We start from the raw sequence: 57671 nt of genomic DNA, 5'->3' as shown, positions 1-57671 counted from the left end.
AGCCCAGCGTGCTTCTTTATGGGATTGAACAAATCGTTTGTCCATTCGTTCTTCCGGTAATTAAATAAACAAGATGGGAAAGGAAGGATTGTACGGCAAGATATGGATTTATTCAGGCAAAATATGATGATGAAGTAAATAATTTTAGTTTTGCTGAAAAATTAATACCGTGAAACGCAATATGAAATTAAATTATTGTTGGCAGTAATGTGTCTAATATTTGTCACTATGTTTGCTATAGTGGGGAAAATTAAAAATATTGGTAAAATATTTTTATCGATAGTGACTATTCCTATTGGAAGAATCTACTATTCTACGGAAATTGGCCTGACTAATATCAGGAATATCAAACTTTACTCATTGAAAAAATTTAGAAGAATAGGTTGAACAGTAGTTGAGTCAATAATAAGGAATAGAGTATGTATGATTATATTATTGTTGGTATTGGTATTGGTATTGTCGGGCTTGGCGTTGCTAACGCGTTGCAGGAGGCTCAGCCGAACATCAAGATATTGATGTTAGATAAAGAAAACACGCCAGCTAGGCATCAGAGCGGTCATAATAGCAATGTGGTGCATTCAGGTATTTATTATAAACCTGGCAGCCTGAAGGCTCGTCTGGCGACGCGTGGTAATAAAACCATGTTTTCCTTTTGTCGCGAGCATGGGTTGTACCATGATCGCTGTGGTAAGGTGATTGTTGCCACACAGCCGAAAGAATTACCATTGCTAGAAAGTCTCTATCAGCGTGGATTGCAAAATGGTTTGGAAATTAGCCGACTAAACTGTTTGCAACTTAATGAGCGTGAGCCGCATGTTAATGGGTTAGAAGCGTTACTTGTTCCCGATGCTGGTATTGTGAACTATAAAGAAGTTGCAAATAAAATGGCAGAGATCATCCAGCGGCGTAGTGCGACTTTGATTTATGGTCAAATGGTTACAGATATTAAAGAACGCAGTGACAAAGTAGACGTTATCACGCCACAAAATAGTTATCAGGCAAAATGGTTGATTAATTGCGCCGGGTTGCATAGCGATCGTATCGCCTGTTTGGCAGGTTATGATATCGGTATGAAAATCATTCCCTTTCGTGGTGAATATTATGTGTTAAATAGTGAAAAAAACGACTTGGTTAACCATTTAATCTACCCAGTACCGAATCCCGATTTCCCTTTCCTTGGTGTACATTTTACCCGCATGTATAATGGTAAACGTGATATTGGTCCGAATGCGGTACTGGCATTTAAGCGCGAAGGCTATAAGAAAACCCATATTAATCTGAAAGATCTTAGTGAGATATTGAGTTACCGTGGTTTTTGGAAAATCGCTCGAACTTATTTTGGTGAAGGAATGGCGGAGACGTACCGTTCATTATGTAAAAAGCGGTTTGTTGCCAATGCCCGTTGCTTGATACCTGAACTCAATGTCGAGGATATTGTTCCTGGCCCCTCTGGTGTACGTGCCCAAGCATTGACTGCCGATGGCAAGTTGGTTGATGATTTTCATATCGTTGCTGGTAAGCGCTCACTACACGTTTGCAATGCGCCTTCACCGGCAGCAACGGCTTCAATTGAAATAGGCCGTGAAATTGTTCACCAGTATTTGTCTGCTTAAATGGGTGATAAATAAAATAACGATGACTCTATAAAAAAGGAGCGTTTAAACGCCCCTTAAAAATATATATACCTGTTATCTTTCAAGTTGCCTCTTTGTTGGCTGCACTCACTCACCCCGGTCACATAGTTATCTATGCTCTCGGGGATTCGCTCCCTTGCCGTCGCGATGCATCTTGAAATCTATTGGGTATAGATGTTATCTAAACCGGTTTTAAGTTTCCTGTAATCCCAGTTTTTTCTCCAGATAGTGGATATTAGTGCCACCATTCTGAAAGTTTTCATCATTCATAATCGCTTGCTGAAGCTCGATATTTGTCTTAATACCATCGATAATCAGTTCTGCCAATGCGTTTTTCATACGAGCAATGGCGTTATCGCGATTTTCACCGTAAGTAATCAGCTTACCAATCATTGAATCATAGTAAGGTGGCACGGTGTAGCCGGCATAAATATGCGATTCCCAACGCACACCAAATCCACCGGGTGAGTGGAAGCGGGTGATTTTACCTGGGCTTGGTAGGAAAGTGTTCGCATCTTCAGCGTTAATACGGCATTCAATAGCGTGACCACGAACGATAACATCTTTCTGCTTAATTGAAAGCGGCATTCCTGCGGCAATCCGCAACTGCTCTTTAATCAGGTCAACACCAGTAATCATTTCTGTCACTGGGTGTTCAACCTGAATACGAGTATTCATTTCAATGAAATAAAATTCACCGTTTTCATACAAGAACTCGAAAGTACCTGCACCACGATAGCCAATTTCGATACATGCGTTGGAACAGCGCTCACCAATGTTGCGACGCATTTCTGGCGTGATACCCGGTGCAGGGGCTTCTTCAACAACTTTTTGGTGACGGCGTTGCATAGAGCAATCACGTTCAGCCAAATAAATTGCCTGACCCTGACCGTCAGCCAATACTTGGATCTCAATATGACGTGGGTTTTCAAGGAATTTTTCCATGTAAACCATATCGTTATTGAAAGCAGCTTTTGCTTCCGCACGGGTCATATTAATTGATTGTTCCAGATCTTGATCTCTGCGGACGACGCGCATACCGCGACCGCCTCCGCCACCGGATGCTTTGATGATTACGGGATAACCGATGCGTTTAGCAATGGCTTTATTTTTCTCTGTGTCATCAGACAGTGGGCCATCAGAACCAGGTACACAAGGAACGCCGGCTTTTTTCATCGCATTGATAGCGGAAACTTTATCACCCATCAGGCGGATCGTTTCTGCTTTCGGGCCAATAAAAATAAAGCCAGAACGTTCAACTTGTTCCGCAAAGTCTGCGTTTTCAGACAGGAAACCGTAACCAGGGTGAATGGCTACTGCACCCGTGATTTCTGCTGCCGAAATAATCGCCGGGATATTCAGATAGCTTTTTGCAGAAGCTGCTGGGCCAATACAGATAGTTTCGTCTGCCAATAGTACGTGTTTTAAGTCACGATCCGCAGATGAATGTACCGCAACGGTTTTGATCCCCAACTCTTTACAAGCTCGCAGGATACGCAGTGCGATTTCACCACGGTTAGCAATTACAATTTTATCAAGCATGGGAACGCCTCGTTATTCGATGACGACCAATGGCTCGTCAAATTCAACGGGTTGACCGCTTTCCACAAGAATCGCTTTAACCACACCTGATTTGTCGGCTTCGATCTGGTTCATCATTTTCATTGCTTCAACGATACACAGGGTATCACCCACATTGATACGTTGTCCGACTTCGATAAATGGTTTCGCATCTGGGCTAGGTGTACGGTAGAAAGTACCCACCATTGGAGAACGAACAATGTGACCACTAATTTCAGCTGATCTTTCGCTGATCGTTTCCGGCAGAGCTTGAGAAGGTGCAACAGCGTTAGCCAGCGCAGGTTGTTGTGTTTGAACGGGAATATATTGTTGAGCTACCTGAAAACTCTGGGGTGCTAATGCGCGGCTGATGCGCACTGACTCTTCTCCTTCAGAGATTTCCAGTTCAGAAATGCCAGATTCTTCAACCAGCTCGATCAGTTTTTTTATTTTACGAATATCCATGAGTGTGATTCCGTACTCTTCTGTTTTATTTAGTTGAGTTTTGACAAGCGGTTTACCGCTGCCTGTAATGCAAAGCTATAGCCATCGACTCCTAAACCGCAGATTACACCAACGGCAAGATCTGAAAGGTATGAGTGATGACGGAATGGCTCGCGAGCGTGAACATTGGAGAGGTGGATCTCAATAAATGGGATCTTTACCGTCAACAATGCATCACGTAGTGCCACGCTGGTATGCGTGAATGCAGCTGGGTTAATTAAGATAAAATCAGTATTACCCTGTGCAGAATGAATTCTGTTTATCAGCTCAAATTCTGCGTTGGATTGCAGATGACTGAATTTAATCCCCAATTTATGGGCTTTTTCAGACAATTTGCTGACGATATCATCAAGCGTTAAGCTGCCGTAGATATCTGGCTCCCGGGTTCCCAACATATTTAGGTTAGGGCCATTAAGGAGTAAAATGTGAAACTTGTCTGCCATTGTGCTGGTATCTCCGGCAATTTGTCAACAATCGCCTCAACATAATCCGCTGTTAACGATTTGTCATCTTTTTATAACCGTCACTAAGCTTGTTTCTGCGGTAAAGCGCGACATTATAACAATATCGTGGCATTTAGCAGCTAAATACTGGTCTTATCAGAGAAAATGTCAAGAATAAAACAGCTGTACTTTCGAGGCTAGTCACAATTCTCAACGAACCTTGACTAACGTCCGTCCTGTTACTTGGTTAGCTATTAATTTATTCGCGTATTCTATGGTTTGATCCAGTGTTATCTCAGTGGTTGCCTGTTGATAAAAAGAGGCGGGCAACAGTTTTTGCAGGCGTTGCCATACAGCAGGCCGCTTTATTGATGGAACAGTGACAGAATCTACTCCTTGCAGACGTATATTCCGTAAAATAAATGGCATAACTGTTGTTGGCAAATTGACTCCACCAGCGAGCCCACAAGCTGCAACGGTACCACTGTAGTGAGTTTGAGCCAGTATTGTTGCCAGTACATTATCGCCCACTGTATCAATGGCTCCAGCCCAAAGCTGTTTTTCTAGTGGGCGAGGGGGACGATTAAATTCATTGCGAGGTAGAACTTTTTTTGCGCCAAGGGAGAACAGGTATTCGTGATTTTCCTGCCTGCCGCTGACAGCAACAACGGAATAGCCAAGTTGTGAAAGTAGTGCTACCGCAGTACTCCCTACACCGCCGCTGGCGCCAGTCACAATGACATCACCATTTTCTGGTGCGACTTCGCCTTCTTCCAAGGCTATAACACATAGCATTGCAGTAAAGCCGGCAGTACCAATGATCATTGCCTGTCTGCTATCCAAACCGGCTGGTAAAGGCGTCAGCCATTCTCCTGAAACCCGGGCTTGTTCTGCCAGGCCACCCCAGTGATTTTCGCCTACACCCCAGCCAGTTAGCAGCACATGCTGACCAATGTGAAAACGGGGATCTTCAGTACTATGCACAATTCCTGAAAAATCAATACCCGGTATCATCGGGAACTGGCGGATAATTTTTCCTTTACCTGTGATTGCTAATGCATCTTTATAATTCAAGGTTGACCAGTGGATATCAACGGTAACCTCTCCCACAGGCAGAAGGGAGGAGCTAACTTCCTGTATAGAAGCTGATAATTGATTCTGTTGTTGCTCAAGTAGCAGGGATTTCATTATTGTTCTGCTCTCTGGTAAGTGATTTTCTTATTAAATAATAATAGATAAAAATTGGCGGTTTACATAAGAAATATAAGAAAAAATAAAGTTTTGATGGATTGTAAAACGGAATTTGTTCGCGTTTTTTCTATGTTGTTTCAGTATATTGCGAGCTATTTCAGAAAATTCTGTCTTTTATTATATTGTAGCAGGAAGTATTGTATTTTACGTGGAATTTATTACATGATTAGCTGGTTCGTTACACAGACTGATAGTTGCAGTGATTATCGGGAATAATAAGTAAAAACGTGGATTTTAGTGAGTTTACAGGAACAACGACGGGTTAGAATAGAGATATGTTGCTCGACTATCACAGTAACGATGGCACTATCCATAATGTTGAATTATGCAAAATCGGGTAGTTTCTACATTTCGTTATGGAACAATTGGCAAAATTAACCCATTTTTATGCAGTTTTTTTCTGCTCTGTTTAAGAAAAGTAACGTAGAATATTGCGTTGTTGATATGAATAACGTAGCCACTTTTTTATTGAAGCAGGTGCTAATGCGCCTTGTCGCTGCTTCATGTGGTTGGTAGAGTAGACGGGTTTCATTCCGTCCCCAGCTTGCAGGATTATCCTTTCGCTATGTTTAAAAAATTTCGTGGCATGTTTTCCAACGACTTGTCTATTGACTTGGGTACCGCCAATACCCTTATTTATGTCAAAGGTCAGGGTATTGTATTGAATGAACCTTCTGTAGTGGCAATCCGTCAGGATCGTGCAGGTTCATCGAAAAGTGTAGCAGCCGTTGGGCAAGAAGCAAAACAAATGCTGGGCCGCACCCCAGGCAATATCGCTGCAATTCGTCCGATGAAAGATGGTGTGATTGCTGATTTTTATGTTACAGAGAAAATGCTGCAACACTTTATTAAACAAGTTCATAGCAACAGTTTTATGCGCCCAAGCCCACGGGTGCTGGTTTGTGTGCCAGTTGGTGCAACGCAGGTTGAACGTCGGGCAATTCGTGAATCTGCACTCAGTGCTGGAGCCCGCGAAGTATTTTTGATTGAAGAACCCATGTCTGCGGCTATCGGCGCTGGTTTACCTGTTTCTGAAGCGACAGGTTCAATGGTTGTGGATATTGGAGGCGGTACCACGGAAGTGGCGGTTATTTCTCTGAATGGGGTTGTTTATTCATCATCTGTACGCATCGGTGGTGATCGTTTCGATGAGGCGATTATCAATTATGTCCGCCGTAATTATGGTGCGTTGATTGGTGAAGCGACGGCTGAGCGTATTAAACACACTATTGGTTCAGCCTATCCCGGCGATGAAATGTTAGAGATCGAAGTTCGTGGTCGTAATTTGGCTGAAGGCGTACCTCGTGGTTTTACCCTTAATTCCAACGAAATTCTTGAAGCTCTGCAAGAGCCATTAACAGGTATCGTTAGTGCTGTCATGGTTGCCCTTGAACAGTGCCCACCAGAATTGGCTTCCGATATTTCAGAACGAGGCATGATTCTGACCGGTGGTGGTGCGCTACTGCGTAATCTTGATCGTTTATTGATAGAGGAAACTGGTATTCCTGTCATTGTTGCGGAAGATCCATTGACATGTGTTGCCCGTGGCGGTGGAAAAGCACTTGAAATGATTGATATGCATGGTGGTGAGCTCTTCAGCGAGGAGTGAGTGTTAACTTGCAAGTGGGGGAGGGATGACAGGTAGATTCAGACCTCCTCGCTATTGTTGTCTGGATTCCATTGCTTATGAAACAGTACAGTTTGGAATAGCACAGCTTATGAAGCCAATTTTTAGCAGAGGGCCTTCTCTGCAATTACGACTTTTTTTTGCTGTTATTGTTGCCATTACTCTGGTCGTGGCGGATAGCCGCCTTGATGCTCTCAGTAAAATACGCAGTTATATGGATACAGCAGTCAGCCCATTTTATTTTCTTGCTAATGGTCCGCGTCGAGTACTTGATGGTGTGTCAGAAACGCTTGCCTCCCGTGAACAACTTCAATTGGAAAATCGCGCCTTACGCCAAGAATTATTGATGAAAAACAGTGATATGCTGTTATTAGGACAACTTAAACAGGAAAATTCCCGCCTACGTGAGTTATTGGGATCACCGTTGCGTCAGGATGAGCATATGATGGTGACTCAGGTGATCTCCGGTAAGGCTAATCCTTATAGTGATCAGGTGGTAATTGATAAGGGATCAAGAGAAGGCGTTTATGAAGGGCAACCGGTTATCAGTGATAAAGGCATTGTTGGTCAGGTTGTTGCTGTCAGCCAGTTTACCAGCCGGGTATTGCTGATTTGTGATACGACTCATGCTCTGCCAATACAGGTCTTGCGTAATGATATTCGGGCTATTGTTGCTGGTGCGGGTTGTGCTGATGATTTGCAATTTGAGTTATTGCCAAGCAATACAGATATTCGGGTTGGGGATGTATTAGTCACTTCTGGATTAGGTGGCCGCTTTCCTGAAGGGTATCCGGTAGCTGTAGTTTCGTCAGTTAAAGTCGATAATCAACGGGCCTATACTGTGATTAAAGCTCGGCCAACGGCAGAGTTACAGCGTTTGCGTTATTTACTGTTATTGTGGGGGGCGGACAATAACCCATCCGAGCCATTACCTCCATCAGATGTTTATCGGGTAGCCAATGAGCGTTTAATGCAAATGATGCCTCAAGTATTGCCACATGCAAATGAAATGGGGCCACCAGCACCCTCTTCTGTTTCTGATGAAATAACCAAGACGACAGAAACAGTGAAAAATTCTGAGCTGACAGTGACGTCTGCTAAATTTATAAGCGTGAGAAATCATTAATGAATCAATACCGAAGTCATGGGCGTTGGATCATTTGGTTATCTTTCTTGATTGCAATGGTGCTGCAAATTATGCCTTGGCCGGAGCAGATTTATATGTATCGGCCTACCTGGTCAGCACTATTGCTCATTTATTGGGGGATGGCATTACCCCACAGAGTCAGTGTTGGTACCGGTTTTGTTCTGGGGATTATTATAGACCTGATTCAGGGAGCAACATTGGGTGTTAACGCTTTGGCTTACAGTCTTGTTAGTTATTTGGTGTCATTTAAGTTTCAATTGTTCCGCAATATGGCACTTTGGCAGCAGGCTTTGGTAGTCGTTGTTTTATCGGTGCTGATGGACCTTAGTGTTTTTTGGGCAGAATTTTTGTTATCAAATGTTGCTTTTCATTCAGAAATATTCTGGAACAGTTTGGTCAATGGTATCCTTTGGCCGTGGTTATTCCTGTTAATGCGGAAAATTCGTCGTCAATTTAATGTGCGTTAATGATTGAACTGTAGTTTTTAATGCTTTGACGAAATGCTTATTCCAGTAAACATTATTGATATCGGTCGTTCTTTCTAATAAATCGTGGATACGGGCGGCGCATATAACTTATGGATACATATAGATATAGTACGTATAGATATAGTACGTGAGGATGACTCGCTTTGCTCGCCTTTGGGCTATATTAAGTGCGTTCAAAAGTTAATACTTTTGTCTGAGTTCTGTTTAAGCTGACTCTTTATTATAAAGAAGAGTAAATGAAATAGCCTAATGGTATATACCCAATGGATTTCAATATGGATCGCGACGGCAAGGGAGCGAATCCCCGGGAGCATAGAGAACTCTGTGACCGGGGTGAGTGCAGCCAACCAGGAGGCAACTTGAAAGATAACGGGTATAGGTAGTAAAGGATAATATCATCATGAAAACCCTCTATTTGGCTTCTGGCTCACCAAGACGGCGTGAGCTGGTTGAATTATTGGACTTTAAATTTGAAATTCTTTCTCCTCAAATAGAGGAGCAATGGCAAGAGGGTGAAACTCCGTGTCAATATGTCAACCGATTAGCAAGAGATAAATCTCTGGCGGGGGTTGCTATTGCTCCTGAGAATTTTCTGGTGTTGGGAGCGGATACGATTGTTGTATTGAATGATAAAATTCTGGAAAAACCGCGCAGTGAACAACATGCCATTGAAATGCTTAGTACACTTTCCGGTCAGTGCCATCAGGTAATTACAGCTATTGCTTTATCAGATAGTCAGCGTACTTTAAGTGATATAGTTGTTACGGATGTGACTTTTCGCCAATTATCTACGCAGGAAATTTTGGATTATGTAGCATCTGGTGAGCCAATGGACAAAGCGGGGGCTTATGGTATTCAAGGAAAAGCGGGTTGCTTTGTCAAAACGTTAAACGGTAGTTATCACGCAGTAGTTGGTTTGCCATTGGTGGAAACGCATGAATTAATCACAAAGTTTTTTGCGTTAGTTGATGGAAAGAGGAACACATGACAGCAGAGCTATTGGTCAATATAACACCGTCTGAAACGCGCGTTGCCTACATTGATGGTGGGATCTTGCAGGAAATCCATGTTGAAAGAGAAGCCAAAAGAGGAATTGTTGGCAATATTTACAAAGGTCGTGTAAGCCGGGTGTTACCTGGAATGCAAGCGGCTTTTGTGGATATTGGGTTGGAAAAAGCCGCCTTTCTGCATGCCTCGGATATTATGCCTCACACGGAATGCATTGCTGGTGAGGAACAAAAGAACTTTCATGTCCGAGATATTGCTGAGCTGGTTCGTCAGGGGCAGGACTTAATGGTTCAGGTAGTGAAAGATCCGCTTGGCACCAAAGGAGCTAGGCTAACTACGGATATTACATTGCCTTCCCGCTATCTTGTATTTATGCCCGGTGCTTCTCATGTGGGGGTTTCACAACGTATTGAAAGTGAAGCAGAGCGTAATCGCCTGAAAAATATTGTGGCTGACTATTGTGATGAGCATGGTGGTTTCATTATTAGAACTGCTGCTGAAGGGGTTGGTGACGATGAGTTAACTCAGGATGCGGCTTTCCTGAAACGACTGTGGAGTAAGGTAATAGAGCGTAAAAAGCGCAATGTCACCAAAAATAAACTTTACGGTGAACTGGCTCTGGCTCATCGTATTCTACGTGATTTCGCTGGGGCGGCTCTTGATCGTATTCGTGTAGATTCTCGTTTAACGTTTAATCAGTTACAAGAATTTATTAGTGAATATATTCCTAAAATGACCGCCAAGCTGGAACTTTATAACGGTAATCAACCTATTTTCGATCTGTTTGATGTAGAAAATGAGATCCAGCGGGCACTTGACCGTAAAGTTGAATTGAAGTCAGGTGGTTATCTGATTATTGACCAAACAGAAGCGATGACCACAATTGATATTAATACTGGAGCATTTGTCGGACATCGTAATCTGGAAGAAACTATCTTTAATACTAATATCGAAGCGACGCAGGCGATTGCCAGACAATTAAGATTGCGTAATCTGGGTGGTATTATCATTATTGATTTCATTGATATGAACAGCGAAGACCACCGTCGGCGAGTATTAGCTTCTCTTGAACAGGCGCTGAGTAAAGATCGCGTTAAAACAACGATTAATGGTTTTTCACAGCTCGGATTAGTAGAAATGACGCGTAAGCGAACCCGTGAGAGCATAGAGCATATACTCTGTGACGATTGCCCTACTTGTAATGGAAGGGGAACGGTGAAATCTGTTGAAACGGTCTGTTATGAGATTATGCGTGAAATTGTGCGTGTTCACCGGGTAGTTGATGCAGATCGCTTCCTTATTTATGCATCGCCAGCTGTGGTCGAAGCGCTGAAAGGGGAAGAATCTCATGCACTGGCAGAAGTGGAAATTTTTGTCGGTAAACAGGTAAAAGTTCAGACAGAACAGCTCTACAGTCAGGAACAGTTTGACGTAGTTATGATGTAATAACCATCTGGTTTGCTGACATAACAGCACTGGCAACCAAGGAGATGCGTGTGAGGCGACTGCCGGGAGTATTATTAGCGACAGCCGCAATAGTCATTATCATTGTGGCTTTGCTTGTCAGTGGATTGCGTTTTCTATTGCCACATATTAATAGCTATCGTCCGCAATTGCTCGCTAAAGTTGAGTCAATTATCGGTGTACCTGTTGATGTTGGATATATTGCGGGAGAATGGGAATCTTTCGGTCCCGTTCTTGAACTACGTGATATTAGTGTGAAAACTGCAAGTGCAGATGTGAAAGCTAAAAAAATCACAGTTGCATTGGATATCTGGTTATCTTTGTTAAAAATGCGGTGGAGTTTCCGCGATCTTACTTTTTATCAGTTGCAAGTGAATTACCATCAACCGCTGTTTGATGATCAAAGTGGTAATATATTTTCTCAACCAGATTCGTTTTCTGATCTGTTTCTCGAACAGTTTGACCATTTTAATCTGCAAGATAGCCGCCTGACTTTTTTGACTCCCTCTGGTGAGCAGGCTGATCTGTTGTTACCACGATTAACTTGGCTGAATAAAGATAACCGTCATCGTGCGCAGGGGGAAATAAGTCTCTCTTCTATCAATAATCAGCATGGGAATGTACAAGTTAAATTTGATTTGCATGATACTCATGGCGTATTGGATAACGGTACTATTTATTTACAGGCAGATAATGTTGATATTCACCCATGGCTGAGTCATTGGTTACAGGATAATACCGGGTTGAAAGATGCTGAATTTAGCTTGTCTAGCTGGATTATGCTTAAAGATGGGCGAATTGATGGCGGCCAACTGCAATTACACCGGGGAGAAGCTAACTGGAAAGTTGCTGACAAACTCCACAATCTTTCTGTCAGTGATTTGGTGTTACGGATGCGCCGTCAGGGCAATGGTTGGTTGTTTGATGTGCCTGAGTTGGCAAACCTGGTCACTGACGGCCAGCAATGGCCGTCAGGAAAGACATCAGTGCTCTATATACCGGAAGCTAAGAAGTATGATAGCAAAGATCACTGGCGTATCCGGGCAGAAAATATTCAACTTGAGCGGTTGAATAGCATTTTACCCACTTTTTCTTTTTTGACCCCTGACCTTGTCAGGGATTGGGAACATCGCCAGCCACAGGGGTTGGTAAATCATTTTGCTCTTGATATTACACCGGAACTTGCAGATAACTCGCGCATCAGTGTTCAGTGGCAAGATGTCGGTTGGCAGCGCGGGCAGGGATTGCCTTCCATTGATCATTTCTCTGGCTCTCTCAATGGGAGTTTGCAGCAGGGAGAACTGAGTTTCACGTTGAAAGATAGCGTAGTTGATTATCAAGGTATGTTCCGGGCACCGTTTGAAATATCCCAAAGTCATGGAGAAGTGTTTTGGCAGCAGGATAAACGAGGTTTACAACTTTGGAGTCAGGGGTTGGATTTACAGGCAAAATCGTTGTGGTTCAATGGTGATTTTTGTTATCAACAACCAAAAGAACAGCCTCCGGCGCTAAGTATTCTGGCGGGAATACGGGTTTATGATGCAGGTGATGCTTGGCGATATTTTCCTGAGTCTTTGATGGGAACATCTCTGACTGACTATCTGACGGCTTCAATTATTAAAGGGCAGATAGAAAACGCAACTTTCGTTTTTCAGGGCAATCCAAAAGATTTTCCATTTACAAAGAATGATGGTCAGTTTCAGATTTTTGCTCCACTGCGTCATGCCACTTTCCAATATCAACCAAACTGGCCGGCATTGCAGGATTTGGATATTGACCTTAATTTCCATAATAACGGTTTATGGATGCTTGCTCCGCAAACGGCACTTGGCAAAGTAAAAGTGGGCAATGTTTCAGCGGTAATTTCTGATTACGGTAAAAAGAAATTGTTAATCGACGCGGATCTTCTGGGGGATGGTAAAGATATCCATGAATATTTTACCCATAGCCCGTTAGCAGATTCCGTTGGTAAAACGCTTGATACATTGCAGGTTGGTGGTCAGGTTACTAGTAATTTACATCTGGATATTCCGCTTGATGGTGGCAATGTGGATGCCAGTGGTGAGGTCACTTTAAAGAATAATCATCTGTTGATTAAGCCGTTGGACAGTGAGATGAAAAATGTCAGTGGCCGGTTCCGTTTTAATAATGGTAATTTACAAAGTGATAAATTATCAGTGCGGTGGTTTGGGCAGCCTGTTACTGTTGATTTTTCTACCCAGAATTTACCGAAAAACTATCGGGTGAATGTTGGCTTGAATGCTGATTGGGCTACCGAAAAGTTACCTAACCTGCCACCAGCGATTGCTAAAAAGCTGTTTGGTTCCGTTGACTGGAAAGGTAAAGTAGGTATTAGTTTACCGTATCAAGATAAGGTTCAATATGATGTGAAAATCGACGCTGATTTGTCACAAGTGGGCAGCCAGTTACCTGCCTTGAAAGTAGATGAACTGAGAAAACTTAAAGCCCTGCATATTTTGGCTGATGGTGATATGGATCAACTGCACGTGAAAGGCATTTTGGGTAAACAGTATGTATTTAATACTCAATGGCGTTTGGCAGGGAAAAATAGTCAACTGTTACGAGGAATTTTACAAAGTAATAGTGACAAAGTTCCTAACTTACCTGAGAAGTCACTATTGGAGTTGAATTTTCCTTCAATTAATGGTGAAGAGTGGTTGGGGTTGATGACTCCTCTGGTTTCTGGTTCTTCATTTTCAGGGGAGTCAATGTTGCCACAGTACCTGCGGGTATCATTCCCATCATTGGATGCGGGAGGACAGCGTTGGGATCAATTATCGTTGGATGTGGAAAAACAGCCCTGGGGGATGCAGATCAGTGCTAATGGTCAGGATATTAACGGTAAGCTTAATATTCATAATAATGGCCCGTGGCAGGTGAATCTGAACCATCTTTACTATAATCCTCAGTGGAACAGCGTTGAGCAACCTGAATTAGATTTGCCTAAGCAATCTCAGACAAATACAACTCAGCGTTATTCGCTGAACCGATGGCCGTCATTAGATATCATCTGTTCTGAGTGCTGGATTATGGGATTGAAACTAGGGAAAGTGTCAGGGGCCCTGATACCAGAAGGCAATGCGTTGGTATTAAAAGATGGCAAGGTGGAAAACAGCGTTAGTAAACTCAATTTGGCTGGTCGTTGGCAGGAAAGTACTGTAGGGAATAATACTCATCTTGTGGGACAATTCTCTGGTGAGAGGTTTGATGAGATGGCATCTTATCTTGGTATGGTTGTGCCAATTGTTAATTCACCGTTTACCTTCCATTTTGATTTTAACTGGCAAGATGTACCTTGGAAACCCGATTTGCAAACGCTGAATGGTGATCTTAAAAGTAATTTAGGCAAAGGTGCAATTGAAAAACTGGGAGGAGGGCGTGCAGGTCAACTACTCAGATTAGTTAGTTTTGATGCTCTGCTGCGTAAATTACAACTCGATTTTAGTGATACTTTTAGTCAGGACTTTGAATTTGACTCAATCCGTGGTGATGCTTCAATAAAAAACGGGATACTCAATACCAAAAATTTACGGGTTGATGGGTTGATTGCTGATGTGACAACGCAAGGGGAGATTGATTTCGTTCGCCAACAGATCAATATAGAAGCTATTGTCACGCCAGAAATTTCGGCTACTGTCGGTGTAGCAACAGCTTTTGTGATTAACCCAATGGCAGGTGCTGCCCTATTTGCAGCGACTAAGGTTTTGGGGCCATTATGGAATAAGATATCGGTTATTCGTTACCGGATTACTGGTAATTTTGATCAGCCGAAAATTGATGAAGTTTTGCGTCAGCTTAAGGAGAACAGAGGAACATGAGAAACGTCAATGTTGCACTCTTACAGTTATGCAGCGGTGAGAATATCAAACATAATTTGGCGCAAATTGAACAACAAATAAAGCAATTGCCGGATACTATCAAACTAGTCATGACCCCGGAAAATGCATTGTTGTTTGCTGATGCTGCCCGCTATCGTGAGCATGCAGAACCGCAGGGAGAAGGGCCTTTACAGCAGGCCGTCAGTGATATTGCGCGCCGTTATGGTATCTGGTTATTAATCGGTTCTATGCCGCTTATCAGTCGTGAAAATCCTGAACAGATTACTAGTAGCAGCTTGTTATTTGATGATCAGGGTGAGATCCGCGCACGTTACGATAAAATCCATATGTTTGATGTCAATATTAATGATGAGCATGGAGCATATAACGAGTCGGCCAGTTTCCAGCGCGGGGAACATATTACTGTTGTGGATACACCTGTTGGTCGTCTTGGGATGACCATATGTTATGATCTGCGTTTCCCAGGGTTGTTTCAGGCGCTACGTGAACAAGGCGCTGAATTGATATCTGTTCCGGCGGCATTTACCCGTTTAACAGGAAAAGCACATTGGGAGCCATTGTTACGGGCACGTGCTATTGAAAACCAGTGTATTCTGTTAGCACCCGCTCAGGTTGGTGTACATGGGACTCGCCAGACATGGGGCCACTCAATGGCAGTAGACGGCTGGGGGAAAGTGATAAAGAAAAACCCAGATGCAGTCAGTGCACTACAACTGAATGTCAGGGCTGACAGCCTGAAGATTATGCGTGAGCAGATGAAAGTGGTTAAACATAACCGCTTTCGACCGCAACTGACTTCCCTGATTAAAAAGAATATCGCAAATTAAAGAGTAAGCAATTATGAGTTTAACTTCTGTCAGTGAATATTTACTGACTGCAAATAAATTAAGTCATCAAGATCTGTTTTCAGTATTGGGTCAATTGGCTGAACGCCGACTGGATTATGCCGATCTCTATTTTCAGTCCAGCTATCATGAGTCTTGGATATTGGAAGATCGTATTATTAAGGATGGTTCCTATAATATTGATCAGGGCGTTGGTGTTCGAGCAATCAGTGGTGAAAAAACAGGTTTTGCTTATGCAGATCAGATCACTCTCAATGCGTTGCAACAAAGCGCGCAGGCTGCCCGTAGTATCGTCCATGAAAAAGGGAATGGTAAAGTTCATACCCTTGGAGAAGTGGCTTACTCTCCACTTTATGCAGCAATTGATCCATTGCAAAGCTTTTCCCGTGAAGAAAAGATCGCGTTATTGCAGCGTGTAGATCAGGTTGCTCGTGCTGAAGATCCGAGAGTACAAGAAGTGAATGCCAGTCTGACAGGGGTCTACGAACAGGTATTAGTTGCGGCAACTGATGGTACTCTGGCTGCTGATATTCGTCCTCTGGTACGCTTATCTGTTTCTGTATTGGTGGAAGATAACGGTAAACGTGAACACGGTACTGGCGGTGGCGGTGGCCGTTATGGTTATGAATATTTTCTGGAAATGATGGATGGTCAGAATCGAGCAGAACAATTTGCGCGTGAGGCTGTTCGTATGGCGCTGGTGAACCTTTCGGCTGTTGCTGCGCCTGCTGGTACTATGCCTGTCGTTCTGGGGGCTGGTTGGCCGGGAGTGTTGCTGCATGAAGCGGTTGGTCACGGTCTGGAAGGTGATTTTAACCGCCGTGGTACTTCCGTATTCTCTGGTCGGATGGGTGAGAAAGTCGCTTCTGAACTTTGTACCGTGGTTGATGATGGCACGATAAAAGGTCGTCGCGGATCATTGGCGATTGATGATGAAGGTGTTCCTGGGCAATACAATGTATTAATTGAGAATGGCATTCTCAAAGGTTACATGCAGGACAAAATGAATGCCCGCCTGATGGGGGTAGCGCCGACGGGTAATGGTCGCCGTGAATCTTATGCTCATCTGCCAATGCCTCGTATGACTAACACTTATTTGCTGGCGGGCAATTCTACACCGGAAGAAATTATAGGTAGTGTAGAAAATGGTTTGTATGCACCAAATTTTGGTGGTGGTCAAGTGGATATCACTTCCGGTAAATTCGTGTTCTCGACATCCGAAGCTTATCTGATCGAGAACGGCAAGATTACCAAACCAGTGAAAGGTGCAACGCTAATCGGTTCCGGTATTGAGGCTATGCAGCAGATCTCTATGGTAGGAAATGATCTTGATCTGGATAAAGGTGTTGGGGTTTGTGGCAAAGAAGGCCAGAGCGTACCCGTTGGTGTTGGTCAGCCTACTTTGAAACTGGACAACTTGACCGTTGGAGGAACAGCCTGATTTTTTTGCTGTTTATCTGACATAGATCATCATTAAGGATAGTCATGAAGAAGACTTGGTTAGCAGGTGTGTTACTGACTGTTCTAGTTGTGGCTTATGGCACCTTTGCTAAAGGTGTTGGTACGCAAGGTGTTGAGGAAACACTGGTACAGACTGCGGAAACAGATAGCAGTACTTCGGCAATACAAAGGATTGATAGGCTTACTGAACAGAATAATGTGGTAGCTTACTTACGGCAGAATAATAAATTGCCTGATCTATATATTACCAAAAGGCAGGCCCGCGACTTTGGCTGGAATGCAAAACAGGGAAACTTATGTCAGGTTTTGCCGGGTCGGGCAATTGGTGGTGATAAATTTGCCAATCGTGAGAAAAAGTTACCAATGAAACCGAAGCGTCAGTGGTTTGAGGCAGATGTTAACTATCGTTGTGGGCACCGAGGGAGTGACAGATTGGTTTATTCATCTGACGGTCTGATTTATCTGACGTTAGATCATTATAAAAGCTTTACCCTGATGGAGTAACGTTATGCATAAAGTGGAGTTTGATTTTGACCGAATCCCTGATCTGAATATGTTCTATCAGCAGTTTTCTGAGCAATTTGAGTTAGGAGACGAGTTTGGTAACAATCTGGATGCTTTGTGGGATGTTGTGACAGGAGGAATTGGTTTACCTGTGGAGGTCAATTTTATCCATTTTACGCAGCAGAAAAGACGCCATTTTGCCTCGTTAGTACTCTTGTTTGAAGAAGCGGAAGGAGAACTGGAAGGGGAACTTTGTTTTAATATTGTCCCCTCACAGAATTAGAACCTTGTATACCCGTTATCTTTCAAGTTGCCTCTTTGTTGGCTGCACTCACTCACCCCGGTCACATAGTTCGCTATGCTCCCGGGGATTCGCTCCCTTGCCGTCGCGATACATCTTGAAATCCATTGGGTAATATATTTATGAGCGTTAGGTCGATTCAGCCATATCTTTAAGATACTGGAAAATCTGACGATAAGATTTAGGTGGCTTATTAGCCACCTTTTCTTTTTTGGCATTTCGGATCAGTGTACGCATCTGTTGGCGATCGGTTTGTGGAAAGAGTTCCACAACTTCATCAATAACTTCATCGTTGCCATTAACCAGTTTATCACGCAGCTCTTCTAATTTATGGAACAGAGCAGTTTGCTGATTGTGGCGATTTTTCAGTTTATCAAGTGCGGTGGTAATTGGCTCGACATCTCGGGCACGTAGCATTTTACCGATTAATTGTAACTGGCGACGGCGTCCCTCTCTTTTTATCTTCTGCGCAAGTTCAATGGCCGCTAGCAGATCATCATCCAACGGGATGCGTTCAAGAGCGCTTTTACCGAGATCAACTAATTCTGCTCCTAGCTTTTTCAATGCTTCTGCATCACGTTTAATTTCGCTTTTACTGACCCAAATTATCTCTTCTTCTTCCTCTTCAGCAGGATAATCATTGAGCCAATCTTCAGGCTGCTTTGCCATGGTGGTTTTCCTTTTAAAAAGGCCGGATCAGACAGGTTGATTTTGGAGAATGACCTGTAGCCCGGTGGGTGTTAACATCCTAATATTGTGTATTGTAACTGGGAAAAACCCCTGATTACCACTCGGCATTATCTTTGTGGATAAGATGGTTCTGTTTTCTCGACAGATTTTCCCTTTATTTATCAAATTACGGGTAATTAATGAAAATCATTGATCAAATTGCGGAACAACGCAAACAACTGGAAAATGCGGTTTCACAGGCATTAGAACTGGCAAAAGCGGGTTGTGATGCTGCGGAAGTGGCTGTTAATAAAACAACGGGTATTGGTGTCAGTACCCGCTTTGGTGAAATAGAAAATGTAGAATTCAACAGTGATGGGGCGCTAGGGATCACGGTATATCATCAGCAACGTAAAGGTAGCGCATCATCAACAGACTTAAGCCCGGATGCCATTAACCGTACCGTCCAGGCTGCGATTGATATTGCTCGCTATACCTCTCCAGACCCATGTGCTGGCCCGGCGGATAAAACATTACTGGCGTTTGATGCGCCAAATCTTGATTTGTTCCACCCAACAGAATTGGATGCTGATAAAGCAATTGAATTAGCTGCTCGTGCAGAACAAGCTGCATTACAGGCAGATAAGCGTATTAACAATACTGAAGGGGGAAGTTTTAACAGCCATTATGGTATTCGGGTGTTTGGCAACAGCCACGGTATGCTGCAAAGCTATTGCTCTAGCCGTCATTCGATGTCGAGTTGTGTGATTGCTGAAGTTGATGGTGATATGGAACGGGATTATGCATATACCATCAGCCGCCGTTTTGAAGATTTAAAATCGCCAGAATGGGTTGGGCAGGAATGCGCTCGTCGTGTGTTATCTCGTTTGTCGCCCCGTAAATTACCGACCATGAAAGCACCTGTGTTATTCGCTGCCGAAGTTGCAACGGGTCTTTTCGGTCATTTGGTTGGTGCTATCAGTGGCAGCAGTATTTACCGTAAATCTTCTTTCCTGCTTGATCATCTGGGTAAACAAATTCTGCCATCATGGTTGACGATTGAAGAACGGCCACACTTGTTGGCGGGGCTAGCATCCTCTCCATTTGATAGTGAAGGTGTGTGTACCAGTAATCGAGATATTATTAAGGATGGTGTATTACAAACCTGGCTTCTGACAAGTTATTCTGCCCGTAAACTGGAAATGGCAAGTACTGGTCATGCTGGGGGTATCCATAACTGGTGTATTGCAGGACAAGGGCAGGATTTTGCTGGTTTACTGCGTCAAATGGGAAGAGGATTAGTAGTTACTGAACTGATGGGGCAGGGAGTCAGTGCAGTAACCGGCGATTATTCTCGTGGTGCCGCCGGTTTTTGGGTAGAAAATGGTGAGATTCAGTATCCTGTCAGTGAGATTACTATTGCCGGTAATTTGAAAGATATGTGGGCTAATATGGTCACTATTGGGGATGATATTGAAACTCGTAGTAATATCCAGTGTGGTTCAGTGTTACTGCCGGAAATGAGTATCGCTGGTCAATAAAGGCTCACCCACAAGTTAAATTATGAGCTGAATGTAGTTAGTCGTGTTAAACGGCTAACTCTTCATCTCTAATCGTGAGCACTTCATATCCGTCGTTTGTAACCAAAATGGTATGTTCCCATTGAGCAGATAGTTTTTTATCTCGTGTCACGACTGTCCAACCATCTTTCTTCGTTTTGATTTTTGCGGAACCTTGATTAATCATAGGTTCAATAGTAAAAGTCATACCTTCTTTTAGAATTAAGCCCGAATCACGATGACCATAATGTAAAACTTGTGGACTTTCGTGCATTTCGCGTCCAATGCCGTGACCACAATATTCGCGCACAACACTATAACCTGCTCGTTCAGCGTGATTCTGAATTGCATAGCCTATATCGCCTAAATGTGCGCCTGGTTTCACCACTTTGATGCCTTCCCACATAGCAGCATAAGTTGTTTTTACTAAATTTTTTGCTGGCAATGACGCTCCTGGGAACAGATACATTTTACTTGAGTCGGCAATAAAACCGTTTTTTTCCAATGTGATATCTACGTTAATGATATCGCTGTTTTTAATTTTATAATTTCTATTAGGAATGCCATGACAAACAACTTCATTTATTGAAGTGTTTAATACATATTGATAGCCATATTGCCCTTTACTTGCAGGACGAGCTCCTAAAACATTAACGATAACGTCTTCAACTTTATCGTTAATATCCATTGTAGTAATTCCAGGTTTAATAAACTGATCAAGCATTCCAAAAACTTGTGCAAGTAATTTGCCAGATTGCCTCATTAACTCTATTTCGGTGGGAGTTTTTATATAAATATTATTCACTATATACTCCTGATAATAATGTATTTTCTTTTTTGAATTGCTGCTGAATTATTTCACTAAACGTCAAATTAGGATTTAATTCTGCGAGCATCCCCATTTTTATCCAGAACTCAGCTTGGGAGTTGATTGAACGAAACATCACACTACTCGCTTTTCTGATTTCTTCGTGTAGTTCATCAGAGATCTTCACAATTCCCATAAAATAGTCCATATATGAAATATATATGAAGCATATGTTATATGTATATTGATATCAACGTTATTGTTTAATATTTAATTCAATAATCTGTTAGATGGCATGGTGTCCAAGTCTTTTATCCGTAGGCTTCTGGTTGGTTTATATGGAGTATTGAGCGGGATTGCTTCTTTGTTGGCTGCACTCACTCACCCCGGTCACAGAGTTATCTATGCTCCCGGGGATTCGCTCCCTTGCCGTCTCGATGCATCTTGAAATCCATTGGGTATATATCAGAACCACTTCTGGTCAATGGTTGCCATTAGAAGTACCTGTTAATCAAAGAGTATTTTCTACTCAATGGCCTGGGAATTGGTGGGGTAGAATTGAATTTATACCACCTTCGACATTGAGATGGCAGAATGGGGCACAAATAATGGACCAAGTGATATTGTCAAAATAGGAAATACAGAATATAACTTACGACCACAATAAATAAGTGGTCGTAATCTTATATCTGATCTCATTCTATCTGTGAAAACGGTAAAATAGATTCATCTGCTGTTAACACCCTGTCATTGTTTTTTTCCTTGTTAACGATTGATGGTTCAATATCGTAGCCTATGAGTTCTGATAATATATATTTATTCATTAACCCGCTTAAATAGCCATCTTTATTTTTGAATGACTCTATGAATTGACAGTTATATTGGTGATTATTTGATTTGTACATGAAAGGCACGAGATATTGCTCTCTACCTTTTTGATAACCATGGCCTTTATTAATTATTTCCCCATGATCGGAAGTATATATCAGTGAATAATTGATGTTTTTTTTGTTAATGACCTCGTATATATTCTTTATGACTCTATCTGTATAGTGAATAGTTAAGTCATACTTATCTGCATTAGGTAGTGCTAATTTATCATCATTATCGTAATTCTTATAAGGCATATGGCTACCATGTAAATGAATTACGATGAATCTTTTTTCTTCGTTATCTGAAAGAACGTTACGTAATAGAGCGCTTAGATTGTTATCTTTATAGTTTGTGAGTTTTATTATATCGGATTTTTTTGCGATAAATCCGTATTTGGATGAGTGAAGCCCATCCAGCTCTTGTGAACCCAACCAATAAGTCTTATAGCCGTTTGATTTAGCCATTTCTATTATTGATTTGTTTTTAAATAAGTTTTCTTCGCTTTCAGGTGTATGAAATGCAAGAGACATAGAGATAGAGTTTCTTGTTATTGGTGCGCTAGAATGTGCGTTATTAATTATACATCCTCCGTTAGAGGAAAATATATTATGCATGTTTGGCGTCGTATTTAACTCATATCCATATGCACTATAATGAGTTGATAATGATGATTCACCAATTATAAAAATAATAGTGTCAATATCATTATTTTTCTTTCCTATTATTGAATCGTTGAATTTCTTTATTTCACTTATATCTGCATACTTATCATTTGAATTTCTGGAAATATACAAATAAGCAAAGTCCCCAATGACAGCGGGATATCTGTCTCTTATAAATCGCCCAACTGTTTTATCATCCTCTTTAATGTCTGATAATAATTGCTTATCTATAGCAGAAACACTAAGATAAAATGTAGTAAAAAAAACAAATATAGGTAATGCTTTAAATGATATGTGATAATGAATGTTTCTTGTCTTCTTAATTATTAAGTAAAATAAAGCTATTGTTACGATTATTGCTGGTAGTAACATTATGAAAAATAAATGACTGACCATAGATAATGATTCTTTTTTATTCGTCTCAACAAATGAATCAAGAACTGATACTGATATTCTTTCGCTAAAAATAAGAGAATAATTTATTTGGATGAGAAGAAAGAAAAGGAGTACACCTCCAATACTGTTTAGGATCTTGTTTTTTTCCTTAATTAGAAGGAAAATGGATAATAACAGTGAAAAAGTTGACAAGTGAGGTATACTGGAATCTTTTTGAAAGATGAAAGGATTCAATAGATAAGTTAAACCTAATCCAATAACTATAGCTAAAATATATTTATAATATCTACGATCAATTAATTTCATGTTATTTAATTTTATGAAAAATAAAGTATGTATTATTATACCTTCTTTTGCATTCTATCGCCACAATAGGGCCGGATTTCACACTTTTAATGTGGTTATTATGGGTAAAAATAGCCCTTTTTTGTGCTCCATAAACACACAAAAGAGATATCAAAACCTATCAATAAAATCATATTGAATATGCGAAATTATCAATATCTGTGTGGAGATTGATTTTTCTGCAAAGTAGAATCCCGCCCCGCTGCCAGAAATGAGTATCGCTGGTTAATAAGAGATACTCAGATTCAATTATTTGTGATCAGCCATGATTTAAATGGGCGTACTGAATTAACGGTGTAGTTCACCGGCAGCTTCTGGTTGGTAAAGTAATTCTAATACTTTTACCCGAGTTTCTTCGCCATTTGGCAATTTCCAACTGATTTCATCGCCAATACGAAGCCCCAGTAATGCAGCACCCAGAGGAGCCATGACAGAAAGCTGGTCTGAACTGTCTTGCAGTGATGCTGGATAAACTAAAGTTCGTACCCGCTCTTCGCTGCTTGTTAGATCAAGGAAACGAATCCGGCTGTTCATAGTCACGACGTCTGATGGAATTTCTGCTGGCGGTACAATCTCTGCACGATCCAGCTCCTCATTCAAAGCGTCAGCGATACTAGTATCTGCAAACGCCGGTTGTTCCAACAGGGAGTCTAAACGTTCCGCGTCTAATTCGTTGATAATAATTGCTGGTTTAGTCATACCACACTCCAAATGGATTCCAACACAAAATAACACCCCGCACCGTAAGGAGGGGGGTGTTATTTAAAATAATTAACCTGATAGTAGGCTGTTCTTACTCGAAAAGAAAGAGATCATGATCACGAACTGTTTTGTGTTGCTAATGAAAAACGGTGAAAAGCATGATAAGGCCCTAGTGAGTAGGTGATGTTATTCTTCGTCAAATCCCGAATTAAATAGATCAATGATAGCTGCAAGAGCCAGCTCTTCATCTGGACCGCTGGCTTCAACTTCAATATAGCTGCCTTTTTCTGAATCCAGCATCAGCATGGCAATCACACTGCTGGCTTCAGCTTCAACATGGCTATCATTGCGCAAGATAACGTGGGATTTAAAAAGCTGTACCAGGTCATACAGTTTCATTGCAGGCCGAGCATGCATTCCCAGCCGATTTTTGATTTCAAGCTTCTGCTTGACGGTCATTATTTTCGCTTTTCGAGAGTACGGTGGCGTGACTGTACATTTTTACCACGAGAACGGAAATAATCAGCCAATTGTTCTGCTACATAAACAGAACGGTGTTTACCACCAGTGCAACCAATAGCAACAGTTAGATAGCTGCGGTTATTCGTTTCAAGCATGGGTAGCCACAGTTCAAGATAACTGCGGGTTTGATAGATGAAGTTATGCACTTCCGTATGGCGGTCAAGGAAAGCGGCGACGGGACGATCAAGACCTGTCATTGGCCGTAGTTTCGGGTCCCAGTGTGGATTTGGCAGGAAACGTACGTCAAAAACATAATCGGCGTCAATTGGAATACCATGCTTAAAGCCGAAAGATTCAAAAACCATTGTCAGCTCGCGTTCTCGTTTGCCTAACAGACGAGTCCTTAACATCTCAGCCAGTTCATGGACTGACATTTCCGAAGTGTCGATAATGAGATCGGCTCTTGAACGAAGAGGCTCCAGCAGATCGCTTTCTTGATCAATCGCACTTTCCAGAGAGAGATTTTTGCTTGATAACGGATGCAAGCGGCGAGTATCGCTGTAACGGCGGATTAACGTATTACGGTCAGCGTCAAGAAACAGTAATTGTGGTGAGAAACTGGTCGGTAGTTTAGTCAGTGCTTCTTCGAAAATTTCTGGTGATTCCGGCATGTTTCTTACGTCAATACTGACAGCAGCAGAAATATCGCGGTCAGCCAGCGTATCTGCTAATTCCGGCAGCAATACTACCGGCAAGTTATCCACACAATAAAAACCCATATCTTCCAGCGCGCGCAAGGCAACGGATTTACCCGAACCGGAACGGCCACTGACTATCATCAGCACCATGAGGCGACTCCCCTTAAATTTCTCAGTGGTTGTTATGAGCCACTGCTATCTGTTGCTTTCCATTCATTGCAACAGCTATTCAGTGATAATTGCGTAAAGTTCTTCATCACTTTGTGCTGATCTTAAACGACGGCAGAGATTTTTATCTGCAAGACGTTTGGCAATCAATGACAATGTATGTAAGTGGGTCTGGCATTGATCGTTTGGAACCAGTAAAGCAAACAGCAAATCAACGGGTTGATTATCAATAGCATCAAAAGCAATAGGTTGTTCCAGATTAAGGAAAACCCCAACAGTTTTATCCGAGCTATTTTCATCCAGTTTACCGTGAGGGATAGCAATACCACTGCCAATTCCAGTAGTGCCCACTTTTTCGCGGGTCAATATTGCTTCGAATACGATATTCTCTGGTAATTTGAGCTGCTTAGATGCCAGCTCACTGATAATCTCTAAAGCCCGTTTTTTGCTCGAACAATGTACATTATTACGTGTACATTCAAGGGAAAGGACTGAGCTTAATAGTAAATCTGCTTGGTTATTCATTTTTCTATTCGCTTAGGTGCCTATTGATACCGGATACCATAGATTATCTGTGGCATCCGGTATTTTTGCACTGTTTACAGCAAAACTCCGCTGTTGTTACTGTAGCCTTTAAAAACTACAGCTTTCGTTAAAAGGGTTGTTAATGTTGTCTGAGTTTGTCTTTATGTTTGGTTAGCTGACGAGCTAGTTTGTCGACCAGTCCATCAATTGCTGCATACATATCCTCATGTTCTGAGGATGCGTGCAACTCACCTCCGTTAATATGTACAGTAGCCTCAGCGATTTGTTGCACCTTTTCCACCCGGAGGATTACCTGAGTCAGGTTGATCCTGTCGAAATATTGATCCAGCTTGCTGCATTTTGCAGTGATAATGTCGCGTAATGCATCAGTAATTTCAATATTGTGGCCAGTTATTTTGAGTTGCATATTGTCTTCCTTATCTGTTCATTTCAAACCAGACGCTTACGTTGGTTTGATGGCGGAATGGATAACGACTCTCGATATTTTGCGACAGTCCGTCGGGCAACTACGATGCCTTGGTCGGTCAGCATGCTCGTCAGTTTGCTGTCACTTAATGGTTTGGCGGGGTTTTCCGCTGCTACCAGTTTTTTCACCAAAGCCCGTATTGCAGTTGAAGAGGCTTCGCCCCCACTTTCTGTATTAACATGGCTGGAGAAAAAATACTTCAATTCAAAAATACCACGCGGACTGTGCAGGAATTTCTGGGTAGTCACCCTAGAAATGGTAGATTCATGCATATCAACCTGGAAAGCAATGTCTGCCAGAACCATAGGTTTCATATGTTCTTCGCCATGTTCGAAAAATTCCTGTTGCTGCTCTACAATGCAACGCGTAACTTTTAGTAGGGTGTCATTTCGGCTTTCCAGACTTTTGATAAGCCACTTCGCTTCCTGTAAGTTATTGCGGATAAACTGGCAATCACTTTCATTGCGTGTATGTTGTCCAAGTTCCGCATAATGCTGATTGATGCGTAAACGAGGAGTGTTATCTGCGTTCAGTTCTACTTGCCAGTATTCACTTTCTTTTCGAACTAACACATCAGGGATGACATACTGCGATTCACCCGTATTTACCGCCAGACCAGGTCTTGGTTCAAGTGACTGAATTAAATTTATGACTTCTTTCAGTGTATCTTCTTTCAGGCGACTAAGGCGGATTAAATTACGGAAATCCCGATGACCCAGCAACTCCAGATGTTCGCAGACGATCAATTTTGCTTCTTGCAGATAAGGTGTTTCTGGTGGGAACATTGATAGCTGGATCAGAAGGCAATCTTTTAGATCACGGGCCGCGACACCTATAGGATCAAAATGCTGTACCCGTTTTAGCACGGTTTCTACTTCTGCCAAAGTGAGTTGATTGTCACCAATACTAGCAAGAATATCTTCCAGTGGCACAGTGAGATAACCTGTATCATCTATGGCGTCAATAATTGATGTGGCAATGGCGGCATCTGTTTCCGTGAATGGAGTCAGCTCTGCTTGCCACATCAAATAGTCTTGTAGGGTTTGAGTTGTCTCGCCTTGGTAAAGTGGCAATTCATCAGCACTATAGTCATTACGTGTACCAGAAGGCGTTCCGGCTGTGTAAATCTCATCCCAGCTTGCATCTAGTGGTAGCTCGTCTGGCATATCCTTTTGTTGCAGGGCATCAAGCGTATCCATAGCTTCAGTTTCGTTGTCAGGAGATTCCTGACTGCCGATTTCCTGGTACTCTTCATCCTGTTCAAGCAAAGGGTTCATTTCTAACGCTTGTTGTATTTCCTGTTGCAGCTCAAGCGTAGAAAGTTGCAACAAACGAATGGCTTGTTGAAGCTGTGGTGTTATTGCCAGTTGCTGACTAAGCCTGAGTTGCAAACTTTGCTTCATAGAATTATTTCAATTCTCCTGGCTGAATTAGAGCCGGAAACCTTCGCCTAAGTAAACACGCTTCACCTGTTCATTACTAAGGATGTCATTAGGTGTGCCATGAGCAATCAGATGCCCTTGGCTAACAATATAAGCACGCTCACATACATCCAATGTTTCACGGACGTTATGGTCTGTGATAAGAACGCCTAGTCCATAATCTCTCAAATGCTGAATGATCTTTTTGATATCGATAACTGAGATGGGATCTACGCCTGCAAAGGGTTCATCCAGTAAAATAAATTTAGGATTGGCTGCTAGCGCACGGGCAATTTCTACACGGCGACGTTCACCGCCGGATAGTGATTGACCAAGGTTGTCACGGAGATGGCTGATATGGAACTCTTCCATTAGCTCTTCGGCACGTTCTTTCCGCTGTTCCTGAGTTAGATCCTTGCGGATTTCCAATACGGCCATCAGATTGTCGAAGACGCTCAGACGGCGGAAAATTGAAGCTTCCTGAGGTAAATAACCAATACCACGGCGTGCCCGCTCGTGAAGTGGCAGTAAGCTGATATCTTCATTATCAATGGTAATGGTTCCGGTATCCCGTGAAACAATCCCCACGACCATATAAAAAGTTGTGGTTTTCCCAGCACCGTTGGGCCCAAGCAGGCCAACAATTTCACCGGAGTTCACGTTCAGGCTGACATTTTCAACGACCTTACGGCCTTTATAAGCTTTTGCCAGGTTTGCTGCGTTTAGTGTTGCCATATATTATCGTTATTTACTCTTGTTGTTAGCCCCAGGGCCTTCTTCCTGTAACTGAGAAGGTAACAGGACGGTTGTCACTCGTTTACCTTTGTCACTGAATGCTTCCATTTGCTGGGTTGGCACCAAATAGGTGATCCGGTCGCCTTTTATATTGCTGTTCAACTGTTCCAGATAGGCGTTGCCAGTCAGTGTAACCAGCTCTTTATCCATTTCGTAGCGCATTTTTGCACCGCGGCCTTTGATTGGTTTGCCGTTATCCTGTAACTGATAGAAAGTTACAGGATTACCGAATGCCTCAACAATCATTTTTTTAGAATCACCATTCGGGCGGGTTATAACGACTTTGTCGGCGTGGATATCAATAGAGCCCTGTTTAACGATCACATTTTCTGTAAATGTGGCAGTGTTTCCTGTCATGTCAAGGGATTGCTTGTCAGAATCAATATAAATTGGTTTCTGGGTGTCATCTTTTAGTGCTAATGCGGGAAGGCTGACCACAAAAATAGCACTGGCAATAAAAGCATTACGGATTCTGTTGTTCATGTTGGATTTCATAGTAGGTGTTAACCTTTTCAATCAGTTCAGCGGTTTTGTTCCGCAGATTGCCACGCATTTTCATTCCTACGGATTTCAGCCCTACACCGATAAGTGTGACCTGATCATCGGATGAGACATCCTGGGTTACCAGGTTGACGACAGCATTCTCTGTAGTAATACGTTGTAATTGTGACGTATCAGTCAGGCTGTCAACTTGCACATCTCCGTAAAGATAGAGCATTTTATCATTAGTCAATTTTGCTTTGTTAGAACGTACTGTCCATGTAGCAATGGCATTTGAATCATATGTAATTAATACTGGTTTGGTAAACCAGGTGATTTTTGGCTCAGCATAATTCTGGACATCATCAGAGACCAGTTTATATGTCAGCTTACCAGTAGGATCATAAACAAAGGTTATGGTTTCCTGACTTTGATATGTCGGCTGGTTGTTATCTGCGGCAGAAGACGGTTCAGTCTCGTCTGAGTCAGATAAGTTCCAGCCAATTAGAGCCATGGTGATTAGTGCTAGTATTATAGCCAACCCGGATTTGATTTTACCCATTCTTGTTTCGCTTCAACCTATATTGATAATCCTTTGGCATCTTCCAGCTTATTCTGAGCGAAAAGCACCAAATCACAAAGTTCTCTTACTGCACCGCGACCACCTGCAATTTGGGTGACATAATGTGCTTTTGGTAATAGCAATGGATGTGCATCTGCCACAGCGACAGATAAACCCACTTGTTTCATGACTGGCCAGTCAATCAAATCATCACCGATGTAAGCAACCTGTTCTGGTTTTAATCCCAGTTTATCTAACAGTTCTCTATACGCCAAAGCCTTATCACTCTGTCCCTGGTAAAGATGTGTAATGCCTAGCGTGTTTGCTCGATCTTCCAGCAATTTAGCCTTACGACCAGTGATAATAGCGACTTCAATTCCTGAAGTAATTAAGCAGCGAATCCCGTAACCGTCACGAACATTAAACGCTTTTAATTCTTCACCATTGTTTCCCATATATACCAGGCCATCTGACATGACACCATCAACGTCACAAATCAGCAGGCGGATTTTACTGGCTTTTTCAATAATGTCTTTATTTACTGGGCCATAACAGGTGTCCAGATAAACTAATTGGCTCATTAAAACGTTCTCATAGGTTAAACCACACCGGCTTGTAAAAGGTCATGCATATGTAATACACCCAGCAATTTATTTCCCTCTGTAACCAATAGAGAAGTGATATGACGTGATTGCATTAAGTTTAATGCATCAACTGCAAGGGCATTAGGCTTTATACGGACCCCACCCGCAGTCATAACATCTGAAATTTTGACGTTGTACAAATCAATTCCCATATCAAAAACGCGGCGCAAGTCACCATCGGTAAAAATACCATCAATATACATATTTTCATCACAAATAACTGTCATACCCAATTTTTTGCGGGTAATTTCAACTAGTGCTTCACGTAAGGAGGAATCCCGGTTAATTCTTGGGATATCTTCGCCGGTATTCATTAAATCACTTACCAGTAGTAGAAGCTTACGTCCAAGTGTGCCGCCAGGATGTGATAGTGCGAAATCTTCAGCGGTAAAACCACGAGCCTGAAGCAATGCGACAGCTAAAGCATCTCCCATCACCAATGTTGCAGTGGTACTCGTCGTTGGAGCCAAGCCTAGCGGACAGGCTTCTTGTGGAACTTTGATACATAGATGGATATTTGCGGCTTTTCCCATGCTGCTGTTGTGATTGTTAGTCATACAGATAAGAGGAATTTTTTGGCGTTTTAGTGCAGGGATAAGTGACAAAATTTCATTGGATTCGCCAGAATTTGAGATTGCCAGAACAATATCTTTAGGGGTAATCATACCGAGATCACCGTGGCTGGCTTCCCCTGGATGAACAAAAAAGGAAGGTGTGCCGGTACTGGCGAAAGTTGCGGCAATTTTACATCCGATATGACCGGATTTACCCATCCCCATGATAATAATCTTACCTTCACAGTTGAACATTAGTTCACAGGTACGAGTGAAATCTTCATTTATGTATTGTTCGAGTTCTGCTAACCCATCACGCTCTATGTGTAATACTTTCTTACCCGCTTGTTGAAAATCAAATCTAGGCATTTCTTTTTCCTACTCACTTGTGTTTATTCAATGCTGTAATTGGAAATAAACAGTATGACAAAATAAGCAATAAAACAGCTTAATAACAGAACACCTTTCACCCGGTTTAACCGGTGTTTACGACCCAGACAAAATGCAGTAAATATTATGCTGGCTATCATCATTACCCAAAAATCACGATGGAAAGATTCAGGGGAAATGGCTGCTGGTGAGAGTAATGCGGGAAGACCCAGAACAATTGATATATTGAATATATTCGAGCTGATAATATTCCCGAATGCAATATCATCTTCCCCTTTGAATGCTGCTGCAATAGAGGTTGCTAATTCTGGTAGGCTGGTACCGACTGCAAGCACAGTAAGTCCGATAACTAATTCACTAATGCCGTAAATACGAGCAATAACAGTTGCATTGTCAATCACCATTCGGGTCGCCATAGGCAAAATAATGAGTCCTAGCAGTATCCATAGCAAGGCAATATGCTTATTGCCCTCTATTGGTAATTCGGAAGTCTGCTCTTGAGTGTAAATATCAGTTTCAGCACGGTGTGGCAGTGTAGCCATTTTTATCATCAGTAAAATACACGCTATAGCAGAAATCAATAATACCAGTCCATCCATCCGGCTAAGGTAATTATCACTTATCAAATAACCACAGAAAGCGGTGATCAACAGCATCAGAGGCAGTTCCTGCCGCAGAATATCTGATTTTACTTCCATTGGACGAATAAGTGCAGCGGCACCGGTTATCAGTAACAGGTTGGTAATGTTGGAACCAATGACATTACCAATTGCCATATCAGGTTGACCATCCAGCATGGCAGTAACTGAAACCATTAATTCTGGCAGAGAAGTTCCAATGCCGACTATCGTCATACCAATAATAAATGGGGGCAGGCCCAGTGTACGAGCAAAAATTGCAGCACCATATACTAATCTATCGGAACCATATACCAGTAAAATCAACCCAGCAATTAAGAGTAAAAAGGTTAGAAACATGAAGCCGCCCTTGTAAGGTATATTCCGGATTTAATGTTAACGTTGGTTGATTTTTTAAACAAAAATTGTTTGTTCAGTTAGATGAGGTACATTCTGACGGCGGCGGGTAGAAAAGTAAAATTTGTCACAACTTTAGTGGCGAAAACTCTCCAATTTTTTTGTAGTATATGTGATTAATATGTAAATCAAATTATAGAGCCAGTTTATTAACCGTTAAGGGCTATTAATAATGAGTCAACAAACAGCAAATCTCATCGAGATCCGAGGTATGTATTTTACCCGTGGTAACCGTTCGATTTTTGCTGATATTAATCTGGCTGTGCCCAGAGGAAAAATCACGGCAATTATGGGGCCTTCTGGAATAGGGAAAACAACACTATTACGGTTGATTGGTGGTCAGCTACGTCCTGATCGGGGAGAAATCTGGTTTGATGGGGATAATATTCCTGCTTTGTCCCGTCCTCGTTTATATACTGCCCGTAAGAAGATGAGTATGTTGTTTCAGTCAGGGGCATTATTCACTGATCTAAATGTTTTTGATAACGTCGCTTTTCCTCTACGTGAACATACGACTCTGCCTGAAGAGATCATCCATACTACCGTGATGATGAAACTGGAAGCCGTTGGGTTACGCGGCGCTGCAAATCTGATGCCTTCCGAACTTTCCGGTGGTATGGCAAGACGTGCTGCTTTGGCTCGTGCTATTGCCCTTGATCCTGATTTGATTATGTTTGATGAACCTTTTGTTGGTCAGGACCCGATTACCATGGGTGTTTTGGTGAAACTAATTGATGAACTGAATAAAGCGCTTGGCGTCACCTGTGTGGTTGTTTCCCATGATGTGCCGGAAGTTCTGAGCATTGCAGATTATGCTTATATTATTGCTGAACAGCAGATTATTGCTGAAGGTACGGCTCAACAGTTGCAGATTAATTCTGATCAGCGGGTACGGCAATTTCTTGATGGTATTGCTGATGGGCCGGTACCTTTCCGGTTTCCGGCAGGGGATTATAAAACTGAGTTATTAGGATAATGGGATGTTAATGTTAACACAGGCGCTGGCGGCACTTGGCAGGCGGGCTATTGAGGTATTTGCCTCTTTTGGTCGTGCAGGTTTTATGCTTTTTAGCGCGATAATTGGCAGACCAGAACCTGCCAGACAATGGCCATTGCTGCGACAACAACTTTTCAGTGTGGGCGTTCAGTCATTATTAATTATCGTGGTTTCAGGGTTGTTTATTGGCATGGTGCTCGGCCTACAGGGATATCTGGTACTGACAACATACAGTGCAGAAGCCAGTCTTGGTATGATGGTAGCGGTATCTCTGTTGCGTGAATTGGGGCCGGTTGTGACGGCCCTGTTGTTTGCAGGTCGTGCAGGGTCAGCCCTGACCGCCGAAATAGGTTTGATGAAAGCCACGGAACAAATTTCCAGTTTGGAGATGATGGCGATAGATCCATTGCGGCGTGTGATAGCCCCACGTTTTTGGGCTGGGTTTATCAGTATGCCGCTATTGTCCTTGATTTTTGTGGCTGTAGGTATCTGGGGGGGGGCGATAGTTGGTGTTGACTGGAAGGGGATCGACAGTGGTTTCTTCTGGTCTTCAATGCAGTCTGCTATAGAGTGGCAAAAAGATTTACTTAACTGTTTTATTAAAAGTGTTGTTTTCGCCATTACTGTGACCTGGATTGCTTTATTTAATGGTTATGATGCGATCCCTACCTCAGAAGGGATAAGCCGCGCAACGACCAGAACGGTGGTTCATGCGTCGTTAGCAGTTTTAGGTTTAGATTTTGTGCTGACAGCACTTATGTTTGGGAATTAATTCAATGCAAAGCAAGAAAAGTGAAATTTGGGTTGGATTTTTTATCTTGATTGCACTGGCTGCAATCGTCTTTTTATGTCTTAAAGTGGCAGACATTAAATCGGTAGGTAACCAGCCAACTTACCGCTTATACGCAACTTTTGACAATATTGGTGGTCTGAAAGTGCGCTCACCGATAAAAATTGGTGGTGTGGTGGTTGGCCGTGTTGCAAGTATTTCTCTTGATGAAAAAACTTATACGCCGCAAGTGGCACTGGATATTATGAAGCAATATAACCGTATCCCTGATACGAGTTCTCTTTCTATCCGTACTTCTGGTTTATTAGGTGAACAATATATTGCTTTGAATGTAGGGTTTGAAGATCCAGATATGGATACTGGGATTCTGAAAGAGGGTGATCGCGTGCAAGATACCAAATCAGCAATGGTACTTGAGGATCTTATCGGTCAATTCTTGTATAAGAGCGGCGATAATACCCAGAGTGGGGCAGAGCACACTCCGACACCATAGCCAGCAACTGAGTATCATTAAGAGGAACTAATTATGTTGAAGAAATTATTAATGGTGGCGTTGTTGATTATTGCGCCATTAGCGAGTGCAGCCGTTGATCAGACGAATCCTTATAAGTTGATGCAGGATGCGGCAGAAAAGACTTTTACTCGTTTGAAAAACAGTCAGTCACAAATTCGTCAAAATCCAGATTACTTGCGCCAAGTGGTGAAAGAAGAATTACTGCCATATGTTCATATCAAGTACGCAGGGGCATTGGTTCTAGGGAGCTATTATAAAGATACGACGCCAGCACAACGCGAGGCTTATTTTACCGCATTTGAATCCTATCTTGAGCAGGCTTATGGGCAGGCTCTGGCAATGTATCATGATCAAACTTATCAGATTGGCCCTGAGAAACCGTTGGGAGATAACAATATTATTGCTATTCGTGTCACTATCCTTGATCAGAATGGCCGCCCTCCTATCCGCCTTGATTTTCAGTGGCGTAAAAACAGCAAAACGGGTCACTGGCAGGCATACGATATGATTGCTGAAGGTGTCAGTATGATTACAACCAAGCAGAGTGAATGGGTTTCTATCTTGCGTCAACAAGGTATAGATGGTTTAACTAAGCAGCTTGAAATTAGCGCTCGTCAGCCAATCACTCTGGAAGAGAAAAAGTGAGATGAATGAAAGTCTGAGCTGGGAAAAAGCAGGACAGACATTGATTCTCAAAGGTATTTTGGATCGTGACCGTTTGCTTCCTCTTTGGCAGCAAAAGGAAAAGTTATTGACCGATATCAACTGTATCAATGTGTCACAGCTTGAGCATGTGGATTCTACTGGGTTAGCTCTTTTAGTCCGTTTTAAACACTATATGCAAAAAGAGGAAGGGACTGAATTGCTCTTTTCTGGCATTAGTGAACGGTTTAGTACCCTGATTATGCTTTACGATTTGCAGGAAATTATCATTGATGGCTAGCCGATATTCTCAGTAATTATCTGTATATACCCAATAGATTTCAAGTTGCAGCGCGGCGGCAAGAGAACGCATCCCCAGGAGCATAGATAACGATGTGACTGGGGTGCGTGAGTGCAGCCAACAAAGAGGCAACTTGAAAGATAACAGGTATAATCAGCACCCTTGTAAGCAGAAATGTTACAAGGACGTTTTCATGTTTAAGAGTAAGTCGGATTCTATTAGGATAGATGACTGTCTATTACTATTATACCCAATGGATTTCAAGATGGATCGCGACGGCAAGGGAGCGAATCTCCGGGAGCATAGATAACTCTGTGACCGGGGTGAGTGAGAGCAGCCAACCAAGAGGCAACTTGAAAGATAACGGGTATATTTCTAACTACAGAATTGAGCAATTATGGATACTAATGAGATTAAACAAGTGCTGATGGACAAATTAGCACTAGATGAAGTCATTGTTAGCGGAGATGGCAGCCATTTCCAGGTTATTGTTGTTGGTGAAATGTTCGCTGGTATGAGCCGGGTAAAACAGCAACAAGCTGTTTATGCACCTTTGATGGAATACATTGCTGATAATCGTATTCATGCCCTGTCAATCAAAGCTTATACACCGGATGATTGGAAAAGAGATCGCAAGCTCAACGGTTTTTAACGCTGTTTGCCTCGCTGCGAACGGCAAATTATATAAAGAGAGTAGTCACAGATGGATAAATTTCGTGTGAAAGGACCAACTCGCTTGTCGGGTGAGGTTTCTATTTCCGGGGCAAAAAATGCTGCACTGCCAATCCTGTTCGCCGCGTTGTTGGCTGAAGAGCCTGTTGAATTGCAAAATGTTCCAGAACTGAAAGATATTGACACCACTATTAAATTGTTGAATCGCCTTGGAACCAAAGTTGAACGTAATGGTTCTGTATTTGTGGATGCTCGTAGTGTGAATCAATATTGTGCGCCTTACGATCTGGTGAAAACTATGCGTGCATCTATTTGGGCATTAGGTCCTTTGGTAGCGCGTTTTGGCCAAGGGCAAGTCTCTTTGCCAGGAGGTTGTGCTATTGGCGCACGTCCGGTTGATCTGCATATCAGTGGCCTGGAACAGTTAGGTGCTGAAATCGTTTTGGAAGAGGGTTATGTTAAGGCTTCCGTTAATGGGCGTTTGAAAGGTGCCTGCATTGTGATGGATAAAGTCAGCGTTGGGGCGACAGTGACTATTATGACTGCGGCAACGTTGGCGGAAGGGACAACCGTTATTGAAAATGCAGCACGTGAACCTGAAATTGAGGATACAGCTAATTTTCTCAATACGTTGGGAGCGAAAATCACTGGCGCAGGCACTGACCATATCATCATTGAAGGTGTAGAGCGTCTTGGCGGTGGCGTATATCGTGTATTACCGGACCGTATTGAGACAGGTACATTCCTTATTGCAGCTGCGATATCTGGAGGTAAGGTTGTTTGCCGTCATGCTAAGCCTGATACGTTGGATGCAGTATTGGCAAAATTGCGTGAAGCGGGTGCTGATATTGAGATTGGCAAAGATTGGATAAGTCTTGATATGCACGGTAAACGACCTAAAGCTGTGACATTACGTACTGCACCACATCCCGGTTTTCCGACCGATATGCAGGCACAGTTTAGCTTGCTAAATTTGGTTGCTGAAGGTGCTGGTATGATCACAGAAACTATTTTCGAAAACCGTTTCATGCATATTCCTGAATTAATTCGTATGGGTGCTCATGCTGAAATTGAAAGCAATACGGTGCTTTGTCATGGTGTTAAAAAGCTTTCCGGTGCCCAGGTAATGGCGACTGATTTACGCGCATCGGCAAGCCTGGTTCTGGCGGGTTGTATTGCTGAGGGGGTGACTGTAGTTGACCGTATCTATCATATTGACCGGGGTTATGAACATATCGAAGATAAGCTGCGCGGACTTGGTGCAAACATTGAACGAGTGAAATCAACGGAAAAGTAATTTTGTTTCCTTATATTGGAAACAGGAAGCACTGTAGTCTTAGCAAAATCCGCCGTAAACCCTCGCCTAATGCGAGGGTGTCGCAAAAGATCAATATCTCTTATTACGCGTGCAAATTTTGGCACTAGCCATTTGGATCAATATCATCAAGGAGGTGACTGAATTCACTGAAATCAACGAATGTTTCGGGGGTTGGTCCCAGACGTTTGCCTATATCCAGAGATGTCATAGCGGTTAGATCTTCTTTTTCCAATTTGAAATTGAATATCTCAAAGTTCTCTTTAATTCTTGAGAGCGTGGCTGATTTTGGGATCACAATCATACCGTTATCAATGTGCCAGCGGAGAACGATCTGAGCTGGTGTTTTACCGTACTTTTGTGCCAGATGTTGAACCAGTTGATCATCAAATACGTTTTCACCACCTTGTGCCAAAGGACTCCAGGATTCGGTAACGATATGATGTGTGGCATTCCAGGCATGAAGTTGACGCTGCTGGAGCATCGGATGTAGCTCAATCTGATTAATAACAGGATGAACACCAGTTTCATTGATCAGCCGCTGGATGTGCTCAGGCTGGAAATTAGAAACACCGATACTACGGATAAGCCCCTCTTTTTGTAATTCAATTAATTGCTGCCAGGCACCGACATATTGATCCTGCGGTGGTGCTGGCCAGTGAATGAGATAAAGGTCGACATAATCGAGTTGTAATTTTTCTAAACTTTCTGCTAGCGCAGCCCGGACATCATTATGTCTGTCATTCCACAATTTGGTTGTGACAAAGATATCTTCGCGGGGAATGTCTGTTTCTTGTAGTGCCTTACCTACCCCTTTCTCATTATTGTAAATAGCGGCGGTGTCAATTGCTCGATAACCTACATCTAGGGCGGCGTGAATTGCTGTCACTACTTGCTGGTTATCTGCGGCCCATGAACCCAGTCCCAATTGTGGCATATGGTTTCCGTCAGCAAGTCTAATGATAGGTTGATTATCCATTACTACCTCCTATAAAAAAGATATACCTGTTATCTTTCAAGTTGCCTCTTGGTTGGATGCGTTCACTTACCCCAACTTGCCATCGCGATCCATCTTGAAATCTATTGGGTATAGACAGTTAAAATATCAGCTAAAATGTATCGTTATAAATAATGATGGTTGATATTAAGTTGATATTCAGAATAGTTGAAGAAAGTAATACAAGTGGCGTGATCTAAACCATATATTGATATTGTGGAACATCAACACAGAAACATCATTCGATAACTGAGCTGAAGTCCACATACGATTGGTTCGCAAACTTTCTAACTTGAAGTTAAGGATAAAAACCCTGTTGCGGTTTGTAAACCATGATGACTTTTATTTACGTTTTACCGTAGAGGCCCTGCGGTGGCGCCAATACATCAATAGAGATGCACCTAAGCCACTTAACAACAGCACGATAGGTAAAATCACCAGAATGTTCATGACTAGATCCTGATGGTTTTTAATAAACGGGATCTGATTGAGAAGATAGCCGAAACCAACCACGGTAATGACCCATAATAAACCACTTAGCCAATTAAAAATTTGAAAACGTTTACTGTTGAGGCCAGATATACCTGCAAGTATAGGCAATAGAGTTCGGACAAAAGCTAAAAAACGGCCAAGTAGCAGAGCAGCCAGACCATGCTTGAAAAATAGCATATTAGCCCGTTGGTGGTACTGAATGGGAAGTTGTGCTAACCAACCCTTAACCCGTTTAGTATCACCAAGCCATTGCCCTTGAAGATAACCGAGCCAACAACCGATACTTGCCGCGGCTGTCAATATGAAAACGGTTGGGATAAAACTCATTACCCCTTTGGCAATCAACGCACCGGTTAGGATTAATAATGTATCACCGGGTAGAAAAGCTGCGGGTAATAAGCCATTTTCCAGAACCAGTGTCATGAACAGAATGCCATAGATAATCCAGAGAATATCAGGGTTGGCAAGTTTAGAAAAATCATGCTGCCATAATGCCCGCATAATCTCGTGTAGCACTTCCATTATTTATATTTATCCTGTGACTGTTATACCCTTCATCCTTCAAATTGCTGCTTTGTTGGCTGCTTTCACTTACCAGTCACATCGTTATCTATGCTCCTAGGATGCGTTCACTTGCCGCCGCGCTGCAAATTGAAATCTATTGGGTATAAGTAAATTTATTTCATTTGCATATATAAAGTCAGTTTACCGTAAAATCTTAACCATGGCTTGCTTGATCCTTGATGAATAGTTTTATTGGTTTACCACGACAGCTTTGACAAGAACCCAGAACAACATGAAAATTTATCTGCACATAAATATAAAAATAATTAACTTATCTACATATTGAATTCGTTCTTAAGACCTGCATATTCAGGTTCGTTTTTTAAATCGGCTGGTTCTTTAACTGAAACTTCAAAACCATAACGCTTGCCAATGTAGTGTTCCAAACACGTTTTCATGGCCTGTAATTGATTACAGTTAAAGTTAACACCGCCGGAAAAGTCCAGATCTTCACTAAAACGCGGGGCACCGTGACACAAACGCAGAGATGTGCCGCCTTGGAAAGTCAATTGATCTAACAGTCCATCAGTATCAAGGCCATAGAGAATATCGTAATGCAGTATTCCTTCTCAATAACTGGTCGCATATGGGAGCGTCCAGGTACCTGCATTGCCAGTTCGGTAAGTTGGGTAAAATATCTTCCTGTTGGCGTTTAGTATGGGTGAATTCAATAGTGCCAAGTGGAGTGTAATAAACACCTTTCCTGCCTGTTGTCATCACGGTGAGTCTGTCGATAGGGATCTGTGAAATGATCCCATATTCACTTAATGCGGATTCAAGGCTAACGTAGTTGTACTCACCGCGTCGTAGTGCTTTGGCAATATGTTCAATGGTGTAACTATCGCGGCTGTGCGCAAAGTTAAATAGATAAACTCCGCGTACAGGCCGCGAGAGCACCGATTCTTTAACTAGGCGATTTAAGCCTGCCTGAAGTGTTTTAGTGCCATCTTCAGGAAAGATTTTTCTGAGATCGGCAAGGGTGAAGATATATCGTCCTTTTTTGTCCCAGTCAGTTAATCGATTAAGTGCAGTGGATCTATCCATTAGTAGACAAGTAGCTCTATGTATTCGTGGGTATATACCTGTTATCTTTCAAGTTGCCTCTTGGTTGGCTGCACTCGCTCACCCCGGTCACAGAGTTACCTATGCTCCCGGGGATTCACTCTCTTGCCGTCGCGATCCATCTTGAAATCTATTGGGTATAATGTTTACTTAATTAACGATAGTTTTATTTTAAGTAGACATTAAAACTACATTATTATGGTGTTAATGCCCACTTAATGCGCTTGATCAAAAATAGTGAAGGAGATTCTTATTTCACTAGCGTAGTTAAATTATTCCAATAACTAATTGATATTTAAGCAAGTGTTATAAAGGGGTTTTCTTTGTTAACTAAACTTAAATGCAACGTGAAATCAGTGATATTAATCAGCAAAAATTCGCTTAAACCCCTCGGCTAAATCATCAATCAAATCCTGAACATTCTCCAGCCCGATATGCAGGCGGAATAAGGTGCCTGTTTTTTGTGGGATAGGGTATTGCCGCATCATTTTTATCTCTTCCGGTTGATAACCCAGAATCAGGGATTCAAAACCGCCCCATGAGAATGCCATTTTAAAATGGTGAAAATTATCCAGATAATCGGTGAACTGTTGAGAGGTTAATCTCTCTTTTAACCGGAAGGAAAACAGGCCATTACAACCACTAAAATCGCGGATAAAATTATCGTGACCGGGGCAGGAGGGGAAAGCAGGATGATAGACTTCTGCAACTTCGGTTCTTTGTTGCAACCAGCGTGCTATTTCTATACTGCTTTTTTCATGCTGTTTCAGGCGAATTGCTAAAGTACGTAGACCGCGACTTGCCATATAAACCGTATCGGCATCGGCTATTTGTCCCATCAAATAGGAATTTTCCCGCAGTTGCGCCCAACAGCGTTCGTTAGCTACGGCAATACCTAACATAGCATCTGAATGACCAATAATATATTTGGTGCCGGACTGAATAGAAATATCGATACCAAACTCCAGTGCTTTAAACAGCACACCCGCAGCCCAGGTATTATCTATCATGATGACAATATCTGGATTGACTCGCCGTACAGCGCGGACAATAGCCGGAACATCTTGTACTTCCATGGTGATTGAACCAGGGGATTCAAGAAACACCACTTTGGTATTGGGCTTAATGAGTTTAGCAATCTCCTCACCGATCATAGGATCGAAATAATCGGCAGTAATATTCATTCGTGACAATATTTTGTTACAAAAGGCTTGTGTTGGGTCGTAAGTCGAACCGGTTAACAGAATATGATCACCGGTAGCAGCAAAAGAGAGAATGGCATTACTGATCGCGGCAACACCAGAAGGATAAAGCATACAGCCTGCACCACCTTCCAGTTCAGTCATTGCTTTCTGAAAGGAGAAATGGGTTTGTGTACCACGACGGCCATAAAATAGCTCGCCATTGGCGCAATTCTTTGTCGCCTGCTTTTTGGATTCCACAGAATCGAAAATTACAGATGATGTTCGCTGAATGATTGGGTTTACTGCACCTTGAGTAAATTTATGGATTCTGCCCGCGCTGACTAATGAAGTCTCCAGTTTTTTTTCTGTCATGATACATTGCCACCTTAATTTCGATTTTTGAAAAGGTGTAAAAAATAGTGTTAACACGTTAAAAGATTTAGTTCTTTTTGTACAAAGGGATTAGCGCAACTTGACGAAAATTCATCTGATAACCTGCGAGTGGGGCCTCTTTAACTTTATTTTGTGAAGGGGTAACACTTTTTTATTAAACAATAATGATAATTACTATCAAATCACTTAATGTTTGATATTATCAGCCTGCATTTTTACTCATCTGGTGAAAGATGAGAGGAGACTCAGGGTAAATTAAGGTTAGCGAGATGACGAAAGGCAATTCACAGCTAAATAACAAGGTTTATAAGAAAGGGAGCAAAGGCCAACTGATGCGTAATTTGACTGCTTCAATAATATTGGCGTTCGGACTGACAGGCACAGCACTGGCTGATACAGCACCAGCATCCGTAACAGACAACAATCCTACGGCAAAAACCACACAGGTTGCCGCGCCTGCTCTGACAGCTACCGCCGTAGCTTCAGATACGACTGCATTGCAAGCAAATCAGGCCGCTCCACAAACTGCGCTTGCTACAGAGTCTACCCAAGTGGCTCCGGTTGTCACTGATGCTGGTTTATCTGACGTTCCAGAGGATCAAGCCAACCTCTCTAGTGGCTTTGCAACCGATCTATCTATTTGGGGCATGTATCAGAACGCTGATGTTGTTGTGAAAACCGTTATGATTGGTCTGGTGATTGCTTCTGTTATTACTTGGGCACTGTTCTTCTCAAAAGGTGCTGAATTGCTGGTGGCGGGTCGTCGTTTACGTAAAGAGCAATGGGCGCTGGCGGAAGTCAAGAGTCTTGATCAGGCGGCTGAAATTGCAGAAGGTTTCAGTAAACTTAGTATCAGTCGTTTGCTGTTGAGTGAAGTACAGACAGAACGCCAGTTATCTTCTGAGAGCATTGATTTGAATAGCACTAAAGAACGTGCTTCTTTCCGTCTGGAGCGCTCAGTTGCGGCTATCAGCCGTTATATGGGGCGTGGTAATGGTTATCTGGCGACTATTGGTGCGATTTCTCCTTTCGTTGGTCTGTTTGGGACGGTGTGGGGCATCATGAACAGCTTTATCGGTATTGCTCACTCACAGACAACTAACCTTGCAGTTGTTGCTCCGGGTATCGCAGAAGCTCTGTTAGCGACTGCTCTCGGTTTAGTGGCGGCAATTCCAGCTGTTGTGATCTATAACATTTTCGCTCGTATGATAGCTTCTTACCGTGGTCAGGTTGGTGATATGGCGGCCCAGTCATTATTACTACTTGGCCGTGATCTGGATTTGGCAAATAGCAAGACAAGGTGATTTATGGCAATGCGTCTTAATGAAGATTTGGACGATAGTGGCGAATTGCACGAAATCAACGTCACACCGTTTATTGACGTGATGTTGGTGCTGTTAATTATCTTCATGGTAGCAGCACCACTGGCAACCGTTGATATTAAAGTGGATTTACCTGCTTCGTCGGCAAAACCGCAACCACGTCCTGAAAAACCGGTATTCCTGACGGTTAAGGCTGATCGTCAGCTTTATGTCGGTGATCAGCCGGTAGATCATGATACTTTAGCGGCGGTATTGGATCAGACAACCCAATCTAATAAAGAGACAACCATCTTCTTTCAGGCTGATAAAACCGTGGATTATGAAACACTGATGAGTGTAATGGATTCTCTGCGTAAATCGGGTTATTTGAAAGTGGGATTGGTAGGGATGGAAGCGGTTCCATCGGGTTAATTTCCCACTAAGTAACCGCGCTGAGAAGCGCGGTTCAGATAAAACGAATAGGTAGCTGGTGTAGTAAATTACCTGACAGAGTGAAGCGCTGATGTATGATCTAGCAGCCGTTCCAGTGGATATACAGCTCGAATCACAACCTCATCATGCATTTGTGCGCTGTGATCTAATAGCTGTTTCGCGTGTTGCCGTTGCTGTATCGTTAAATATCGCGTCAGGCATTTCATCACTGGTGATTTCAATTTTCAGCGTGTTATCAATATCCAGACGTCCTTTTTGCACCGAAATATTTTGTGACCACGGCATAAGAGGAAGGCTATCTAAAGAAATAGCGATTGACGGAAAGCTACAGCTTAAAGCAGTGGCTAATAAGAAACAGCGAAAAGGAAATTTCATCAGTTTCCTCCGTGTAGTATTAGGTGGAATGCTAGATGGTGTTTGTTAATTAACCTGAATTCTGGTTAAGCCGTTACTTCCCGTCGTGAGTATCGTTAAGATTTGAGACTCAAGCCAAGATGCTGCTTGCTGGATGTAAAAATCTTTCTGGTACATAAAGATCATAATTATTAAAGCGACAGTATTCTTCCAATTGCTGAGCAGACTTAACATCAACCTTTCTGTATATTTGTGCCGTATATATCCGTCATCTTTCAAGTTGCTTCTTTGTTGGCTGCACTCACTCACCCCGGTCACATAGTTATCTATGCTCCCGGGGATTCGCTCCCTTGCCGCCGCGATGCATCTTGAAATCTATTGGGTATAGTGTTCAACGGTACGGTAAGAAATGTTTAATATTCTGCCAATTTGTTTACTGGTATATTTATGTAAAGAGAGAAAAATGACATCCCATTCCCGTTGGGTAAATAAATTAGTCGGTGGTTGAAACATAATAGAAGCGGGGAGTTTTCCATAAAATAGACGGGTTAATGAGAAATCCTGAGCTTCCCATCCGTGGAAAATGACTCCGACACATTCGTTTTCATCATTATATAGTGGGTATTTTTCACAAAAATGAGATGATAAGAATTTATTGTTCCCGTACATATGTGTTTCAAGCGAACATACTGTTGTTTCACTCTTCATTACACTTTGATCATGAAGAACGAATTCTTTTGCAAACTCAGCTCCATCCCAAGGAAGCTCATAATCATATCGTCCTTCATAATTAAATGAATCTGGGAGATTTTCAAGATGTTTAAGTGCTTTATTGCCATAAATAAAGCATGAGTTTTTATCTTTTATTCCCCAAGGGTCGTTACTGGCTTCCAATGTATTAATTATTTGAGGTGAAATGATTACTTTATTATTCATATCATCGTTCCTTATCATGTTTTAATGACATTAATCAGCTTAGTTCTCTACTCCCAATAGTGATAAATCTTTCAGGGATATAGAGATCAAGTTTATGTTCTTTACAGAAATCCTTTAATTCTGCATGTAATGGCAAATTGAATTTTTGGTAAATAGATTGAATATGATTAACCACATCTTCGGGACTTATCATTAACTCTTCACTGATTTTCTCATCATCCCATGAACGCAGAGTTAGAAAGAGAACTTCCCATTCAAGTTGCGTCAGTGTGTCATTAGGAGGGATGAATTCCAGCGTTGCTGGAGAGCTTTTTTCATAGTAGTAAGCAGTAGAAAAGTTTTGCGTTTTGTGCATATGAAAGGTGATCCCAATACAATTGCCATCTTCATCACAAAGTGGATATTTATCACAGAGATAAACTTGTTTAATTTTACGTTCTCCAAATGAGTGAGTTTCCATTGAAGTGACTCGTTGCATAGTCTGAATAACTTTTTGATCCTGACGGCAAGATTCCTCTTCATATTCTGCAATAGGTGAGGGTAATTCACCTGTAGTAAGCCCTGCAACGTCGAAATTTTCAGGTAAGTCAAGCAGTTGGTAAAAAGCAGGATTGGCATAGATAAATCTTGATTGAAGATCTTTTACCCCCCAAGGGTCAATACTTTTTTCCCACATGTAAATTAATTGTGGAGTGATATTACTCGGTTTATTCTTCATATTTGACATAGTAACTCCTTAATTATGATTAAATCATTATCTGAATGAATTGTTTTCTGATTATATAAAAGAACTCAAGAATATAGTATAACAATTATCCAGCCAAAGACTGCATGTTGATTAATTTTATAATGTTATTATAAATAGCAAATAATATAATCAAAGATATCGTTTTTATTGAAATTTATTTAAGTGGTTTATTTTGTCAGTTAAAAATTTCACGGACATAACATCGTAATTTGTTAAGATGGATGGTCTTATAAAGATATGAGATATTATTACGACAGGCAGCCTATCTCCACTTTTAAGCCATGTAACATTGACATTGAGACATTCACTGATTGTGTCTATGTACTTTTGTCGATTTGCCCTGAAAGAAGTTTCGGAATATAACCACCTTCACCTTGCACACCGATTCGATGAACTAACTGAGTGGGTGTCATTCCTCGCAACTGAAGAGTTTCTTTAAGACATTCATTAAAGTATTTCATACCCTTCCATCATTCTCAAAAATAACTAAAATCTTTGAACATTCTGGTATTCTAAAAAGAACATTTAAAGTTCAAATTTGAATAATTAGCGTTAATTTGTAACCTTTTTGTCGTTAGACATAACATTTTCCTATTCGGAGAATATTTGGCTGTACTTGGCGGGGTTTAATATCTTAGTACAGCTATTTTTTAGCATTCCGCGCCAGTGCGGACTCAGGGAAAAAGCTGTAGAAATAAATATATACCCAATGGATTTCAAGATGGATCGCGACGGCAAGGGAGTGCAGCCAACAAAGAGGCAACTTGAAAGATAACGGGTATAAAAATATCAATTTGAAGAGAGTGTGAATATAGCACCTTGAATAATAAAACTGAGGAGAAAGGAATGATTGTAAAAAACGACTGGCACCCAGCGGATATTATTGCGGGACTTAAAAAACGGGGAACGTCGTTATCTGCTGTTTCAAGAGAAGCGGGGCTTGCATCATCCACGTTAAGTAATGCACTGCATCGACCATGGCCTAAAGGTGAACAGCTCATTGCTACCGCTTTGAATTGTGAGCCTTGCGAAATATGGCCAAGCAGATATTTTAAATGAATTGCTATTTTTAAAATTAACATGAAATTCTCATATAAAAATTAATGAGAGGAAACTCATTACCTGATTACCTGATTACCTGATTACCTGATTACCTGATTACCTGATTACCTGAAAATTTTCTTGTGGAAAGCTTCAGGTATGATAATAGAATTAAAACAGGGCTATTAACGCCCTGCTTTGTTATTATGCTCTGATTAAAATTTTTTATTTTATAGCGTCAATTGAACTAAACCGTCGATTGCCTTTTCAAGATAGGCACGAGGACAACCTAAGTTTATTCTGATAAACCCTTTTCCCTTATCGCCAAAACTTAATCCCATTGAAACGGCTATTTTGGCTTTTTGTAATAAATCCCGTTGCAAAATATCATCATCTAAGCCTAAATCGCGACAATCCAGCCAGGCCAAATATGTACCTTCCGCTTTGGTCATTCGGCACCAGGGAACGGCAGACGTTAAAGCCTGCTCGAACCAGCAACGGTTTTCCGCTAGGTAATGTTGCCATACATCCCCATGTTGATATGCTGCTGTAGCCGCAGCCATAGATAGCGCGTTGAATACGTCTAGCCCATGAGCATTCAATCGATCGATAAAAGCACGTCGAAGTTTAGGATTTGGAATGAGAAAATTTGATATACGGAGTGATGAAAGTCCAAATGCCTTACTTGTTGAGGTGGCGGCAATGACATTATCATGCCATTCACTCCCCAGATGCAGGATCGATGTGAATGTTTCTCCAGGTAAAACTAAATCAGCCCAAATTTCGTCGGAAATAACTGTTGTCCCGTGCTGTTTGCAGAGTATTAATAGCCGAGTCAGCTCGTTACGATCCCAGCATCTGCCAGTAGGATTATGTGGATTACATAACAATAGCAAAGGTGGCCTGTGTTGCTCTAACACTTGCTCTAAATGAGCATAGTCAATTTTATAACCTGCCGGGCTTTCAAGTAGAGGATTTTCAACAACTATCCTGTCGTTCATGGTGATAATTTTGGCGAACGAACTATAATAAGGCCCCTGCACAACGACGCCTTGCCCCGGTTTACTCAGCATTTGTATCAGTAAAGCCATATAGGTATGGTTCCGCTGAACATCCAGGTTCCAATTAACCCACCTACGCAAATCAGTATCATCATTACCGGCATAGCTTTGGCTAGCTTTGCGATAATCGCATCAATGATGTCATTCCAACGATAACCTTGCCAATATGCCAAGGCTGCTGTTATTCCTGCTGATATGAGCAATAAAGATTCAATGCGTAAATTCAGTTGACCATATCCAATAACTAATAGTAAGAGCATTGCTGCGATTGGCAGTATAGCGAGTCCCAGATTAAGCTTTTTCTTATCATCCATATAAAAACTCCAGTTTCAGATAGGTTGTTGAAATAGAATAATGAATTTATTTCGAATGAGATGTGACAGAGATTACTTGTTCATGTAATTGGTTTCATGAGATGTGAAAATGTGATTTATATATCAACTTTTGATCTTGCTTATAATTGAGTAGCTGTAATAACCACTGGCTTTGTGTTGGTATATTTCAATGGATATTCTTAATATCACATTTGGCTCAAATATCCCGTAAGAGTCTATATATTTCCATTTCAAACTGGAAAAAATGGGCCTCCAAATAGTGAATTAAAGAGTGTAGGGTAATCTCATTGAAAAAAGATGAATAACCAATATGAATTGGGCTATTTAGCTGTGCATATTGGGGTAGGGCTTGAACGAAATTACAACACGGGTTATACCCGATATCCTCAGGTTCTGATTGTGACGGATGCGGGTAATTCAACAATTCGTATGATTGAATCGAATATTATTCGTGAATTTCATCAACTTAAATTGCGGAACATTATTGCATTATGTGAGTATCAACAACTGGAATCCGTTGATGAAAATTTTATTATTACCACAGTTAGGTTGACAGAAAAAAATAAACCCATTGTTAAAATTGCACCATTCCCAACACCTTACCAATTAGAACAAATCGGGTGGTTAGCCATGATCGACCGGACTAAACCCTATATTCTTGAACGTTTCTTTGACGAAAAATACTTTATGATCCTCAAAAGAAAAATAACGCAGAAAGCCTTATTTAAATATGTTTGTAAAAAATTGGAAACAGACGGTTATGTGACTAAAAACTTTTATTCTTCACTGATTGAACGAGAGGCTATTGTATCAACTCTATTGGGAGAGGGAATTGCATTACTACATGCATTGGGATTAGTAGCGCATAAGACTGTGGTAGTAACAATATTGTCCCCGGACGGCATTGAGTGGGACAAAGAGAAAAAAGAGATGGCGAACGTTATTTTTCTGCTGGCGATCAGTAAAGCGGAATATGAAGAAGCAATGATAATTTATGATCTATTTGTGACTTTCTTACGCGAAAAAGCAACGAAAAGATTATTGAATAGCCAAAGCTTTTATGATTTTCAGGTTATCGCCAAAGATAGTTTGGGGTGTAGTGTGTAAGATCATATTTTCTTGCTGTTATTTGAGCTAAACAGAACCTTCAGAGCGGCTAATAATGCGCATCCACCACCGCTGAAAGCAACACCATACCAAGAAAAATGCCAGGCTGCGACAGCACCCAAAGAGGAACCTATTGCGCCACCGGCGAAATAACAGATCATAAATACGGTATTTAGCCGGTTGCGAGCATCAGGTAATAATGTATACAACCGTGTTTGATTTGCCACTAAACCCGCTCTGCTGCCAAGATCTAACAGAATAATACCCGCGAATAAAAATAGAATACTGTGGCTCGTGCCGCTAATTAGACATAAGGCCAATGTCACTAATAAAGCGCCTGTGGCAACAATGGCTTTTCCACCGAAGCGATCTGTCAATGAACCTATTATTGGTGAGGCGAGCATTCCTACAATGCCCGTCAAACCAAAAAGACCTGCGATATCACTTCCCCATCCGTAAGGTGGTTGGGAAAGTAATAAGGCCAACGATCCCCACAGCGTATTAAAAGCGGCGAACAGTAAAAAACCGGATAATGCGGCTTCACGCAAAAGGGATTGTTGCTTTACTAATTTACCGAGTGAAATAAGAAGTTGGCCGTAAGTCATCGTGTGTGGTGGTTCTATTTCTGGCAACACAAACCAGATCAGAAAAAATAGGCATATATCGATTAAAGCAGCCAATATAAACATTTCACGCCAGCCGAAATGTTCTCCGATTGCACCACTTAATGTTCTGGCAAGCAGTGCTCCCGCGAAAAGGCCACTCATCAGATTTCCTACAGCTCGTCCCCGTTTTTCTGGTATTACCCAACCAGATACGGCGGGAATGATGATTTGTGCTGAAATAGAAGTTAGTCCCACAATCAGACTACTTGCCAGAAGACACGTAAAATTTGGTGCAGTGGCACATAGGATAAGGCTGATTATATTGCCGATTAACAGGCAGAAAATCAGTTTGCGACGGCTTAACGTATCTCCAAGCGGTCCAAAAAAGAGAAGTCCCGCCGCATAACCGATCTGCGTTAGTGTCGCGATCCAGCCGGATATTGAACCATTAGCGTTAAAACTTGTCCCAATTATTGGCAATAATGATTGGTTATAATAAATATTCGCTACAGCAAAACCACAAGCAATAGATAACAAGATGAGAGAGATAGAAGAAATAGGATTTGGTTTGGTTGCTGTATTTGACATGGGAACTCTCAGCATTTGGTCGGAATTATGATGAAATGATTCTGGCACTATCTTGAGATCGTGGGAATAAAAAGAGCGAGCGAAATTGTTTTGCATAGAATGCAAAAATGATAGCGCTAATAGGCGTTATTTATTATTTGTAATATATGAAGTGTTTGAATATTTATAGGTAAAAATTGCGATGAAAGATTTATTACGTACCGATATGCTAACAACATTCATTCATGTTGCCCGCTCACAGAGTTTTTCTGCCGTTGCGCGTTTACAAGGTATGGCTGCATCTTCTATCACTCGTCAAATAGACAACCTTGAACAGACGCTAGAGACAAAACTATTCTTTCGCTCTACCCGTGGTTTATCACTGACTGATGCAGGGGAGATTTTGTTTTCAAGGGCGCAAGATATTGTAAATAACCTTGTCGATGTTCAGGCTGAGTTAGCGGCGTTGAATGGCGAGCCGCAAGGGACATTACGCATAGCTTGCCTGCCAACGTTTGGGCGTCAGCATATTATTCCGATGCTGGCAGAACTATTTACGCGATATCCTAAAATTCAGGTTGAACTTGATCAAACAGAACGTATGACTGATCCTGTTAGGGATCGTCTCGACGCCGTTATTCGTGTTGGAGAATTAAAAGACAGCACGCTTTATTCAAAACGCATTTCTATACAAACTTGGATTATTTGTGCTAGCCCAAGTTATATTCAAAGGCATGGAATGCCGACAACACTTACTGAACTGGGTGAACATTATTTACTTGATAAACATCATGACCCTGCTGGTATTTGCTGGTCACGCTATCGCAGTGCTATTAATTTCAGCGATAATAATAGGATCTTTCGTAGTGATGACTTTGAAACATTGAGAATAGCCGCTGTTAATGGATTTGGGATAGGGCTTTTGCCTAATTGGGTGGTATCGACAGATATTCATTCTGAAAAACTTATCCCTCTATTTGATGATCCCGATGGACGTAAAGAAGATATTTATTTACTGCGGGCACTTGCTCACCCGCCAGCAAAATTAACCGTATTTATATCGTTATTGCAGGAGTGGCTTACCAGGATTGTTTAGTTATGATGGATAGATTTATATTACTACTATAATTTTTACTTATGTGTTAGGTTACATACTTAACTGACTTAGAATTTATTAGGTTAAATTATAAAAAATTAGGATGGTAATTTTATGTCATACATGATTTATTTGTCTTTGAATGGTAAAAAACAAGGGCTGATCTCTGCTGGGTGTTCAACCCTAGACTCAATAGGAAACAGATATCAAAATGGTCACGAAAACCAAATACAAGTACTGAGTTTAAACCACACAATAACGCGCCAGCAGAATGTCAGCCATCAACCAATACAATTCATTAAACCCATAGATAAATCATCACCATTATTAGCTATGGCAATAGATTCAAACGAATCTCTAAATGGTACTTTTGTTTTTTACAGAACAGGTCAAGCAGGACAATTGGAATTATTCTATGAAGTAAAAATCACTGAAGCCACTATCACGGATGTTTCTTGTATATACCCGCATTCTATAAATGATTTTGAAGCCATGCCATATGAAAGAGTTACACTCAACTATAAATCTATCTCATGGAATCATATAACAGCCGGCACATCTGCTTATAGCATATGGGAAGATAGAAATTATTAATAAACATAAAACCCTAGTTGTGTCGAGTCGGCTACTCGACACAATTAAGCATAAAGAGCATATGCTTAGTAACAAAGTGAAATATCCTTAACATACTTATTTGGAGCCATCCATGATGATTTACTACAGATTAAATATCCTTCAGATTTTAATTCATCATCAACATATAAAGACATAAATAGAGTAAGGATAAAACCGGCTATTGACATATATGAAATATAATCGCCTATTTTGCTATTAAGACGTTTGACATTACCCAAGGAGATTCTATATAAAATATAGGCAATATAAATCAATACAGGAGTAAACCAAATAGCTCCAGCGCTTTTCCATGAGAATGTAATAACACCATCACGCTTAAAAAAACCAACATAATCATTCAATGAAAAAAATATAGATAACCCTGCCATAAAAAGAAGCAATAAAATTCCTAAGTATAATTTAGTTTTATTTTCATTTGTATTATCCACGACTTAATCTACCCCACATATTAAAAAGTTGATCCGGATGGTATGGTGTCGGATTTACCTTTCTATTCTTTATGTTTTTAATTATAGTTTCACTGATTTTAAAGTGATCATCTAACCAATATAAAGCAAGAGAAGTTAAAAACCCAATAGTAAAAACGCCAAGAGCTACAAGCATAAGACTTCCTCCTACAGCTAAGACTGGAGAAACCAGTAGAGTATTAGCAGCCGTAGCAATACCTACTGAGATAGCTAATTTTGCACCATCGATTGTTAAGTTAACAAACAAATCAACCAATCCATATTGATCTTTAAATATTAACTCAATTAGTCTATACCCTTCATCTTTCAAGCTGCTGCTTTGTTGGCTGCGTTCACTTACCCCAGTCACATCGTTATCTATGCTCCTGGGGATGCGTTCTCTTGCCGCCGCACTGCAACTTGAAATCTATTGGGTATATATGCAGCTGAGAATACTATACCGAATCTAGCACCTTGGGCAATTCCAGCTTCAATACCTAGTGTACCTACCCCAAAAGACACGATACGGGGATTATTAGCAAGATATCTTGTGGCGTTTAAATAGTTCCTTACACCCGGGTAACCTGACAACTTTATATATTTTCTTCCATCAATCCATCTCATGGAATTATATAACAGCCGGCACATCTGCTTACAGCACATGGGAAGATAGAAATTATTAATAAACATAAAACCCTAGTTGTGTCGAGTTGCCTGCTGGCGACTCGACACAACTAAGCATAAAGAGCATATGCTTAGTAACAAAGTGAAATGTCCTTAACATACTTATTTGGAGCCATCCATGATGATTTACTACAGATTAAATATTCCTCAGCTCTTAATTCATCATCAACATATAAAGACACAAATAGAGTAAGGATAAAACCGGCTATTGATACATATGAAATATAATCGCCTATTTTGCCATTAAGATTCTTTGTCCTATTTAACGCGATCATTAATAATGCATAAGCAAGATTAATAAGCAAAGGACTAAACCAAATAAAACCCGCACTCTTCCATGAGAATGTAATGACGCTATCACGTCTAAAGAAACCTATATAATCACTCAATGAGAAAAATATAAATAACAAGGCCATAAAAATAAGCAACGACATGCCTAAATATAGTTTTGTTTTGCTTGTATTATCCACGACTAAATCTACCCCACATATTAAAAAGTTGATCCGGATGGTATGGTGTCGGATTTACCTTTCTATTACTATTCTTTAGACTTTTAATTATAGTTTCACTAACTTTAAAGTGATCATCTAACCAATACAAAGCAAAAGAAACTCCAACCCCAAGAAGAAAAACTCCAAGGGTTACAGCCATAAGACTCCACCCTACAGCTAAGAGTGGGGCAACTATGAGCGTATTAGCCGTCGAAGCAACACCTATTGAGATAGCTAATTTTGCACCATCGATTGTTAAGTTAACAAACAAATCAACCAATCCATATTTATCTTTAAATATTAATTCAATTAGCCTATATGCAGCTGAGAATACTATACCGAATCTAGCACCTTGGGCAATTCCAGCTTCAATACCTAGTGTACCTACCCCAAAAGACACTATCTGGGGATTATTAGCAAGATATCTTGTGGCGTTTAAATAATTTCTTACACCCGGGTAACCTGACAACTTTATATATCTTTTTCCATCCTTACCAAAATACTCTGTTGCTTCCACATTGAAGCTTCTTAAATCATTTACTATTCTTGCCACTCCAAAGGAATCGTAGATATTACCAGCAAAAGATGAAACTGGATCAGTATATGAATAGATAGTTTTGATATTATTCTTCCATGAGTTATAGAAATTATGATCTAGTGTTTTCATATAATCTATAGCTTCATCCTCTGTCAATAAAGCGATAACTTCTTGGTTTAGTTTAAATTGATTTTCCAATTCCAATAGCATGCGGTTATGTTTTTGATCTTCTATTTGTTTCTTAAAGTTAAGATGGTCTTCATATCTATAATCATCTTCAACAAATGTTTTTAACCGTGGATCATATTTCATCTTGTAACTCCACATATATTTATAGTTAATTGATATTGCATATCTTATCGGACTTGACTATTTTTTCTTTAGTTTTTCTGAACTTTTGTGAACTGGCTCAAGTTTCCCTATTGAGGCTGGCAGAACTATTTACGCGATATCCTAAAATTCAAGTTGAACTTGATCAAGCAGAACGTTTGACTGATCCCGCTAGGGATCGTTTAACTTCAATAATGATAACAGGATCTTTCGTAGTGATGACTTTGAAACATTGAGAATGGCCGCAGTCAGTGGATTTGGGGTAGGGCTTTTGCCTAATTGGGTGGTATCGACGGATATTCATTCTGGAAAACTTATGCCTTTATTCAATGATCCCGATGGACGTAAAGAAGATATTTATTGTGAGTACTTGCTCACCCGCCAGAAAAATTAATAGCATTTATGTCGTTATTGCAGGAATGTTTTACTAAGGTTGTTTAGTTGTTATTTATACACTTGCGATCTTTTAATGTTTATTTTTAAATAAATTATAGTGTCGATTTTATTTGTTGAAATAATCATATCCATGTAATTTTTGGGTTAATACAATAAATTCAAAGTAATAATTTAGAGTTATAAGATGTAGTTAAAATTGATATTTAACTATTCTCTATGTATTCGATTCATTTATTGTTGTTGAGCTTTCAGAGAAATATATTTATTCTTCTATATTGTTTTTTATTTATAGCAATATCATTATTAATGAATATAGAGGTTTATTATGACTAAAGTTTTTTCATTTAATAAAAATCACCGAGATTTATTAGCAGGGCATCAATCATTGCTTAAAGAGGTTAATGGTTTGAATGGTGTTCCTAAATCTTTGATGCCGGGTTTCCCTGATTTAGATGATCAATTTAATCAGATGGGCATTACACATATCCGGCTTCATGATGGTTTTGGCATTGGCGATATGGATAATTATGTCCATGCGGATCGAGTCAATGATAACAATCAAATTATTGTTAATGTTCCAGAAGAAAATAAACCTGAGGCTAAAAAACTGTTCGCTGATATTTCAAATATCAGAACTATCTTTCCCTATGCTGCTGTCGGTATGAGAAATAATGATATTAGTCTTGCATTAAAAGAGGCTAATTATAAAATGACGGATGCTTATCTGCGTGACATTATGAATAATAACGCTGAACTGAACCCAGATAATATTCAGCGACAGATAATGTTTCGTATTGGGCGTTCCGTTGATGGTGGATATGAAATACCAGAGGATTTTGATATTTATGCAATATTAGTCAGCACGTTGGTGAATCGCTATGCTTTAAACTATGCCAGGATCGGTTTACCAAGAAAAATAACCTATTGGCAGGTTTGGAATGAACCTGATTTATATTTTTTCTGGAATAATGATGATCCTAAAAAGTATTATGAGTTATATGCAAAAATAGCAAGAATAATTAAAGCTGTTGATCCTTTGGTTAAAGTAGGTGGTGCTGGTATTGCGTTTGTTGATAGATCAAAAGTAGATTATTTTGAAGGGTTTTTACGATATTGTAGAGATAATCATGTACCGTTAGATTTCTTTTCCTGGCATGGATATGTTGAAACTGGAGACCCGCAAAACATTATTGATGTGGGGAATACAGTTCAAGAGGGGTTGAATACTTATGGTTTTACCGATGCCGAGAGTTTTTGTACTGAATGGAATTCCTGCCCTATTGCGACAAAAAATACATATACAAAGATACAGAGCATTAAAAATGCGGCATATATTGCTTCCACCTTTATTTATATGCAGTATATAAAAGCCGACAGAGCTTATTATTATCGGGGAGATGGCTCATCTTTTGGTTTGTTTAATAATCAGCCTAATCCTAAAAAACCAAATATTAAAAATTTTTGTACCTATTCGGCTCAATCTTTTTACTTGTTTGCCAGAATGTTCGAAACACCTTATATCTTAAGTAGTAATAGGGATTTCTCAACAGGGTTAACGGTTTTAGCAACTGAGAATACGGAAGGTAATAAGATTAATATCCTGGCTGCAAATTATAAAGTTGATAAGGATTTTGCTGATGGTAATGTAGCTCCTGATTATTTATATCAACAATACTATCTGGATACTGGGCGATTACTGGATCAATTAACGGATAATTGGAGTAAGGATAAATGGTTTGGTGGAGTTGATCCGACAACCATCCGTGTTGATAATGCGGTAGTGCAACATGATCCTGTTAAGCCATTTCCGAGTAATCTGTTGAAAGCTAAAAGTCGTGATTATACTGATAGCGACCATGGCGTTACCGTAGTCATTAACCATATCAATTATAAAAAATTTAACGTTAAAGCCTATCGTATTCAAGAAGGTGGATCGTTGGAACAAATGACACCACCAGAAGTCACTAACCAAATTAAGGTGTCTATTGCTGATAATAAATTAACATTGGTAGATAGAGGTGCCAAACCTTCAACGGTAACATTATATTCATTAGAGCTAGAGAATAATTAATTTTATATTCAATGGAAATGTTATAGTAAATTTTTCATCTGGATTAATTAATTGGAAATAAAATCATTTTAATTAAACAGGCTCTTAAGAGAGTTTGTTTGATAATGATAATTCATTTGATAAGATATACCCGTTATCTTTCAAGTTGCCTCTTTGTTGGCTGCACTCACTCACCCCGGTCACATAGTTATCTATGCTCCCGGGGATTCGCTCCCTTGCCG

61 protein-coding genes and 4 pseudogenes (1 of these 65 running past the window's edge) are annotated in these 57671 nt (G+C 41.1%); 27 read left to right on the top strand and 38 right to left on the bottom strand.

The window, feature by feature from the left end; all coding sequences use genetic code 11:
* Nucleotides 1–45, bottom strand: partial view of a YhdT family protein gene (locus AM629_RS06015; protein WP_054477079.1) — the 5' end (the start) only. Its footprint begins 198 nt before the window's first position; 45 of the gene's 243 nt are visible here — the first part of the coding sequence; the start codon lies at nt 43–45; its stop codon lies beyond the left edge, outside the window.
* Nucleotides 46–419: 374 nt separating this feature from the next.
* Between AM629_RS06015 and lhgO the strand changes: the two genes are divergently transcribed.
* Entirely contained in the window at nt 420–1613 is a 1194-nt protein-coding gene (gene lhgO, locus AM629_RS06010; protein WP_054477077.1) for an L-2-hydroxyglutarate dehydrogenase, read from the top strand.
* A gap of 213 nt (nt 1614–1826) precedes the next feature.
* Here lhgO and accC read toward each other — a convergent pair whose 3' ends face one another.
* From accC to AM629_RS24960, 5 genes are all read right to left on the bottom strand, one after another.
* Nucleotides 1827–3176, bottom strand: coding sequence for an acetyl-CoA carboxylase biotin carboxylase subunit (accC, locus tag AM629_RS06005; protein WP_054477075.1), 1350 nt, complete (start codon nt 3174–3176; stop codon nt 1827–1829).
* 12 nt (nt 3177–3188) lie between these two features.
* Nucleotides 3189–3659, bottom strand: coding sequence for an acetyl-CoA carboxylase biotin carboxyl carrier protein (gene accB, locus AM629_RS06000; protein WP_054477073.1), 471 nt, complete (start codon nt 3657–3659; stop codon nt 3189–3191).
* 29 nt (nt 3660–3688) lie between these two features.
* The gene (aroQ, locus tag AM629_RS05995; protein ID WP_054477070.1) at nt 3689–4141 is read right to left on the bottom strand and encodes a type II 3-dehydroquinate dehydratase; all 453 of its coding nucleotides are present in this window, start codon (nt 4139–4141) and stop codon (nt 3689–3691) included.
* Between the two features lie 210 nt (nt 4142–4351).
* Nucleotides 4352–5329, bottom strand: a complete 978-nt coding sequence (acuI, locus tag AM629_RS05990) for an acrylyl-CoA reductase (NADPH) (RefSeq protein WP_054477068.1) — start codon at nt 5327–5329, stop codon at nt 4352–4354.
* 472 nt (nt 5330–5801) lie between these two features.
* A complete protein-coding gene (locus AM629_RS24960; RefSeq protein WP_262499856.1) occupies nt 5802–5924 on the bottom strand; it encodes a hypothetical protein in 123 nt (40 codons plus the stop codon).
* A 33-nt stretch (nt 5925–5957) separates the two neighbouring features.
* Here AM629_RS24960 and mreB point away from each other — a divergent pair, with 33 nt between their 5' ends.
* The 10 genes from mreB (at nt 5958) to AM629_RS05940 (ending at nt 18079) form a co-directional block, all read left to right on the top strand.
* Nucleotides 5958–7001 carry a rod shape-determining protein MreB gene (gene mreB, locus AM629_RS05985; RefSeq protein ID WP_036768430.1) on the top strand — a complete coding sequence of 348 codons (1044 nt, stop codon included), beginning with the start codon at nt 5958–5960 and terminating at the stop codon, nt 6999–7001.
* A gap of 109 nt (nt 7002–7110) precedes the next feature.
* Nucleotides 7111–8145 (top strand): rod shape-determining protein MreC, encoded by a 1035-nt coding sequence (gene mreC, locus AM629_RS05980; protein WP_054477161.1) that lies wholly within the window; start codon nt 7111–7113, stop codon nt 8143–8145.
* Entirely contained in the window at nt 8145–8633 is a 489-nt protein-coding gene (gene mreD / locus AM629_RS05975) for a rod shape-determining protein MreD (protein WP_054477066.1), read from the top strand. The genes mreC and mreD overlap by 1 nt, the downstream gene beginning before the upstream one ends.
* Before the next feature lie 421 nt (nt 8634–9054).
* Nucleotides 9055–9642 (top strand): Maf family protein, encoded by a 588-nt coding sequence (locus AM629_RS05970; protein WP_054477064.1) that lies wholly within the window; start codon nt 9055–9057, stop codon nt 9640–9642.
* Nucleotides 9639–11108, top strand: a complete 1470-nt coding sequence (gene rng / locus AM629_RS05965; RefSeq protein WP_054477062.1) for a ribonuclease G — start codon at nt 9639–9641, stop codon at nt 11106–11108. Before AM629_RS05970 ends, rng begins: the two co-directional genes overlap by 4 nt.
* Before the next feature lie 50 nt (nt 11109–11158).
* The gene (gene yhdP, locus AM629_RS05960) at nt 11159–14965 is read left to right on the top strand and encodes an AsmA2 domain-containing protein YhdP (RefSeq protein ID WP_054477059.1); all 3807 of its coding nucleotides are present in this window, start codon (nt 11159–11161) and stop codon (nt 14963–14965) included.
* The gene (gene nit1 / locus AM629_RS05955; RefSeq protein WP_054477057.1) at nt 14962–15813 is read left to right on the top strand and encodes a deaminated glutathione amidase; all 852 of its coding nucleotides are present in this window, start codon (nt 14962–14964) and stop codon (nt 15811–15813) included. The genes yhdP and nit1 overlap by 4 nt, the downstream gene beginning before the upstream one ends.
* A 13-nt stretch (nt 15814–15826) precedes the next feature.
* Nucleotides 15827–17272, top strand: a complete 1446-nt coding sequence (gene tldD / locus AM629_RS05950) for a metalloprotease TldD (protein ID WP_054477056.1) — start codon at nt 15827–15829, stop codon at nt 17270–17272.
* Nucleotides 17273–17316: 44 nt separating this feature from the next.
* The gene (locus AM629_RS05945) at nt 17317–17796 is read left to right on the top strand and encodes a ribonuclease domain-containing protein (RefSeq protein ID WP_054477053.1); all 480 of its coding nucleotides are present in this window, start codon (nt 17317–17319) and stop codon (nt 17794–17796) included.
* Between the two features lie 4 nt (nt 17797–17800).
* The gene (locus tag AM629_RS05940) at nt 17801–18079 is read left to right on the top strand and encodes a barstar family protein (protein ID WP_054477051.1); all 279 of its coding nucleotides are present in this window, start codon (nt 17801–17803) and stop codon (nt 18077–18079) included.
* A 147-nt stretch (nt 18080–18226) separates the two neighbouring features.
* On the opposite strand, the gene yjgA is transcribed toward AM629_RS05940, so the two are convergent.
* The gene (yjgA, locus tag AM629_RS05935; RefSeq protein ID WP_054477049.1) at nt 18227–18766 is read right to left on the bottom strand and encodes a ribosome biogenesis factor YjgA; all 540 of its coding nucleotides are present in this window, start codon (nt 18764–18766) and stop codon (nt 18227–18229) included.
* A gap of 200 nt (nt 18767–18966) precedes the next feature.
* Here yjgA and pmbA point away from each other — a divergent pair, with 200 nt between their 5' ends.
* The gene (gene pmbA / locus AM629_RS05930; RefSeq protein WP_054477047.1) at nt 18967–20307 is read left to right on the top strand and encodes a metalloprotease PmbA; all 1341 of its coding nucleotides are present in this window, start codon (nt 18967–18969) and stop codon (nt 20305–20307) included.
* Between the two features lie 46 nt (nt 20308–20353).
* Here pmbA and map read toward each other — a convergent pair whose 3' ends face one another.
* From map to AM629_RS05855, 15 genes are all read right to left on the bottom strand, one after another.
* The gene (gene map, locus AM629_RS05925) at nt 20354–21130 is read right to left on the bottom strand and encodes a type I methionyl aminopeptidase (RefSeq protein WP_054477045.1); all 777 of its coding nucleotides are present in this window, start codon (nt 21128–21130) and stop codon (nt 20354–20356) included.
* On the bottom strand, nt 21123–21329 hold the full coding sequence (locus AM629_RS05920) for a ParD-like family protein (protein ID WP_054477043.1): 207 nt from the start codon (nt 21327–21329) through the stop codon (nt 21123–21125). The genes map and AM629_RS05920 overlap by 8 nt, the downstream gene beginning before the upstream one ends.
* 499 nt (nt 21330–21828) lie before the next feature.
* Nucleotides 21829–23370, bottom strand: a complete 1542-nt coding sequence (locus AM629_RS05915) for a phosphoethanolamine transferase (RefSeq protein WP_054477041.1) — start codon at nt 23368–23370, stop codon at nt 21829–21831.
* A gap of 327 nt (nt 23371–23697) precedes the next feature.
* On the bottom strand, nt 23698–24108 hold the full coding sequence (gene rnk, locus AM629_RS05910; RefSeq protein WP_054477039.1) for a nucleoside diphosphate kinase regulator: 411 nt from the start codon (nt 24106–24108) through the stop codon (nt 23698–23700).
* A gap of 189 nt (nt 24109–24297) precedes the next feature.
* Nucleotides 24298–24570, bottom strand: coding sequence for a PTS phosphocarrier protein NPr (gene npr / locus AM629_RS05905; RefSeq protein ID WP_054477037.1), 273 nt, complete (start codon nt 24568–24570; stop codon nt 24298–24300).
* On the bottom strand, nt 24570–25421 hold the full coding sequence (rapZ, locus tag AM629_RS05900) for an RNase adapter RapZ (protein WP_054477035.1): 852 nt from the start codon (nt 25419–25421) through the stop codon (nt 24570–24572). The genes npr and rapZ overlap by 1 nt, the downstream gene beginning before the upstream one ends.
* Before the next feature lie 75 nt (nt 25422–25496).
* Nucleotides 25497–25964 carry a PTS IIA-like nitrogen regulatory protein PtsN gene (ptsN, locus tag AM629_RS05895; protein WP_054477033.1) on the bottom strand — a complete coding sequence of 156 codons (468 nt, stop codon included), beginning with the start codon at nt 25962–25964 and terminating at the stop codon, nt 25497–25499.
* Between the two features lie 139 nt (nt 25965–26103).
* Nucleotides 26104–26391, bottom strand: coding sequence for a ribosome hibernation promoting factor (gene hpf, locus AM629_RS05890; protein ID WP_015835763.1), 288 nt, complete (start codon nt 26389–26391; stop codon nt 26104–26106).
* A 23-nt stretch (nt 26392–26414) separates the two neighbouring features.
* Nucleotides 26415–27854 carry an RNA polymerase factor sigma-54 gene (rpoN, locus tag AM629_RS05885; protein WP_054477031.1) on the bottom strand — a complete coding sequence of 480 codons (1440 nt, stop codon included), beginning with the start codon at nt 27852–27854 and terminating at the stop codon, nt 26415–26417.
* Nucleotides 27855–27881: 27 nt separating this feature from the next.
* A complete protein-coding gene (gene lptB / locus AM629_RS05880) occupies nt 27882–28607 on the bottom strand; it encodes an LPS export ABC transporter ATP-binding protein (RefSeq protein WP_054477029.1) in 726 nt (241 codons plus the stop codon).
* Nucleotides 28608–28616: 9 nt separating this feature from the next.
* Nucleotides 28617–29150, bottom strand: a complete 534-nt coding sequence (gene lptA / locus AM629_RS05875; protein WP_054477027.1) for a lipopolysaccharide ABC transporter substrate-binding protein LptA — start codon at nt 29148–29150, stop codon at nt 28617–28619.
* The gene (gene lptC / locus AM629_RS05870; RefSeq protein WP_054477025.1) at nt 29131–29709 is read right to left on the bottom strand and encodes an LPS export ABC transporter periplasmic protein LptC; all 579 of its coding nucleotides are present in this window, start codon (nt 29707–29709) and stop codon (nt 29131–29133) included. Before lptC ends, lptA begins: the two co-directional genes overlap by 20 nt.
* A 17-nt stretch (nt 29710–29726) precedes the next feature.
* Nucleotides 29727–30290, bottom strand: a complete 564-nt coding sequence (gene kdsC, locus AM629_RS05865) for a 3-deoxy-manno-octulosonate-8-phosphatase KdsC (RefSeq protein ID WP_054477024.1) — start codon at nt 30288–30290, stop codon at nt 29727–29729.
* Between the two features lie 17 nt (nt 30291–30307).
* Complete coding sequence (gene kdsD / locus AM629_RS05860; RefSeq protein ID WP_054477022.1) at nt 30308–31276, bottom strand: arabinose-5-phosphate isomerase KdsD; 969 nt, start codon at nt 31274–31276, stop codon at nt 30308–30310.
* Nucleotides 31277–31299: 23 nt separating this feature from the next.
* On the bottom strand, nt 31300–32274 hold the full coding sequence (locus AM629_RS05855) for a calcium/sodium antiporter (RefSeq protein WP_054477020.1): 975 nt from the start codon (nt 32272–32274) through the stop codon (nt 31300–31302).
* Between the two features lie 229 nt (nt 32275–32503).
* Here AM629_RS05855 and mlaF point away from each other — a divergent pair, with 229 nt between their 5' ends.
* The 7 genes from mlaF to murA all read left to right on the top strand — a co-directional run bounded on the left by mlaF (nt 32504) and on the right by murA (nt 37544).
* Nucleotides 32504–33307: a phospholipid ABC transporter ATP-binding protein MlaF gene (gene mlaF / locus AM629_RS05850; protein WP_054477018.1), complete on the top strand. Its 804-nt coding sequence runs from the start codon at nt 32504–32506 to the stop codon at nt 33305–33307.
* Between the two features lie 10 nt (nt 33308–33317).
* A complete protein-coding gene (mlaE, locus tag AM629_RS05845; RefSeq protein WP_054477159.1) occupies nt 33318–34100 on the top strand; it encodes a lipid asymmetry maintenance ABC transporter permease subunit MlaE in 783 nt (260 codons plus the stop codon).
* A 4-nt stretch (nt 34101–34104) separates the two neighbouring features.
* The gene (gene mlaD, locus AM629_RS05840; RefSeq protein ID WP_054477016.1) at nt 34105–34611 is read left to right on the top strand and encodes an outer membrane lipid asymmetry maintenance protein MlaD; all 507 of its coding nucleotides are present in this window, start codon (nt 34105–34107) and stop codon (nt 34609–34611) included.
* Nucleotides 34612–34644: 33 nt separating this feature from the next.
* On the top strand, nt 34645–35277 hold the full coding sequence (gene mlaC / locus AM629_RS05835) for a phospholipid-binding protein MlaC (protein WP_054477014.1): 633 nt from the start codon (nt 34645–34647) through the stop codon (nt 35275–35277).
* A 1-nt stretch (nt 35278) separates the two neighbouring features.
* Complete coding sequence (gene mlaB, locus AM629_RS05830) at nt 35279–35575, top strand: lipid asymmetry maintenance protein MlaB (protein WP_054477012.1); 297 nt, start codon at nt 35279–35281, stop codon at nt 35573–35575.
* Between the two features lie 397 nt (nt 35576–35972).
* Nucleotides 35973–36227 carry a BolA family iron metabolism protein IbaG gene (gene ibaG / locus AM629_RS05825; protein ID WP_054477009.1) on the top strand — a complete coding sequence of 85 codons (255 nt, stop codon included), beginning with the start codon at nt 35973–35975 and terminating at the stop codon, nt 36225–36227.
* Between the two features lie 51 nt (nt 36228–36278).
* On the top strand, nt 36279–37544 hold the full coding sequence (gene murA, locus AM629_RS05820) for a UDP-N-acetylglucosamine 1-carboxyvinyltransferase (protein ID WP_054477007.1): 1266 nt from the start codon (nt 36279–36281) through the stop codon (nt 37542–37544).
* A gap of 124 nt (nt 37545–37668) precedes the next feature.
* Here murA and dkgA read toward each other — a convergent pair whose 3' ends face one another.
* From dkgA to metC, 5 genes are all read right to left on the bottom strand, one after another.
* Nucleotides 37669–38541: a 2,5-didehydrogluconate reductase DkgA gene (gene dkgA, locus AM629_RS05815; protein ID WP_054477005.1), complete on the bottom strand. Its 873-nt coding sequence runs from the start codon at nt 38539–38541 to the stop codon at nt 37669–37671.
* Between the two features lie 360 nt (nt 38542–38901).
* The gene (locus AM629_RS05810) at nt 38902–39573 is read right to left on the bottom strand and encodes a DedA family protein (RefSeq protein WP_054477002.1); all 672 of its coding nucleotides are present in this window, start codon (nt 39571–39573) and stop codon (nt 38902–38904) included.
* A gap of 317 nt (nt 39574–39890) precedes the next feature.
* Complete coding sequence (locus AM629_RS05805; protein WP_054477001.1) at nt 39891–40124, bottom strand: nucleotidyl transferase AbiEii/AbiGii toxin family protein; 234 nt, start codon at nt 40122–40124, stop codon at nt 39891–39893.
* A gap of 22 nt (nt 40125–40146) precedes the next feature.
* Nucleotides 40147–40659, bottom strand: a complete 513-nt coding sequence (abiEi, locus tag AM629_RS25110; RefSeq protein ID WP_054476999.1) for a type IV toxin-antitoxin system AbiEi family antitoxin — start codon at nt 40657–40659, stop codon at nt 40147–40149.
* Nucleotides 40660–41039: 380 nt separating this feature from the next.
* Nucleotides 41040–42233 carry a cystathionine beta-lyase gene (gene metC / locus AM629_RS05795; protein WP_054476997.1) on the bottom strand — a complete coding sequence of 398 codons (1194 nt, stop codon included), beginning with the start codon at nt 42231–42233 and terminating at the stop codon, nt 41040–41042.
* 353 nt (nt 42234–42586) lie between these two features.
* On the opposite strand from metC, the gene exbB reads away from it, so the two are divergent.
* Together exbB and exbD are read left to right on the top strand one after the other, a co-directional pair.
* The gene (exbB, locus tag AM629_RS05790; RefSeq protein WP_054477157.1) at nt 42587–43558 is read left to right on the top strand and encodes a tonB-system energizer ExbB; all 972 of its coding nucleotides are present in this window, start codon (nt 42587–42589) and stop codon (nt 43556–43558) included.
* A gap of 3 nt (nt 43559–43561) precedes the next feature.
* A complete protein-coding gene (exbD, locus tag AM629_RS05785) occupies nt 43562–43987 on the top strand; it encodes a TonB system transport protein ExbD (RefSeq protein WP_054476995.1) in 426 nt (141 codons plus the stop codon).
* 144 nt (nt 43988–44131) lie between these two features.
* Here the strand turns inward: exbD and AM629_RS05780 are convergent, their stop codons facing one another.
* The 4 genes and pseudogenes from AM629_RS05780 to AM629_RS05770 form a co-directional block, all read right to left on the bottom strand.
* Nucleotides 44132–44383, bottom strand: a complete 252-nt coding sequence (locus AM629_RS05780) for a hypothetical protein (protein ID WP_054476992.1) — start codon at nt 44381–44383, stop codon at nt 44132–44134.
* A 109-nt stretch (nt 44384–44492) separates the two neighbouring features.
* Nucleotides 44493–44588 (bottom strand): annotated as a pseudogene (locus AM629_RS25195) (helix-turn-helix transcriptional regulator); the annotation flags it as partial.
* A 161-nt stretch (nt 44589–44749) separates the two neighbouring features.
* Nucleotides 44750–45298, bottom strand: a pseudogene (locus AM629_RS05775) (helix-turn-helix transcriptional regulator); the annotation flags it as partial.
* Between the two features lie 34 nt (nt 45299–45332).
* On the bottom strand, nt 45333–46025 hold the full coding sequence (locus tag AM629_RS05770; protein WP_054476988.1) for a PAS domain-containing protein: 693 nt from the start codon (nt 46023–46025) through the stop codon (nt 45333–45335).
* 867 nt (nt 46026–46892) lie between these two features.
* On the opposite strand from AM629_RS05770, the gene AM629_RS05765 reads away from it, so the two are divergent.
* Nucleotides 46893–47105, top strand: coding sequence for a helix-turn-helix domain-containing protein (locus AM629_RS05765; protein WP_054476987.1), 213 nt, complete (start codon nt 46893–46895; stop codon nt 47103–47105).
* A 212-nt stretch (nt 47106–47317) separates the two neighbouring features.
* Here the strand turns inward: AM629_RS05765 and AM629_RS05760 are convergent.
* Both AM629_RS05760 and AM629_RS23280 read right to left on the bottom strand, forming a co-directional pair.
* A pseudogene (locus tag AM629_RS05760) lies at nt 47318–48178 on the bottom strand (MalY/PatB family protein); the annotation flags it as partial.
* Nucleotides 48169–48462, bottom strand: a pseudogene (locus tag AM629_RS23280) (Na+/H+ antiporter NhaC); the annotation flags it as partial. The pseudogenes AM629_RS23280 and AM629_RS05760, both read right to left, overlap by 10 nt.
* Nucleotides 48463–48780: 318 nt before the next feature.
* Here AM629_RS23280 and AM629_RS05750 point away from each other — a divergent pair.
* Nucleotides 48781–49590 carry a PTS sugar transporter subunit IIA gene (locus AM629_RS05750; protein WP_054476984.1) on the top strand — a complete coding sequence of 270 codons (810 nt, stop codon included), beginning with the start codon at nt 48781–48783 and terminating at the stop codon, nt 49588–49590.
* Nucleotides 49591–49592: 2 nt separating this feature from the next.
* Here AM629_RS05750 and AM629_RS05745 read toward each other — a convergent pair whose 3' ends face one another.
* On the bottom strand, nt 49593–50783 hold the full coding sequence (locus AM629_RS05745) for an MFS transporter (RefSeq protein WP_072161821.1): 1191 nt from the start codon (nt 50781–50783) through the stop codon (nt 49593–49595).
* A 181-nt stretch (nt 50784–50964) separates the two neighbouring features.
* Between AM629_RS05745 and AM629_RS05740 the strand changes: the two genes are divergently transcribed.
* Nucleotides 50965–51858, top strand: a complete 894-nt coding sequence (locus tag AM629_RS05740; RefSeq protein WP_054476982.1) for a LysR family transcriptional regulator — start codon at nt 50965–50967, stop codon at nt 51856–51858.
* A gap of 114 nt (nt 51859–51972) precedes the next feature.
* Nucleotides 51973–52452: an Hcp family type VI secretion system effector gene (locus AM629_RS05735; RefSeq protein ID WP_054476980.1), complete on the top strand. Its 480-nt coding sequence runs from the start codon at nt 51973–51975 to the stop codon at nt 52450–52452.
* A gap of 65 nt (nt 52453–52517) precedes the next feature.
* On the opposite strand, the gene AM629_RS05730 is transcribed toward AM629_RS05735, so the two are convergent.
* The 4 genes from AM629_RS05730 to AM629_RS05710 form a co-directional block, all read right to left on the bottom strand.
* Nucleotides 52518–52922, bottom strand: coding sequence for a DUF1240 domain-containing protein (locus AM629_RS05730; RefSeq protein ID WP_054476978.1), 405 nt, complete (start codon nt 52920–52922; stop codon nt 52518–52520).
* Nucleotides 52915–53310: a hypothetical protein gene (locus AM629_RS21935; protein ID WP_200905753.1), complete on the bottom strand. Its 396-nt coding sequence runs from the start codon at nt 53308–53310 to the stop codon at nt 52915–52917. Before AM629_RS21935 ends, AM629_RS05730 begins: the two co-directional genes overlap by 8 nt.
* 385 nt (nt 53311–53695) lie before the next feature.
* Nucleotides 53696–54094, bottom strand: coding sequence for a DUF1240 domain-containing protein (locus AM629_RS05715; RefSeq protein WP_235525406.1), 399 nt, complete (start codon nt 54092–54094; stop codon nt 53696–53698).
* Nucleotides 54087–54965: a hypothetical protein gene (locus tag AM629_RS05710; RefSeq protein ID WP_072161820.1), complete on the bottom strand. Its 879-nt coding sequence runs from the start codon at nt 54963–54965 to the stop codon at nt 54087–54089. Before AM629_RS05710 ends, AM629_RS05715 begins: the two co-directional genes overlap by 8 nt.
* Nucleotides 54966–55221: 256 nt before the next feature.
* Here AM629_RS05710 and AM629_RS21930 point away from each other — a divergent pair, with 256 nt between their 5' ends.
* Together AM629_RS21930 and AM629_RS05705 are read left to right on the top strand one after the other, a co-directional pair.
* Complete coding sequence (locus AM629_RS21930) at nt 55222–55377, top strand: type 2 periplasmic-binding domain-containing protein (protein ID WP_083451880.1); 156 nt, start codon at nt 55222–55224, stop codon at nt 55375–55377.
* 327 nt (nt 55378–55704) lie between these two features.
* Nucleotides 55705–57450: a GH39 family glycosyl hydrolase gene (locus AM629_RS05705; protein WP_054476975.1), complete on the top strand. Its 1746-nt coding sequence runs from the start codon at nt 55705–55707 to the stop codon at nt 57448–57450.
* Nucleotides 57451–57671: the final 221 nt, after the last annotated feature.

Origin of the sequence: Photorhabdus heterorhabditis (genome assembly GCF_001280945.1) — a bacterium.
Classification (GTDB): domain Bacteria; phylum Pseudomonadota; class Gammaproteobacteria; order Enterobacterales; family Enterobacteriaceae; genus Photorhabdus; species Photorhabdus heterorhabditis.
This window is presented reverse-complemented; position numbering and strand designations above follow the sequence as displayed.

Coding starts and splice junctions, on each gene's coding strand:
- lhgO (WP_054477077.1), top strand. CDS start 420: ATGTATGATTATATTATTGTTGGTATTGGTATTGGTATTGTCGGGCTT.
- accC (WP_054477075.1), bottom strand. CDS start 3,176: ATGCTTGATAAAATTGTAATTGCTAACCGTGGTGAAATCGCACTGCGT.
- accB (WP_054477073.1), bottom strand. CDS start 3,659: ATGGATATTCGTAAAATAAAAAAACTGATCGAGCTGGTTGAAGAATCT.
- aroQ (WP_054477070.1), bottom strand. CDS start 4,141: ATGGCAGACAAGTTTCACATTTTACTCCTTAATGGCCCTAACCTAAAT.
- acuI (WP_054477068.1), bottom strand. CDS start 5,329: ATGAAATCCCTGCTACTTGAGCAACAACAGAATCAATTATCAGCTTCT.
- AM629_RS24960 (WP_262499856.1), bottom strand. CDS start 5,924: ATGAAACCCGTCTACTCTACCAACCACATGAAGCAGCGACAAGGCGCA.
- mreB (WP_036768430.1), top strand. CDS start 5,958: ATGTTTAAAAAATTTCGTGGCATGTTTTCCAACGACTTGTCTATTGAC.
- mreC (WP_054477161.1), top strand. CDS start 7,111: ATGAAGCCAATTTTTAGCAGAGGGCCTTCTCTGCAATTACGACTTTTT.
- mreD (WP_054477066.1), top strand. CDS start 8,145: ATGAATCAATACCGAAGTCATGGGCGTTGGATCATTTGGTTATCTTTC.
- AM629_RS05970 (WP_054477064.1), top strand. CDS start 9,055: ATGAAAACCCTCTATTTGGCTTCTGGCTCACCAAGACGGCGTGAGCTG.
- rng (WP_054477062.1), top strand. CDS start 9,639: ATGACAGCAGAGCTATTGGTCAATATAACACCGTCTGAAACGCGCGTT.
- nit1 (WP_054477057.1), top strand. CDS start 14,962: ATGAGAAACGTCAATGTTGCACTCTTACAGTTATGCAGCGGTGAGAAT.
- tldD (WP_054477056.1), top strand. CDS start 15,827: ATGAGTTTAACTTCTGTCAGTGAATATTTACTGACTGCAAATAAATTA.
- AM629_RS05945 (WP_054477053.1), top strand. CDS start 17,317: ATGAAGAAGACTTGGTTAGCAGGTGTGTTACTGACTGTTCTAGTTGTG.
- AM629_RS05940 (WP_054477051.1), top strand. CDS start 17,801: ATGCATAAAGTGGAGTTTGATTTTGACCGAATCCCTGATCTGAATATG.
- yjgA (WP_054477049.1), bottom strand. CDS start 18,766: ATGGCAAAGCAGCCTGAAGATTGGCTCAATGATTATCCTGCTGAAGAG.
- pmbA (WP_054477047.1), top strand. CDS start 18,967: ATGAAAATCATTGATCAAATTGCGGAACAACGCAAACAACTGGAAAAT.
- AM629_RS05920 (WP_054477043.1), bottom strand. CDS start 21,329: ATGGGAATTGTGAAGATCTCTGATGAACTACACGAAGAAATCAGAAAA.
- AM629_RS05915 (WP_054477041.1), bottom strand. CDS start 23,370: ATGAAATTAATTGATCGTAGATATTATAAATATATTTTAGCTATAGTT.
- rnk (WP_054477039.1), bottom strand. CDS start 24,108: ATGACTAAACCAGCAATTATTATCAACGAATTAGACGCGGAACGTTTA.
- npr (WP_054477037.1), bottom strand. CDS start 24,570: ATGACCGTCAAGCAGAAGCTTGAAATCAAAAATCGGCTGGGAATGCAT.
- rapZ (WP_054477035.1), bottom strand. CDS start 25,421: ATGGTGCTGATGATAGTCAGTGGCCGTTCCGGTTCGGGTAAATCCGTT.
- ptsN (WP_054477033.1), bottom strand. CDS start 25,964: ATGAATAACCAAGCAGATTTACTATTAAGCTCAGTCCTTTCCCTTGAA.
- hpf (WP_015835763.1), bottom strand. CDS start 26,391: ATGCAACTCAAAATAACTGGCCACAATATTGAAATTACTGATGCATTA.
- rpoN (WP_054477031.1), bottom strand. CDS start 27,854: ATGAAGCAAAGTTTGCAACTCAGGCTTAGTCAGCAACTGGCAATAACA.
- lptB (WP_054477029.1), bottom strand. CDS start 28,607: ATGGCAACACTAAACGCAGCAAACCTGGCAAAAGCTTATAAAGGCCGT.
- lptA (WP_054477027.1), bottom strand. CDS start 29,150: ATGAACAACAGAATCCGTAATGCTTTTATTGCCAGTGCTATTTTTGTG.
- lptC (WP_054477025.1), bottom strand. CDS start 29,709: ATGGGTAAAATCAAATCCGGGTTGGCTATAATACTAGCACTAATCACC.
- kdsC (WP_054477024.1), bottom strand. CDS start 30,290: ATGAGCCAATTAGTTTATCTGGACACCTGTTATGGCCCAGTAAATAAA.
- kdsD (WP_054477022.1), bottom strand. CDS start 31,276: ATGCCTAGATTTGATTTTCAACAAGCGGGTAAGAAAGTATTACACATA.
- AM629_RS05855 (WP_054477020.1), bottom strand. CDS start 32,274: ATGTTTCTAACCTTTTTACTCTTAATTGCTGGGTTGATTTTACTGGTA.
- mlaF (WP_054477018.1), top strand. CDS start 32,504: ATGAGTCAACAAACAGCAAATCTCATCGAGATCCGAGGTATGTATTTT.
- mlaE (WP_054477159.1), top strand. CDS start 33,318: ATGTTAACACAGGCGCTGGCGGCACTTGGCAGGCGGGCTATTGAGGTA.
- mlaD (WP_054477016.1), top strand. CDS start 34,105: ATGCAAAGCAAGAAAAGTGAAATTTGGGTTGGATTTTTTATCTTGATT.
- mlaC (WP_054477014.1), top strand. CDS start 34,645: ATGTTGAAGAAATTATTAATGGTGGCGTTGTTGATTATTGCGCCATTA.
- mlaB (WP_054477012.1), top strand. CDS start 35,279: ATGAATGAAAGTCTGAGCTGGGAAAAAGCAGGACAGACATTGATTCTC.
- ibaG (WP_054477009.1), top strand. CDS start 35,973: ATGGATACTAATGAGATTAAACAAGTGCTGATGGACAAATTAGCACTA.
- murA (WP_054477007.1), top strand. CDS start 36,279: ATGGATAAATTTCGTGTGAAAGGACCAACTCGCTTGTCGGGTGAGGTT.
- dkgA (WP_054477005.1), bottom strand. CDS start 38,541: ATGGATAATCAACCTATCATTAGACTTGCTGACGGAAACCATATGCCA.
- AM629_RS05810 (WP_054477002.1), bottom strand. CDS start 39,573: ATGGAAGTGCTACACGAGATTATGCGGGCATTATGGCAGCATGATTTT.
- abiEi (WP_054476999.1), bottom strand. CDS start 40,659: ATGGATAGATCCACTGCACTTAATCGATTAACTGACTGGGACAAAAAA.
- metC (WP_054476997.1), bottom strand. CDS start 42,233: ATGACAGAAAAAAAACTGGAGACTTCATTAGTCAGCGCGGGCAGAATC.
- exbB (WP_054477157.1), top strand. CDS start 42,587: ATGCGTAATTTGACTGCTTCAATAATATTGGCGTTCGGACTGACAGGC.
- exbD (WP_054476995.1), top strand. CDS start 43,562: ATGGCAATGCGTCTTAATGAAGATTTGGACGATAGTGGCGAATTGCAC.
- AM629_RS05780 (WP_054476992.1), bottom strand. CDS start 44,383: ATGAAATTTCCTTTTCGCTGTTTCTTATTAGCCACTGCTTTAAGCTGT.
- AM629_RS05770 (WP_054476988.1), bottom strand. CDS start 46,025: ATGTCAAATATGAAGAATAAACCGAGTAATATCACTCCACAATTAATT.
- AM629_RS05765 (WP_054476987.1), top strand. CDS start 46,893: ATGATTGTAAAAAACGACTGGCACCCAGCGGATATTATTGCGGGACTT.
- AM629_RS05750 (WP_054476984.1), top strand. CDS start 48,781: ATGAATAACCAATATGAATTGGGCTATTTAGCTGTGCATATTGGGGTA.
- AM629_RS05745 (WP_072161821.1), bottom strand. CDS start 50,783: ATGTCAAATACAGCAACCAAACCAAATCCTATTTCTTCTATCTCTCTC.
- AM629_RS05740 (WP_054476982.1), top strand. CDS start 50,965: ATGAAAGATTTATTACGTACCGATATGCTAACAACATTCATTCATGTT.
- AM629_RS05735 (WP_054476980.1), top strand. CDS start 51,973: ATGTCATACATGATTTATTTGTCTTTGAATGGTAAAAAACAAGGGCTG.
- AM629_RS05710 (WP_072161820.1), bottom strand. CDS start 54,965: ATGAAATATGATCCACGGTTAAAAACATTTGTTGAAGATGATTATAGA.
- AM629_RS21930 (WP_083451880.1), top strand. CDS start 55,222: ATGGCCGCAGTCAGTGGATTTGGGGTAGGGCTTTTGCCTAATTGGGTG.
- AM629_RS05705 (WP_054476975.1), top strand. CDS start 55,705: ATGACTAAAGTTTTTTCATTTAATAAAAATCACCGAGATTTATTAGCA.